The sequence below is a fragment of the Flaviramulus sp. genome, assembly GCF_982512915.1.
Window position 1 is genome coordinate 57672 of record NZ_CEWOCJ010000007.1, and the last position, 57671, is coordinate 115342.

61 protein-coding genes and 1 tRNA gene (1 of these 62 only partly in view) are annotated in these 57671 nt (G+C 30.8%); 35 read left to right on the forward strand and 27 right to left on the reverse strand.

Annotated features, from left to right (window positions below):
- Positions 1-16: 16 nt before the first annotated feature.
- Positions 17-91 (reverse strand) — tRNA-Pro (locus AC1XJX_RS06685).
- A gap of 126 nt (positions 92-217) precedes the next feature.
- Between AC1XJX_RS06685 and AC1XJX_RS06690 the strand changes: the two genes are divergently transcribed.
- The 15 genes from AC1XJX_RS06690 (at position 218) to AC1XJX_RS06760 (ending at position 15172) form a co-directional block, all read left to right on the forward strand.
- Positions 218-2518: a TonB-dependent receptor domain-containing protein gene (locus tag AC1XJX_RS06690; protein ID WP_482003194.1), complete on the forward strand. Its 2301-nt coding sequence runs from the start codon at positions 218-220 to the stop codon at positions 2516-2518.
- 22 nt (positions 2519-2540) lie between these two features.
- Complete coding sequence (locus AC1XJX_RS06695; RefSeq protein ID WP_482003195.1) at positions 2541-3665, forward strand: PQQ-dependent sugar dehydrogenase; 1125 nt, start codon at positions 2541-2543, stop codon at positions 3663-3665.
- The gene (locus AC1XJX_RS06700; RefSeq protein ID WP_482003196.1) at positions 3666-4067 is read left to right on the forward strand and encodes a c-type cytochrome; all 402 of its coding nucleotides are present in this window, start codon (positions 3666-3668) and stop codon (positions 4065-4067) included.
- A gap of 66 nt (positions 4068-4133) precedes the next feature.
- Complete coding sequence (udk, locus tag AC1XJX_RS06705) at positions 4134-4739, forward strand: uridine kinase (RefSeq protein WP_482003197.1); 606 nt, start codon at positions 4134-4136, stop codon at positions 4737-4739.
- Positions 4739-5053: an FtsB family cell division protein gene (locus tag AC1XJX_RS06710; protein WP_482003198.1), complete on the forward strand. Its 315-nt coding sequence runs from the start codon at positions 4739-4741 to the stop codon at positions 5051-5053. The genes udk and AC1XJX_RS06710 overlap by 1 nt, the downstream gene beginning before the upstream one ends.
- 2 nt (positions 5054-5055) lie before the next feature.
- A complete protein-coding gene (locus AC1XJX_RS06715) occupies positions 5056-6432 on the forward strand; it encodes a methylmalonyl-CoA mutase subunit beta (protein WP_482003199.1) in 1377 nt (458 codons plus the stop codon).
- Complete coding sequence (locus AC1XJX_RS06720) at positions 6422-7093, forward strand: hypothetical protein (RefSeq protein ID WP_482003200.1); 672 nt, start codon at positions 6422-6424, stop codon at positions 7091-7093. Before AC1XJX_RS06715 ends, AC1XJX_RS06720 begins: the two co-directional genes overlap by 11 nt.
- Positions 7093-9216, forward strand: a complete 2124-nt coding sequence (scpA, locus tag AC1XJX_RS06725) for a methylmalonyl-CoA mutase (RefSeq protein WP_482003290.1) — start codon at positions 7093-7095, stop codon at positions 9214-9216. The genes AC1XJX_RS06720 and scpA overlap by 1 nt, the downstream gene beginning before the upstream one ends.
- A 262-nt stretch (positions 9217-9478) precedes the next feature.
- On the forward strand, positions 9479-10243 hold the full coding sequence (locus AC1XJX_RS06730; protein ID WP_482003201.1) for a ParA family protein: 765 nt from the start codon (positions 9479-9481) through the stop codon (positions 10241-10243).
- A 3-nt stretch (positions 10244-10246) separates the two neighbouring features.
- On the forward strand, positions 10247-11161 hold the full coding sequence (locus tag AC1XJX_RS06735; RefSeq protein WP_482003202.1) for a ParB/RepB/Spo0J family partition protein: 915 nt from the start codon (positions 10247-10249) through the stop codon (positions 11159-11161).
- Entirely contained in the window at positions 11151-11765 is a 615-nt protein-coding gene (locus tag AC1XJX_RS06740) for a DUF5683 domain-containing protein (protein ID WP_482003203.1), read from the forward strand. Before AC1XJX_RS06735 ends, AC1XJX_RS06740 begins: the two co-directional genes overlap by 11 nt.
- 41 nt (positions 11766-11806) lie before the next feature.
- Complete coding sequence (gene dapB / locus AC1XJX_RS06745; RefSeq protein WP_482003204.1) at positions 11807-12511, forward strand: 4-hydroxy-tetrahydrodipicolinate reductase; 705 nt, start codon at positions 11807-11809, stop codon at positions 12509-12511.
- A gap of 64 nt (positions 12512-12575) precedes the next feature.
- Positions 12576-14150: a signal peptidase I gene (lepB, locus tag AC1XJX_RS06750; protein ID WP_482003205.1), complete on the forward strand. Its 1575-nt coding sequence runs from the start codon at positions 12576-12578 to the stop codon at positions 14148-14150.
- A 90-nt stretch (positions 14151-14240) separates the two neighbouring features.
- Complete coding sequence (locus tag AC1XJX_RS06755) at positions 14241-14864, forward strand: WbqC family protein (RefSeq protein WP_482003206.1); 624 nt, start codon at positions 14241-14243, stop codon at positions 14862-14864.
- Positions 14864-15172, forward strand: coding sequence for a DUF6122 family protein (locus tag AC1XJX_RS06760; RefSeq protein ID WP_482003207.1), 309 nt, complete (start codon positions 14864-14866; stop codon positions 15170-15172). Before AC1XJX_RS06755 ends, AC1XJX_RS06760 begins: the two co-directional genes overlap by 1 nt.
- A 2-nt stretch (positions 15173-15174) precedes the next feature.
- Here the strand turns inward: AC1XJX_RS06760 and AC1XJX_RS06765 are convergent, their stop codons facing one another.
- From AC1XJX_RS06765 to AC1XJX_RS06800, 8 genes are all read right to left on the reverse strand, one after another.
- On the reverse strand, positions 15175-16203 hold the full coding sequence (locus tag AC1XJX_RS06765; protein ID WP_482003208.1) for an endonuclease/exonuclease/phosphatase family protein: 1029 nt from the start codon (positions 16201-16203) through the stop codon (positions 15175-15177).
- Between the two features lie 32 nt (positions 16204-16235).
- Entirely contained in the window at positions 16236-17084 is an 849-nt protein-coding gene (locus AC1XJX_RS06770; protein WP_482003209.1) for a rhomboid family intramembrane serine protease, read from the reverse strand.
- A complete protein-coding gene (locus tag AC1XJX_RS06775; protein WP_482003210.1) occupies positions 17084-17905 on the reverse strand; it encodes a rhomboid family intramembrane serine protease in 822 nt (273 codons plus the stop codon). The genes AC1XJX_RS06770 and AC1XJX_RS06775 overlap by 1 nt, the downstream gene beginning before the upstream one ends.
- A 3-nt stretch (positions 17906-17908) precedes the next feature.
- Positions 17909-19759, reverse strand: coding sequence for a DNA mismatch repair endonuclease MutL (gene mutL, locus AC1XJX_RS06780; RefSeq protein ID WP_482003211.1), 1851 nt, complete (start codon positions 19757-19759; stop codon positions 17909-17911).
- A 6-nt stretch (positions 19760-19765) separates the two neighbouring features.
- Complete coding sequence (locus AC1XJX_RS06785) at positions 19766-20047, reverse strand: riboflavin synthase subunit beta (RefSeq protein WP_482003212.1); 282 nt, start codon at positions 20045-20047, stop codon at positions 19766-19768.
- 16 nt (positions 20048-20063) lie between these two features.
- Positions 20064-20297 (reverse strand): hypothetical protein, encoded by a 234-nt coding sequence (locus AC1XJX_RS06790; RefSeq protein WP_482003213.1) that lies wholly within the window; start codon positions 20295-20297, stop codon positions 20064-20066.
- 132 nt (positions 20298-20429) lie between these two features.
- On the reverse strand, positions 20430-20915 hold the full coding sequence (gene ribH, locus AC1XJX_RS06795) for a 6,7-dimethyl-8-ribityllumazine synthase (protein ID WP_482003214.1): 486 nt from the start codon (positions 20913-20915) through the stop codon (positions 20430-20432).
- A gap of 1 nt (position 20916) precedes the next feature.
- Positions 20917-21687, reverse strand: coding sequence for a tetratricopeptide repeat protein (locus tag AC1XJX_RS06800; RefSeq protein WP_482003215.1), 771 nt, complete (start codon positions 21685-21687; stop codon positions 20917-20919).
- 137 nt (positions 21688-21824) lie between these two features.
- Between AC1XJX_RS06800 and recF the strand changes: the two genes are divergently transcribed.
- From recF to AC1XJX_RS06820, 4 genes are all read left to right on the forward strand, one after another.
- Positions 21825-22904 (forward strand): DNA replication/repair protein RecF, encoded by a 1080-nt coding sequence (gene recF / locus AC1XJX_RS06805; protein ID WP_482003216.1) that lies wholly within the window; start codon positions 21825-21827, stop codon positions 22902-22904.
- Positions 22905-22911: 7 nt separating this feature from the next.
- Positions 22912-23208, forward strand: coding sequence for a DciA family protein (locus tag AC1XJX_RS06810; RefSeq protein WP_482003217.1), 297 nt, complete (start codon positions 22912-22914; stop codon positions 23206-23208).
- Between the two features lie 97 nt (positions 23209-23305).
- Positions 23306-23497, forward strand: coding sequence for a cold-shock protein (locus tag AC1XJX_RS06815; RefSeq protein ID WP_034044451.1), 192 nt, complete (start codon positions 23306-23308; stop codon positions 23495-23497).
- Between the two features lie 167 nt (positions 23498-23664).
- On the forward strand, positions 23665-23856 hold the full coding sequence (locus AC1XJX_RS06820) for a cold-shock protein (protein WP_482003218.1): 192 nt from the start codon (positions 23665-23667) through the stop codon (positions 23854-23856).
- A gap of 83 nt (positions 23857-23939) precedes the next feature.
- On the opposite strand, the gene AC1XJX_RS06825 is transcribed toward AC1XJX_RS06820, so the two are convergent.
- Entirely contained in the window at positions 23940-24359 is a 420-nt protein-coding gene (locus tag AC1XJX_RS06825; protein WP_482003219.1) for a nucleoside-diphosphate kinase, read from the reverse strand.
- A gap of 51 nt (positions 24360-24410) precedes the next feature.
- Positions 24411-25442: an alkaline phosphatase D family protein gene (locus tag AC1XJX_RS06830; RefSeq protein WP_482003220.1), complete on the reverse strand. Its 1032-nt coding sequence runs from the start codon at positions 25440-25442 to the stop codon at positions 24411-24413.
- A gap of 86 nt (positions 25443-25528) precedes the next feature.
- Between AC1XJX_RS06830 and AC1XJX_RS06835 the strand changes: the two genes are divergently transcribed.
- From AC1XJX_RS06835 to AC1XJX_RS06860, 6 genes are all read left to right on the forward strand, one after another.
- Positions 25529-26548 carry a DHH family phosphoesterase gene (locus tag AC1XJX_RS06835; RefSeq protein ID WP_482003221.1) on the forward strand — a complete coding sequence of 340 codons (1020 nt, stop codon included), beginning with the start codon at positions 25529-25531 and terminating at the stop codon, positions 26546-26548.
- Entirely contained in the window at positions 26541-27083 is a 543-nt protein-coding gene (gene gldI / locus AC1XJX_RS06840) for a gliding motility-associated peptidyl-prolyl isomerase GldI (protein ID WP_482003222.1), read from the forward strand. The genes AC1XJX_RS06835 and gldI overlap by 8 nt, the downstream gene beginning before the upstream one ends.
- Position 27084: 1 nt before the next feature.
- Entirely contained in the window at positions 27085-28212 is a 1128-nt protein-coding gene (locus tag AC1XJX_RS06845) for a peptidylprolyl isomerase (protein ID WP_482003223.1), read from the forward strand.
- A gap of 55 nt (positions 28213-28267) precedes the next feature.
- Complete coding sequence (gene lgt, locus AC1XJX_RS06850) at positions 28268-29191, forward strand: prolipoprotein diacylglyceryl transferase (RefSeq protein ID WP_482003224.1); 924 nt, start codon at positions 28268-28270, stop codon at positions 29189-29191.
- A 1-nt stretch (position 29192) separates the two neighbouring features.
- Positions 29193-29666 carry a DUF192 domain-containing protein gene (locus AC1XJX_RS06855; RefSeq protein ID WP_482003225.1) on the forward strand — a complete coding sequence of 158 codons (474 nt, stop codon included), beginning with the start codon at positions 29193-29195 and terminating at the stop codon, positions 29664-29666.
- A gap of 109 nt (positions 29667-29775) precedes the next feature.
- Positions 29776-31227, forward strand: coding sequence for a M20/M25/M40 family metallo-hydrolase (locus AC1XJX_RS06860; RefSeq protein ID WP_482003226.1), 1452 nt, complete (start codon positions 29776-29778; stop codon positions 31225-31227).
- Here AC1XJX_RS06860 and AC1XJX_RS06865 read toward each other — a convergent pair whose 3' ends face one another.
- Positions 31228-31824 carry a peptidylprolyl isomerase gene (locus tag AC1XJX_RS06865; protein WP_482003227.1) on the reverse strand — a complete coding sequence of 199 codons (597 nt, stop codon included), beginning with the start codon at positions 31822-31824 and terminating at the stop codon, positions 31228-31230.
- A 138-nt stretch (positions 31825-31962) separates the two neighbouring features.
- On the opposite strand from AC1XJX_RS06865, the gene AC1XJX_RS06870 reads away from it, so the two are divergent.
- Entirely contained in the window at positions 31963-34740 is a 2778-nt protein-coding gene (locus tag AC1XJX_RS06870; RefSeq protein ID WP_482003228.1) for a VPS10 domain-containing protein, read from the forward strand.
- A gap of 114 nt (positions 34741-34854) precedes the next feature.
- Positions 34855-35229: a hypothetical protein gene (locus tag AC1XJX_RS06875; protein WP_482003229.1), complete on the forward strand. Its 375-nt coding sequence runs from the start codon at positions 34855-34857 to the stop codon at positions 35227-35229.
- Here the strand turns inward: AC1XJX_RS06875 and lipB are convergent.
- Positions 35226-35924, reverse strand: coding sequence for a lipoyl(octanoyl) transferase LipB (lipB, locus tag AC1XJX_RS06880; protein WP_482003230.1), 699 nt, complete (start codon positions 35922-35924; stop codon positions 35226-35228). The two genes, AC1XJX_RS06875 and lipB, sit on opposite strands and share 4 nt — an antisense overlap.
- Before the next feature lie 29 nt (positions 35925-35953).
- Positions 35954-36112, reverse strand: coding sequence for a YqaE/Pmp3 family membrane protein (locus AC1XJX_RS06885; RefSeq protein WP_106659621.1), 159 nt, complete (start codon positions 36110-36112; stop codon positions 35954-35956).
- Between the two features lie 231 nt (positions 36113-36343).
- Between AC1XJX_RS06885 and lysS the strand changes: the two genes are divergently transcribed.
- Entirely contained in the window at positions 36344-38038 is a 1695-nt protein-coding gene (gene lysS, locus AC1XJX_RS06890; RefSeq protein WP_482003231.1) for a lysine--tRNA ligase, read from the forward strand.
- Positions 38039-38093: 55 nt separating this feature from the next.
- Complete coding sequence (locus AC1XJX_RS06895; RefSeq protein ID WP_482003232.1) at positions 38094-40631, forward strand: zinc-dependent metalloprotease; 2538 nt, start codon at positions 38094-38096, stop codon at positions 40629-40631.
- Between the two features lie 50 nt (positions 40632-40681).
- On the opposite strand, the gene AC1XJX_RS06900 is transcribed toward AC1XJX_RS06895, so the two are convergent.
- The 4 genes from AC1XJX_RS06900 to AC1XJX_RS06915 form a co-directional block, all read right to left on the reverse strand.
- On the reverse strand, positions 40682-41431 hold the full coding sequence (locus tag AC1XJX_RS06900; RefSeq protein WP_482003233.1) for an alpha/beta hydrolase: 750 nt from the start codon (positions 41429-41431) through the stop codon (positions 40682-40684).
- Positions 41432-41465: 34 nt separating this feature from the next.
- Complete coding sequence (locus AC1XJX_RS06905; RefSeq protein ID WP_482003234.1) at positions 41466-42338, reverse strand: alpha/beta hydrolase; 873 nt, start codon at positions 42336-42338, stop codon at positions 41466-41468.
- A gap of 125 nt (positions 42339-42463) precedes the next feature.
- On the reverse strand, positions 42464-42946 hold the full coding sequence (gene yiaA / locus AC1XJX_RS06910; protein WP_482003235.1) for an inner membrane protein YiaA: 483 nt from the start codon (positions 42944-42946) through the stop codon (positions 42464-42466).
- Positions 42947-43024: 78 nt separating this feature from the next.
- Complete coding sequence (locus AC1XJX_RS06915; RefSeq protein WP_482003236.1) at positions 43025-43270, reverse strand: hypothetical protein; 246 nt, start codon at positions 43268-43270, stop codon at positions 43025-43027.
- Positions 43271-43434: 164 nt separating this feature from the next.
- On the opposite strand from AC1XJX_RS06915, the gene AC1XJX_RS06920 reads away from it, so the two are divergent.
- From AC1XJX_RS06920 to AC1XJX_RS06930, 3 genes are all read left to right on the forward strand, one after another.
- A complete protein-coding gene (locus AC1XJX_RS06920) occupies positions 43435-44955 on the forward strand; it encodes a hypothetical protein (protein WP_482003237.1) in 1521 nt (506 codons plus the stop codon).
- A gap of 81 nt (positions 44956-45036) precedes the next feature.
- Positions 45037-46203 (forward strand): hypothetical protein, encoded by a 1167-nt coding sequence (locus AC1XJX_RS06925; protein ID WP_482003238.1) that lies wholly within the window; start codon positions 45037-45039, stop codon positions 46201-46203.
- Between the two features lie 115 nt (positions 46204-46318).
- Positions 46319-46795 carry a hypothetical protein gene (locus tag AC1XJX_RS06930; protein ID WP_482003239.1) on the forward strand — a complete coding sequence of 159 codons (477 nt, stop codon included), beginning with the start codon at positions 46319-46321 and terminating at the stop codon, positions 46793-46795.
- 64 nt (positions 46796-46859) lie between these two features.
- On the opposite strand, the gene hemL is transcribed toward AC1XJX_RS06930, so the two are convergent.
- From hemL to AC1XJX_RS06950, 4 genes are read right to left on the reverse strand one after another with little or no spacing between them, the layout of a single operon-like run.
- Positions 46860-48146 carry a glutamate-1-semialdehyde 2,1-aminomutase gene (gene hemL, locus AC1XJX_RS06935; RefSeq protein ID WP_482003240.1) on the reverse strand — a complete coding sequence of 429 codons (1287 nt, stop codon included), beginning with the start codon at positions 48144-48146 and terminating at the stop codon, positions 46860-46862.
- Positions 48146-48946, reverse strand: coding sequence for a glucosaminidase domain-containing protein (locus AC1XJX_RS06940; RefSeq protein ID WP_482003241.1), 801 nt, complete (start codon positions 48944-48946; stop codon positions 48146-48148). Before AC1XJX_RS06940 ends, hemL begins: the two co-directional genes overlap by 1 nt.
- Positions 48947-48950: 4 nt before the next feature.
- The gene (locus tag AC1XJX_RS06945; RefSeq protein WP_482003242.1) at positions 48951-49862 is read right to left on the reverse strand and encodes a 1-aminocyclopropane-1-carboxylate deaminase/D-cysteine desulfhydrase; all 912 of its coding nucleotides are present in this window, start codon (positions 49860-49862) and stop codon (positions 48951-48953) included.
- On the reverse strand, positions 49852-50190 hold the full coding sequence (locus tag AC1XJX_RS06950; protein WP_482003243.1) for a hypothetical protein: 339 nt from the start codon (positions 50188-50190) through the stop codon (positions 49852-49854). Before AC1XJX_RS06950 ends, AC1XJX_RS06945 begins: the two co-directional genes overlap by 11 nt.
- Before the next feature lie 49 nt (positions 50191-50239).
- Here AC1XJX_RS06950 and AC1XJX_RS06955 point away from each other — a divergent pair, with 49 nt between their 5' ends.
- Entirely contained in the window at positions 50240-50404 is a 165-nt protein-coding gene (locus tag AC1XJX_RS06955) for a C1orf53 family protein (protein WP_482003244.1), read from the forward strand.
- A gap of 124 nt (positions 50405-50528) precedes the next feature.
- The gene (locus AC1XJX_RS06960) at positions 50529-51107 is read left to right on the forward strand and encodes a DUF4136 domain-containing protein (RefSeq protein WP_482003245.1); all 579 of its coding nucleotides are present in this window, start codon (positions 50529-50531) and stop codon (positions 51105-51107) included.
- A gap of 34 nt (positions 51108-51141) precedes the next feature.
- Here the strand turns inward: AC1XJX_RS06960 and AC1XJX_RS06965 are convergent, their stop codons facing one another.
- Positions 51142-51414, reverse strand: a complete 273-nt coding sequence (locus AC1XJX_RS06965) for a thermonuclease family protein (RefSeq protein ID WP_482003246.1) — start codon at positions 51412-51414, stop codon at positions 51142-51144.
- A gap of 174 nt (positions 51415-51588) precedes the next feature.
- Here AC1XJX_RS06965 and AC1XJX_RS06970 point away from each other — a divergent pair, with 174 nt between their 5' ends.
- Positions 51589-53346: an aromatic amino acid hydroxylase gene (locus tag AC1XJX_RS06970; RefSeq protein WP_482003247.1), complete on the forward strand. Its 1758-nt coding sequence runs from the start codon at positions 51589-51591 to the stop codon at positions 53344-53346.
- Positions 53347-53352: 6 nt separating this feature from the next.
- On the opposite strand, the gene AC1XJX_RS06975 is transcribed toward AC1XJX_RS06970, so the two are convergent.
- The 4 genes from AC1XJX_RS06975 to AC1XJX_RS06990 form a co-directional block, all read right to left on the reverse strand.
- Positions 53353-54105 carry an enoyl-CoA hydratase/isomerase family protein gene (locus tag AC1XJX_RS06975; protein ID WP_482003248.1) on the reverse strand — a complete coding sequence of 251 codons (753 nt, stop codon included), beginning with the start codon at positions 54103-54105 and terminating at the stop codon, positions 53353-53355.
- A 110-nt stretch (positions 54106-54215) separates the two neighbouring features.
- Entirely contained in the window at positions 54216-54866 is a 651-nt protein-coding gene (locus tag AC1XJX_RS06980) for a response regulator (RefSeq protein ID WP_482003249.1), read from the reverse strand.
- Between the two features lie 9 nt (positions 54867-54875).
- The gene (locus AC1XJX_RS06985; protein WP_482003250.1) at positions 54876-56819 is read right to left on the reverse strand and encodes a tetratricopeptide repeat-containing sensor histidine kinase; all 1944 of its coding nucleotides are present in this window, start codon (positions 56817-56819) and stop codon (positions 54876-54878) included.
- Between the two features lie 522 nt (positions 56820-57341).
- A protein-coding gene (locus AC1XJX_RS06990; RefSeq protein WP_482003251.1) for a PQQ-binding-like beta-propeller repeat protein crosses the window boundary here: on the reverse strand, positions 57342-57671 show its end. 1554 nt of this gene lie beyond the right edge of the window; the window shows 330 of its 1884 coding nt (coding positions 1555-1884); its start codon lies off the right edge, out of view — the gene reads right to left on this strand; its stop codon occupies positions 57342-57344.

Consider the following 57671-nt stretch of genomic DNA (forward strand, 5'->3'; position numbering starts at 1 on the left):
GTTCAGCTTTCAACTGTCGGGGTGGCAGGATTCGAACCTGCGACCTCCGCGTCCCAAACGCGGCGCGATAACCGGGCTACGCTACACCCCGATTTTTGGTTATCTCTAACGGCTTGCAAATATACTTTTTTTATTCATTTCACAATTATATTTCTAAAAAAATATCTATTGATTAAAAATCATAATTTAGCAACTTTAAATTTTTTATTTATTTTAAATGGAATTTCTTAAGAGGAGCCTTTTATTTTTTTTAATATGTGGTTTTAACCATGTCACTTTAGGACAAGACATCTTTAAGGGCAAAATTGTTGATAGTGATAATGGAGTAGGTTTAGCATTTACTCAAATAATTAATATTGAAGACAAAAAAAATAGCATCTCTAACTTTGATGGTACTTTTGAAATCAATAAATCAGGTTCTTACCTGTTTAAAAAAGAAGGTTATATTGAAAAAACCATCGAATTAATCGAAAATCAATACTATATTATTCAACTTAATATCAAACCATCCGAATTAAACGAGGTAGTTATTAATGCGAATCACATTCCAACAAAACTAAAAAAAACCACTGCAACAATAAGCATTGTATCTTCTGAAGATATTCAACGATCTAACAACACAGATTTTGCTCCCATATTAAATAGAACGCCTGGGGTTTTTATGCAAAGTGGCGCTTTAAACACCAACCGAATAACCATAAGAGGTATAGGCTCTAGAAATCTTTTTGGAACCTCAAAAATAAGAGCCTATTTTAAAGACATTCCACTTACCAATGGTAGTGGAGAAACTACTATTGAAGATTTTGAGTTAGCTTCCATATCCCGTTTAGAAATAATTAAAGGGGCAGCCTCTAGTATTTATGGCGCAGGTTTAGGTGGCACTATTAACTTAATACCACAAAATGCTTATTTGAATGATTCTAATTTTAATGGTGAAATTTCAATGGGTTCTTTTGGTTTAATCAAAGGCATTTTAAACGTAAACCACGGGAATAGTGAAAATAGTTTTAGAGCTGTATATAGCAATACTGAAAGTGATGGATTTAGAGAAAATAACAACTATAAAAGACAAACATTTACTTTAACTTCTAATCATTTTTTAAGTAAAAAAGATGAATTGTCTTTTATAGTGAGTTATGTTGATTTAAAAGCGTTTATACCTAGCTCAATCAATGAAAATACATACTTAAATAGTCCAAAATCTGCTGCTTTTACTTGGAAACAAGCTCAAGGTTTTGAAGATTCTAAAAGAGGTGTTTTTGGGTTATCTTGGCAACATAATTTTAATAATAATTTAAAACAAAATACAAGTATTTTTACTTCATTCAGGGATGCTTACGAACCCAGACCCTTTGATATTTTAAAAGAAAACACCCTAGCCTTGGGCTTAAGAACACGTCTCATCGGAAATACTAATTTGTTTGGAAGGAATTTGAATTGGACCTTGGGTGGTGAACTTTTTAAGGATACTTATAAATATAGCACTTTTGAAAATCTATATGAGGATTTTCCAAATGGTACAGGAAGTGTTTCGGGTCAAAGATTATCAAATTTTATAGAAAATCGAAATTATTACAACTTATTTTTTGAAACCAATTTTGAATTTTCAGAAAAAACTACACTTACAACTGGTTTAAATTTAAATGAAACAGGATATAAATTAAATGATAAATTTCATATAACTTCAGAAAACCCAAATCAATCTGGAAGTTTCAAATTTAAAAACATATTATCTCCAAAAATTGGAATATCTCATTTATTTAATAAAAACATCAGCATTTATGGCAGTGTTAGCCACGGGTTCTCCCCTATCTCATTAAACGAAACACTTTTACCTGATGGTCAAATAAATGCCAACTTAAAACCAGAAACAGGATGGAATTTTGAAGCGGGTTCCAGGGGTGAGTTTTTTAGCAATAAATTACAATACAATTTTGCCTTTTACCGTTTAAATATAAAAAACTTATTAGTTTCAAGAAGAACTGCCGAAGATGCGTTTATTGGTATTAATGCAGGTAAAACACAACATGATGGTTTAGAATTAGCACTCAATTACTATTGGCTTCAAAATAAAAAAATAACCATTAGTTCATTTATTAATTATACACTTAACAAATTTATTTTTAAGGAATTTATTGATAATACCAATAATTTTTCTGGAAATGATTTAACTGGTGTACCATCTGATATTTTTAATGCTGGAATAGATTTTGAAACTAGTTTTAGCCTTTACGGGAACATAAATTACCAATATGTTGGGTCTTTTCCAATAACAGATAGTAATAGCCTATTTACTGAAGATTACCAATTAACAAATCTAAAAGTTGGTTACAAAACTAATCTTAGTAAATACCTAAAAATGAACATATTCTTAGGCATAAATAATATTTTCAATGAAAAATATGCATCTCAAATTTTAATTAATGCAACTAGTTTTGGTAGTAGCGCTCCACGATACTATTACCCAGGAAATCCATCAAACTATTTCACAGGTTTTAACTTAAATTACCTATTTTAGCTAATAAAAAACATTTATAATTATGAAACAAATTCACGCGTTAATCATCATAATGTTATTGGCTTTTAGCGCTTGCGCTCAACAAGCAGAATCTGAAATTAAGGCTGAAGCACCAACCAATATAAATTACACTTTTGAACTTATTGTTCCAGATTTAATTATTCCCTGGGGAATGACATTTTTAAATGATGGTAGTATGTTAATCACTGAAAAGAGTGGTGAGATTATTCATTTTAAAAATGGTGTAAAAACACTTGTAGAAGGTGTTCCAGAAATTTATGTTCGTGGTCAAGGTGGATTGTTAGATATAAAAACGCATCCTGACTATGAAAATAATGGATGGATTTATTTTACATATGCATCTGATAAAGGTGATGTAGAAGGTGGAAACACAGCCTTGATGAGAGCGAAATTAGATGGTAATATCCTTGTTGAAAAACAATTACTATACAAAGCTGGTCCAAATACTAAAAGAGGCCAACATTTTGGTTCTCGTATTGCATTTGATAATGCAGGTTACCTATACTTTTCAATTGGTGAAAGAGGTGAACGTGATGTGAATCCACAAGATATCACTAGAGATTGTGGTAAAATTTACAGACTTAAAGATGATGGGACAGTCCCTTCGGATAACCCATTTGTTGGAACTGAAAATGCTAAAACTGCTATTTTTAGTTATGGACATAGAAACCCACAAGGTATGGTAAAAAACCCTTTTACTGGGGACATTTGGACGAATGAACATGGCCCACAAGGTGGCGATGAAATAAACATCATTGCAAAAGGAAAAAACTATGGTTGGCCTGTTATATCTTATGGAATTAATTATAGCGGAACAGCATTCACAGATATTACTTCAAAAGAAGGTATGGAACAACCTCTTTTTTATTGGGTACCATCAATTGCTCCTAGTGGTATGGCTTTTGTTTCTTCTGATATTTATCCAGATTGGAAAGGAAATGTATTAGTTGGCTCCTTAAAATTTGAATATCTGGAAAGATTAGTTTTAGAAAATAATAAAGTTGTTAAACGCGAAAAATTATTAGAGGGTACTGGAAGGGTTAGAAACGTTATTGAGGGACCAGAAGGTTATATATATGTTGCTATTGAAGGAAAAGGTATATTTAAAATAATTCCAAATAAGTAAATGAAATCTTTTATAATCAGTTTAGTAATTTTAGTTTCTGCTTCTAAAAGAGTATTTACCCAAAATAATGCTTTAAAAGAAAGTATAGAAAGAGGTAGTTTAGTGTATGAAGATTTTTGCGTTACTTGCCACTTACCAAATGGCGAAGGTATTGAAAATGTATTCCCTCCTTTAGCTAAGTCTGATTACCTTTTTGAAAATCGTGAAGCTAGTATTAAAGGCATAAAATATGGGCAAAAAGGGGAGATTTTAGTTAACGGAAAAAAATACAACAGTTACATGGCTGCATTAGGTCTTGCTGACGATGAAATAGCCGATGTCATGAATTATATAACAAATAGTTGGGGTAATAAAAATGACAAAATTATTACTAAAGAAGAAGTCTCACAAATTAAAAAATAAGATTATTGAATCTTATTTAGCCATGCATTAAAATAACTTTGTAAATAGCTAATTAAACCAAAAAAGATGTTAATTATAGGAATTGCTGGAGGCACAGGTTGCGGCAAAACAACAGTAGTAAATCAGATATTAAATGAATTACCTGAAGGTGAGGTTGGTATTATTTCTCAAGATTCATACTACAAAGACACCACGCATTTAAGCTATGATGAACGTGTTCAAATTAATTTTGATCATCCAAGATCTATAGATTTTGAATTACTTGAAACTCATTTAAAAGAATTAAAAAAAGGCAATCCTATACACCAACCTGTTTATTCTTTCGTTAAACATAATAGAACTGGCGATACCGTTTTAACACATCCTAGAAAAGTTATGATAGTTGAAGGTATTTTAATTCTAACAAATCCAGAATTAAGAGCCATGTTTGATATAAAAATATTTGTTCATGCTGATAGTGACGAGCGTTTAATAAGACGATTAAAACGAGATATATCTGAACGTGGTAGAGATTTAGATGAGGTGCTCTCAAGGTATAAAACAACCTTAAAACCGATGCATAATCAGTTTATCGAGCCCATGAAAGAGTATGCAGATATTATAATCCCAAACAACCATTACAATACAGTGGCTATTGATATTGTAAAAACCATTATAAACGATAAACTGTAATGCCAAAATTGAAAAACAAATATTTGAAACCGTTTAAAAATTGGTTCGTACTAATTTTGGTGATTTTTGCTGTTTGGATGTTGTTTTTTGATGCCAACTCATGGTTAATTCACCATGAATTAAACATGGATATAAAAGCTTTAGAAAACGAAAAAGAATACTACAGAAAAGAAATTGAAAAAGACAACAAAGCTATAAAAGAGTTAAGTACGGAAGAAGGTTTAGAAAAATTTGCCAGAGAAGAATATTATATGAAGCGCGATAATGAAGAAATTTTTATTATAGAATATGAAGACAGTTTAAAAACTAAATAATCATGGACAAAAAGTTGTTTAGTAAATTTAATCCTGTATCAGCAAAACAATGGAAGCAAAAAATTCAGTTTGATTTAAAAGGCGCTGATTATAATGATACTTTAGTTTGGAAAACGAATGAAGATATCTCAGTAAAACCATTTTATCATTCGGATGATTTTACAGAATTGTCAACTATTTCGAATACCAAAGCCACAAACTGGAAAATCTGTCAGTCTATTTTTGTTGCCCATGTTGAAAAATCAAATTTAAAAGCAGTTAATGCTATTGAAAGAGGTGCTGAAAGTATTCAATTTATTATTCCAAATGAAGATGTTTCAATTAAAAATTTACTGCAAAATATTGATTTAGATAAAATTCCAATTCATTTTGAATTACATTTTATTTCAGAAAATTTCGCAAAACAACTTGCTGATATTTCAACTAAAGCAGGTTTCAAAATCCAAACAGACATCATTAATAATTTAGCAAAAGATGGTAATTGGTATCAATCTTTAAATGAAGATTTTCAAAAATTTGAAAACATAGTTAACTATACAAAATCGCTCACGGTTGAGGTATCATTATACCAAAACGCTGGAGCCAATATGGTTCAACAACTAGCATACGCTTTAGCACATGCCAACGAATATTTAAATTATTTGAACAATAGCTCTCTTTTAAAGGAAGTGTTCAAATCGTTTGAAATGAATTTCAAAATCTCAGTGGGCACTAATTATTTCTTCGAAATTGCAAAACTAAGAGCTTTAAGAATGCTTTGGAAAACACTTGCTGCCGAATACCAAATCAATAATAATTGCCATATTACAGCAACTCCAACCAAGCGTAACAAAACCCTTTACGATTATAACACCAATATGTTGCGAACCACAACAGAATGTATGAGTGCTATTCTTGGCGGCGCCAATATAATCTGTAATTTACCTTATGATGCGATATACCACAAAGACAACGAATTTGGTGAACGTATTGCAAGAAATCAACTTTTGATTTTAAAACACGAAAGTTATTTTGATAAGGTTGATAATCCTTCAGATGGTTCATATTATATTGAAACATTAACAAATCAACTAGTAGAAAAAGCATTGGATGTATTTAAAAACATTGAAAACAAAGGTGGTTTTTTAAAACAATTAAAAGAAGGCACCATTCAAAGAAAAATAAAAGAAAGTACTAATAAAGAACAACTTCAATTTGATAACGGAGAAGAAATTTTATTGGGAACAAACAAACATCCTAACTTAAATGACCGCATGAAAAATGAGTTGGAAATTTATCCTTTTGTTAAAACAAATCAAAGAAAAACTTTAATTGAACCTATCATAGAAAAGCGATTAGCAGAAAATTTAGAACAAAAACGATTAAAAAATGAAAACTAAAATGAACTTAAAAACGACTCTTTTTTCTTTTTTATTAGCATTTATTTTATTTAGTTGTAAAAAAGAAAACACTTTTTCAGATTTCAAGTATAAAGATAAACCTGCAATCTTAACTTGTGATAATTTAAACTCTAAATTATATCAAGAAGCCTTGTACACATTTGAAGATGATCTTTTAAATTTTTACAAAAGAAATAATGCAAATAGCACACTAGCACAATCCTATTCTCAATTTATTAGAAATTCAATTTATGGTAGAATAAAATATGAAGACATTATTTCTGAGCATACTTACAAAGTATTTGAAGCTTTAAAAGATGAAAACGATTTATGGGATGCTAATAATCAAAAAAGCCATTTAAATTATAAAAGTGCAATTATTACATGTATGGCAAACAACATTAAAGATGTAGCTTTAAAAACCACTTTTAATTCGCTTATAAGCACCAACTTTATGGACCAAAAACTTTTTGGTTCACCATTAATGGCAAAATACACCAATACATTAAGCGATAAATATTTAGCAACTTATGTAGCTTTAGATTTGTTTTATGCCAAATTATTTGATATTGATTTTAGCAATGTTAATTTTGAGAAACCTCAACCTATAGATTTTAATGTAATACCTCCTAAAACACCTTCTGGAGCACCAATAAATTAATTTTGAGAAAAAACCTTCAACAAATAACTATAAATAAGAAAACTGAAGACGAAAAATCTTTAGACAAAAACAAGTTTATAACTGCTGAAGGTATTGAACTTCAGTCTTTATACTCAAGTAAAGATATTCAAAACTTAGAACATCTTGATTTTGTTGCTGGTTTAGCACCAAATTTAAGAGGACCTTACAGTACTATGTATGTAATCCGTCCATGGACTATTAGGCAATACGCAGGATTCTCTACCGCAGAAGATAGTAACGCTTTTTACAGGAGAAATTTAGCCGCTGGACAAAAAGGGCTTTCTATTGCTTTTGATTTAGCAACACATCGTGGTTACGATTCAGACCACGAGCGAGTTGTTGGCGATGTTGGAAAAGCCGGTGTAGCCATAGATTCGGTTGAAGATATGAAAATCCTTTTTGATCAAATCCCACTAAACGACATGTCAGTTTCTATGACTATGAATGGTGCTGTACTTCCAATTATGGCATTTTATATAGTAGCAGCTGAGGAGCAAGGCGTAAAGCCAGAACACCTATCAGGCACCATACAAAATGATATTTTAAAGGAGTTTATGGTGCGTAATACTTACATTTACCCACCTACACCTTCGATGAAAATCATTTCAGATATTTTTCAATTCACCAGTAAAAACATGCCTAAATTCAATAGTATTAGTATTTCTGGGTATCACATGCAAGAAGCTGGTGCAACCTGCGATATAGAATTAGCTTATACGCTAGCTGATGGCTTGGAATATCTTAGAAAAGGAATAGAAGCTGGTTTAGACATTGATACCTTTGCACCTCGCCTATCGTTTTTTTGGGCCATTGGTATGAATCATTTTATGGAAATAGCAAAAATGCGAGCTGCCAGAATGCTTTGGGCTAAAATAGTTAAGCAATTTAACCCTAAAAATGAAAAATCATTAGCTTTAAGAACCCACTGCCAAACATCTGGCTGGAGTTTAACAGAACAAGACCCCTTTAATAATGTGGCACGAACTACTATCGAAGCAGCTGCAGCCGCTTTTGGTGGCACACAAAGTTTACATACCAATGCCTTAGATGAAGCGATTGCATTACCTACTGATTTTTCGGCTCGAATTGCACGAAATACACAAATATTTTTACAACAAGAAACTAAAATAACTAAAACGGTTGACCCATGGGCTGGTAGTTTTTATGTTGAAAAACTAACACATGATATTGCACAAAAAGCCTGGGAACTTATTGAAGAAGTTGAAAGTTTAGGAGGCATGACTAAAGCCATAGAAGCTGGCATCCCTAAAATTAGAATTGAAGAAGCGGCAGCAAAAAAACAAGCTAGGATAGATTCTGGGCAAGATATAATTGTGGGCGTTAATAAATATAGATTAAAGGAAGAAGACCCAATTTCAACGCTAGAAGTAGATAATCAAACTGTAAGAAATTCCCAAATAGAGCGATTAAAGCATATAAAAGCAACTAGAAACTCTGAAAAAGTTGAAAAAACTTTATCAAAATTAACCGAAGCAGCTAAAACAGGACGAGAAAATTTATTAGCTTTAGCTGTTGAAGCTGCCAAAGAACGTGCTACACTTGGTGAAATTAGCGATGCTTTAGAAATTGCTTTTGGCCGTTACAAGGCTCAGATAAAATCATTTTCAGGTGTGTATAGTAAAGAAATAAAAGACGACGAATCCTTTAAAAAGGCACAAGAATTAGCAGATAAGTTTGCAGAACAAGATGGGAGACGTCCTCGCATTATGATAGCAAAAATGGGACAAGATGGGCATGATCGTGGTGCAAAAGTTGTAGCTACAGGTTATGCTGATGTGGGTTTTGATGTAGATATTGGTCCGCTTTTTCAAACGCCAAAAGAAGCAGCTAAACAGGCGGTTGAAAATGACGTACATATTTTAGGTGTTTCTTCACTAGCTGCAGGACATAAAACTTTAGTGCCACAAGTAATTAAAGCTCTAAAAGAATATGGAAGAGATGATATTATGGTGATTGTTGGTGGTGTTATCCCAAAACAAGATTATCAATTTTTATTTGATGCTGGGGCTATTGCAGTATTTGGACCTGGAACAAAAATTAGTGATGCTGCTATTAAAATATTAGAGATTTTAATTGGTTAGATTGTTTTTTATTAATTTTTAATACCATAATAATCTAAATTTAAATTCAGAAATAATTAAAAAGAAATATTCCATCTACTTTCTCCTCTTCATTTTTAATTCTATATTCAAAAAACCCGTGTGTTTAGAATTGTGAAGTTTCAAAAAGTTTTGAAATATTAATTCTTTATCAACTATTTTCACTTTACCGATTTGTTAACAAGTAACGTTTTTATTCCTCATAAATAATCGTATTTTTACCGCTTATAAAACCAAATCATTAATGGGTAAAATCATTGCAATTGCTAACCAAAAAGGTGGAGTTGGAAAAACAACTACTTCCATTAATTTAGCTGCTTCATTAGGCGTTCTAGAAAAAAAAGTGTTGCTTATAGATGCTGATCCTCAGGCAAATGCAACTTCTGGAATTGGTATTGATGTAGAATCTGTAGAGATAGGTACCTACCAGCTTTTAGAACATTCAAACTCAGCCAAAGAAGCTATTATAAAAACCGAAGCTCCAAACTTAGATATTATTCCTGCTCATATAGATCTTGTTGCTATTGAAATTGAACTTGTTGATAAAGAAGCGCGAGAATATATGCTTAAAAAAGCACTACAAGATATTAAAAACGATTACGATTTTATTTTAATAGACTGCGCACCATCACTTGGTTTATTAACATTAAATGCTTTAACAGCAGCAGATGCTGTAATTATTCCTATTCAATGTGAGTATTTTGCATTAGAGGGATTGGGAAAACTTTTAAATACCATTAAAAGTGTACAAAAAATTCATAATCCAGAATTAGATATTGAAGGTTTATTACTAACTATGTATGATTCTAGATTACGTTTATCAAATCAAGTGGTTGAGGAGGTTCAAAAACACTTCAACGATATGGTTTTTCAAACCATAATCCAACGTAATGTACGATTAAGTGAAGCACCAAGTTATGGTGAAAGTATAATTAATTACGACGCTGGTAGCAAAGGTGCTAGCAATTACTTAAGTTTGGCTAAAGAAATTATCAATAAAAACTCATAAATTATGGCTAAGGCAACTAAAAAACAGGCTTTAGGTAGAGGTTTATCTGCATTATTAAACGATCCAAGTAACGATATTAACTCAGTAAAAGATAAAAACGCAGATAAAGTTATTGGCAATATTGTTGAGTTAGATATTGATTTTATTGAAGTAAACCCTTTTCAGCCTCGGACAAATTTCAGTGAAGAATCCCTTAGAGAATTAGCCTCATCTATAAAAGAACTTGGTATTATCCAGCCTATTACTGTTAGAAAATTAGGGCTTAATAAATTTCAATTAGTTTCAGGTGAGCGCCGTTTTAGAGCTTCCAAATTATTAAATTTAGAAACTATACCAGCTTATGTTAGAATTGCTAACGACCAAGAATCTCTTGAAATGGCCTTGGTTGAAAATATTCAACGCCAAGATTTAGACCCTATTGAAATTGCACTATCATACCAACGTTTAATTGACGAAATCAATCTAACTCAAGAGCAAATGAGTGAGCGTGTTGGCAAAAAACGATCTACTATTGCTAACTATTTACGCTTACTAAAATTAGACCCCATTATACAAACGGGTATGCGAGATGGTTTTATCTCAATGGGTCATGGTCGTGCTTTAATCACTATCGAAGATCAAACAATTCAATTAGACATTTACGAGAAGATATTATCAAAAAAACTATCTGTTAGGGAAACTGAAACTTTAGTTAGAAACTTTAACCTTCCAAGTGATAAAGTTGATTCAACTTCAAAAAATGAAGATGACGGAGTAGTTCCAAAATACATAAAAAAAGGTATTCAAGCATTTTCTGAATACTTTGGGCATAAAATTGACGTTAAAGTTTCTAAAAATGGAAAAGGAAAAATAAGCATTCCTTTTCATTCTGAAGAAGACTTTAATCGTATTAAAAAATTAGTTGACGGTGCTAAATAAATTCAAAATAGCAAGTATACTCTCTTTTTTCTGTTGTTTTAATTTGATGGCGCAAGACGAAAATTCAAAAAAAAAACTACTCCCAGAAGAAGTAATTATTGATTCTATTATTGAAATAAGAAAACCAATAGATCCACTTTCCCCATCAAAAGCAGCATTCTATTCTGCCATTTTACCTGGTTTAGGTCAAGTTTATAATAAAAAATATTGGAAAGTACCTATCGTTTTTGGGGCCATAGGAACCGGTGTTTATTTTTATATTTCGAATAATAAAGAATACAATAGATACAGAGATGCTTATAAAAGCCGATTAGCTGGTTTTACTAATGATGAATTTTATTTTGATTCTCAAGGAAACCAATTAACAACTCCAAGAGTTACTATTGATGGTTTAGAACGTGCACAAAAATTTTATAGAAAAAACAAAGAAATATCACTTTTAGTTACCATTGGGCTTTATGCTTTAAACATTATTGACGCCAATGTAGATGCGCATTTATTGCAATATAATGTAGATGAAAATTTATCATTAGCACCTCATTACAAAATAAATGAATTGGATGCTACTGGAAGTGTAGGATTAACTTTAAATTTTAAATTTTAACCCATAAATGGGTATTTATATAAATAACAAATTTCAAATAAATGAATATAGCTTTACTAGGATATGGAAAAATGGGTAAAACCATCGAAAAAATTGCTATAAATCGTGGACATACCATCGTTTTAAAAATTGATAAAGATGACACAAATTATGATATAAAAAAAGCTGATGTTGCCATTGATTTTAGCATTCCAAACGTAGCTTTTAATAACATAAGTAATTGCATTAAAAATGGCATTCCCGTAATTTCAGGAACAACAGGATGGCTAGAAAACTATGATAATGCAGTAGCTTTATGTAAAGAGAAAAAAGGCGCATTTATTTACGCTTCTAATTATAGTTTAGGAGTTAATATTTTTTTCGAGTTGAACAAAACACTTGCAAGAATGATGAGTACATTAAAACAATACCATGTTTCAATGGAAGAAATTCATCATACTCAAAAACTTGATGCACCAAGTGGCACTGCTATTTCATTAGCTAACGACATTATAGCGAATAACGGGAACTTCAATAATTGGAAATTAGATGAATCAGAAAATTTTACCATTCCGATTATTGCAAAACGCATCGAAGATGTTCCAGGAACACACACAATAAACTACGAAAGTGAGGTAGATACCATAACTATTGAACATGTAGCTCATAACAGACAAGGTTTTGCATTAGGCGCTGTAATTGCTGCTGAATGGATAATTGGGAAAACTGGAGTTTTCAATATGAATGATGTGTTAAATATTGGTTAATAAATACTAAAAATGTAACAATATAAACTGATATTGGTACCAATAAAAAATTAAATTTAAGATTATGACGTTGACAGAATGGTTTATTTTCATCCTAATTATTCAAGTAATTCATGGCTTAGGCACTTGGAAACTATACACTAAAGCCGGAAAGCAAGCTTGGGAAGCCTTTGTTCCAGTATACAACGGCGTGGTATTAATGAAGATAATAAATCGCCCTCAGTGGTGGATTATCTTATTATTTTTACCTGTAGTAAACGTGATTATGTTTATAGTTGTTTGGGTAGAAACCGCTCGAAGCTTTGGTAAAAACTCGTATTTAGATACTTTTTTAGCCATAGTAACTCTTGGATTTTACAATTTCTACTTAAATTATATTGCCGATATAAATTATGTTGAAAATAGAAATTTAAACCCAAAATCTAGTTCTGGTGAATGGACAAGCTCTATTCTTTTTGCTATAGTTGCAGCAACCATTGTTCATACTTATTTTATTCAACCTTTTACGATTCCATCATCATCATTAGAAAAATCACTATTAGTAGGCGATTTTTTATTTGTAAGTAAATTTCATTATGGGGCCAGAGTGCCTATGACTACGGTTGCTGCACCCATGGTACATGATACCATTCCTGTTTTAAAAAACAAATCCTATTTATTTGATGATGTAAAAGATAGTAACTCATGGAAAAATAAGTTACAACTGCCTTATTTGCGCATTCCAGGTTTTGAGAAAATAGAAAGAAACGACATTGTTGTTTTTAACCAACCTGCAGATACCCTTCTGGATATGAATGATTTTAATCCAGATAGAAACTACTATAAACCCATAGATAAAAAAACCAATTTAGTAAAACGCTGTGTTGCCATTGCTGGTGATTCTTTAGAAGTACGTGATGGTTTTGTTTATATTAATGGTAAGAAAAATGAATTACCAGATAGAGCACATTTACAATTCAGCTATTTGGTTCAACCTAAAACCAATCAATTTAATCCTAAATTTTTAAAAGAACGTTACGATATTACAGATGGTTTTGGCATTATAAACAACCAAAATACGTATTATTTCTCCGCTATTTCTGATGAAGCACTAGTGAAATTTAAAGACAACCCAAATGTTGCAAGCATTACACCAAATATTAAAGAAAAAGGTGTTAGAGATTCCAATATCTTTCCACATGATCCAAATTACAACTGGAATGTCGATTTTTTTGGTCCGTTATACATTCCAGAAGAAGGTAAAACTATTGATTTAAATTTAGAGGTATTACCACTCTATAAACGTGTTATTACTGAATATGAAGGCAATACACTTCAAGTAAAGGGCAATCAAATTTTTATTAATGGGGAACTTTCAAACACTTATACTTTTAAGCAAAACTACTATTGGATGATGGGTGATAACCGTCATAATTCTATTGATGCTAGAGCATGGGGATTTGTGCCTTTTACGCATGTAGTAGGAAAACCTGTATTTATTTGGATGAGTTGGGATGGAAAAAATCCACGATGGGAACGTTTCTTCACTACCGTTAGTGGTAATGGAAAAGCCACCTCTTATTTAATACCTTTTTTAGTATTACTTGCAGGGTGGATTGGTTTTAATCAATGGAAAAAACGTAAAAAAGCAACTAGTTAAATATTCTCATTAGTTCACAAGCAAGAATCTTTAAATTGAATTTTTATTAAAAAACAATAGATTCTTGCTTCCGCAGGAATCAAAAATGGCATGGACATATTAATACATCCAACATATTTTCCTAACATAGCGCACTTTGTTGCCATTATGAATGCTAAGGAAATAGTTTTTGAAATGGATGATAATTTTTTAAAACAGACATACAGAAATCGTGCTTCCATATATGGCGCTAATGGAAAATTAGTATTAAATATACCTGTAATTCACTCTCAAAAAAATCGTCAAAAATATAGGGATGTAAAAATTTTTAATGAAGAAAAATGGCAAGACAATCATTGGAAATCATTACTTTCTGCATATAAAACATCTCCTTTTTTTGAATATTATGAAGATGAATTTAAACCTTTGTTTTCTCAAAAAACAACATACATTTTAGATTACAATTTAAAATGTTTCGAAGTTGTTTGTGATTGTTTACAGTTAGAACTAAACACTTCTAAAACAGAGTCATTTATAAAAGTAGCAGAAGATAAAAATGACTACAGATATCTTGTAAACGCTAAAAAGGAAAAACTACAAAATTTTGATAATTATACACAAGTTTTTGGAGTCAAACATGGTTTCTTACCTAACCTAAGTATTCTAGATTTGCTTTTTAACGAAGGCCCAAATGCCGTTAATTATTTGGAATCTCAAATTGAAAATCTTAAATAATGCTTCAAAATATTACTCATTACGGTTGTCATTTTATAATCCCTTTAATTGTTGCTTTAGTCTGGTATAAACCTATTTGGAAGAAGGCTTTAATAATCATGCTTGCAGGGATATTGATAGATTTAGATCATATTTTAGCCAATCCTATTTTTGATCCTAATAGATGCAGTATAGATTTTCATCCACTTCACTCATCTTTCGCTATTACGTTTTATTTATTTCTTTTAATTCCGAAAAAAACCAGATTAGTTGCTTTAGGTATAGGAATTCATATAATCGCTGATATAGTAGATTGCTATTTTATGTAAAATCAATCTTCGGATAAACTCAATGTTGCCATAATAGGAAAATGATCTGAGTAATGCTCGTTGTAAGCTTTAAAACCATTTACTAAAAAAGCTTCATCAGCAAAAATAAAATCTATTCTAACTGGAAAGAATTTAAAATCATGCGTACGACCAAACCCATTCCCGGCTTCTTTAAAAGCATCGTTTAGGTCGCCTTTTATTTTTCTGTAAACATAAGAGAACGCCGTATTATTAAAATCACCACAAATCACCATTTTATATTTACATGCTGCTTTATGCTGAAGAAATAACTCTGTTTGAAATTGTTGCATTTTAAATGTGGTACCAATTCGCTTAAAAAGACGCTCAGAATCTTCAGTTTTTAAACTCTCAACTTTAGTATTTATACGAAGGGATTCTAAATGTATATTGTAAATTCTTAAGGTATCAACTCCCTTAATAATATCAACAAAAATGGCATTATTAGGTGTGTTTGGAAATTCTACCGAACCAGAATTTATAATAGGATATTGCGAAAAAATAGCTTGCCCATATTTTACTTTTTTTCCGGATAGATGTTCGTATTTGTATTTGAAAAAAGATAAGTTTATGTTTTGATGGGGATGGTATTCTTGAACACTTAAAACATCTGGGGCTTCTTTTTTAATAAAATCAATGATTTTGGTTTCTAGATTAGCTTCTGGAAGCCAATCGTATAAATTGAAAAGCCTCACATTATAATTCATAACCTTTATATTTTCTATATTTTGAATCTTTTTTGAAGAAGAAAATTTATACAGAGAACCAAAAGAAAAATAGCCAATGGATAAGACTATTAATGATAGAATCATGTGCTTTTTTAACTTCACTAACCAATATAAAAAGCATAATCCGTTAATTAAAATCAAGAAAGAAACTCCTAAATTTAAAACAGACAAAATAGAAAAGGTTTTAGGAGGCAATAGTGGTAAAATGTAAGATAATAGTAACAATATTGCTACTACCATATTAATGAAATAGATAATTTTACTTATTAAGCTTAAATTTTTCATTTATCTAATTACATATTTTATTTTTCTAATAATTATTTTCCTGCTTTAAATAAAAATTCTTTTTCTTCACTATTTAAACTATCATAACCGCTTTTACTAATTTTATCCAGAATGACATCTATTTTCTTTTGATTATTATACTCGTTAAAATCTGCTTTATTATAACCACCAACTTTACTTTTATTTTTATGAACGGTTTTTAAAGGTGTTTTTTTTGAAGCTTTAAAAAAATTAGTAAATGCATCCATAATCTTTTCAAAACCCTTACCAATATCCTGTCCTTTTATTAATTGTTTAGCGTAAAAATAGCCCAATAAAGCACCTCCTAAATGCGCTAAATTCCCGCCTGCATTTATCCCAAATAAACCTATAATATCTAAAACTATAATGGCAGCACCAACATACCATAACTTCAAATTAAACATAAAGAAACGTATATCTTGATTTGGCATATAAGCACATAAAAAAATCAATAACGCTCTTATTGCTGCAGAAGCTCCTAATAAACTAGAACGCTCTCCAAACACATTAGGCAACAAATTATAGCATAACATAAAAAATAATCCACCTGAAATAGCTCCAAGAAAATAAATATTCAATGCCATTTTTGGTCCAAATAAATTTAGAAACATGCGACCTAAAAAATACAACCATAGCATATTAAAAAGGATATGGAAGAAATCGTAATGCAAAAAAGCGTAAGTAATTATTGCCCAAGGTTTCGATAGAAAATTAGAAAACCCGCTAGGTAATTCTAACCAGCCTAAACTGGATTTTAAAATGAGTCCAATAAAAAATACAACTACATTAACAGCTATTATTTTTTCTAATATATTAAGATTAGAAAGCTTTAGTTTTATATCTTGAGAAAGTGTTGTCATTAATCCCACCGGTTTTTGTTAAATTGTGTTTTTTTCCAATACCACATGATAATAAGTCCTGTTAACGCGCCTCCTACGTGCGCCATGTAGGCTGTATTACTTGGGCTAAAAAATGACTGGCCTGTAATTCCTGAAATTAAATCTAGAATAATAATACCTGGTATAAAATATTTTGCCTTAATAGGAATTGGCAAGAATATCATCATAAGTTCGGCATTTGGGTTCATCATTCCAAAAGCAACTAAAATACCCATAATACATCCAGACGCACCAACCATGGTATTTCTGGCAATAACATTCATTTCAAACAAAGACTTAAAGGCAGTACTATCAATCGAATTAGCATTAAAGTAATATTCGTTGAGAAATGGAATCATTTGCTTGCTTAATATATCTCCTTTAATAAACTGACCATCACTAGCATCAATTGAGATTATTTTTTTTAACAACTCTCCTTCCATATTCAAACTTGAAATACCTTTATAAGCACTATAAAAATCAAAATAATAATATCCTACTTGTAAGGCGACTGCCCCTAAACCCGCAGAAAAATAAATAAATAAAAACCGTTTAGAGCCTAAAACTTGCTCTACAGGTGTACCAAACATCCAAAGCGCAAACATGTTAAATAAAAGATGCATAGCTCCACCATGCATAAACATATGTGTAACTATTTGCCAGGGCTGGAAGGCTAGGTTTTGCGGAAAATGCATCGCGAACCAATCATAAAACAAAACGCCTTGACCAACAGTTAACGTGCCAATAAACATAATCACATTAATGATTATTAAATGTTTGACGGTTTCTGAAATTCGCATCATATTCTATATAAATTTTTTATCTAATTCGTCAACAGTCATGGTAACAAATGTTATACGGTTAGTTGGTGACACATTTGGTTCTTTGCAAGCAAATAATTTATTCAACAAATGCTCTTGCTCATCCTTTTTTAAAGATTGACCTGTTTTAATAGCCAAACTTTTCGCCATTGATTTTGCTAACAAGTCGGTAGCGCTAAAATGACTATCTGGAACTTCGTTTTCAACATCACTTATAAGTTGTTCTAAGATAATAGAAACCTCACTTTCTGGAACTCCAACGGGCACTCCAATAATCTCAATAGATTCATGTTTAACGTTTGAAAACACAAAACCAGTATGTTCTAAATCAACTTTAAGCTGTTTGATAATTTCGAAATCTTTTTTTGAAAAATGAAGCTCTAACGGAAATAATAATTGCTGACTTATGGCTTCTTTAATAGTTATATTTTTAAGAAAATCTTCATACAAAATACGCTGATGCGCTCTGTTTTGATCTATTACCAACATGCCAGATTTTATAGTACTAACTATATATTTGTTATGAATTTGGTAGGTTGTATGTAATTTTTCAATATCATTTTCATTTTCAAAAATAGAGGTATTTTGTTCTTCACTTTCAAAATGAGCCTCACTAAAATTGTTAGTCGAATCGTTGCCTTTAGATTCTAATCCTATGTATAAACTGTCCCAATTATTTATTGTTGGTTTGAAAACCGTAGTTTGTTTACCCAAAAACTTACTATCTGTTTGAAATGGATTAAAGTTTCTATCAACTTCAATTTTAGGCACATCCGCATTATTATTCTTGTAACTATAAGGTGTATCTAAATTAGGATCTCTATCAAAATCTAAAACAGGAGCAATATTAAACTGTCCTAAACTATGTTTAACTGCAGAACGAAGTAAGGCGTACAGAGTATGTTCATCATCAAACTTTATCTCCGTTTTTGTTGGATGAATATTAATATCAATGGTTTGAGGATCTACATCAAGTTTTAAAAAGTAACTTGGATGTGTCCCGTTTTTAAGTAAACCATCAAATGCAGAAGATATAGCATGGTTTAAATAAGCACTTTTAATAAAACGATTGTTAACAAAAAAGTACTGTTCGCCTCTTGTTTTTTTTGCGAATTCAGGTTTCCCAACAAAACCAGAAATTTTTAGCACTTCGGTATCTTCTTCAACTGGCACTAATTTTTCATTGGTTTTAATACCAAAAATATTCACAATACGTTGCCTGAAATTACTGATAGGTAAATTAAATGTTTCGCTCCCATTATTGTATAAAGCGAAACTAATATTTGGATGTGCTAAAGCAACACGATGAAACTCATCAACAACATGACGAAATTCTACAACATCAGATTTTAAAAAATTACGTCGTGCAGGAATATTAAAAAATAAGTTTTTTACTGAAACTGATGTGCCGTTTGGTGTTACAATAACTTCTTGCAAAACTACTTTGCTTCCTTCTATTTCAATTGTATTACCAACATCATCAACCTCTTGTTTTGTTTTTAATTCTACATGTGCAATAGCTGCAATACTTGCTAAAGCCTCTCCACGAAAACCTTTAGTATGTAATTGAAATAAATCTTCAGCTGTTCTTATTTTCGATGTTGCATGACGCTCAAAACTTAATCGCGCGTCGGTTGTGCTCATGCCTTTTCCGTTATCAATAACTTGAACGAGTGTTTTACCAGCATCTTTTATGAGGAGTTTTATGGAGCTTGCATCTGCATCAATAGCATTTTCAAGTAGTTCTTTTACAACAGAGGCAGGACGTTGTACAACTTCTCCAGCGGCAATTTGATTCGCTACATGATCTGGTAAAAGCTGAATGATGTCTGCCATATAGTATTATGAAAAAAATATTGTTAAATCAAAATCGATGATAAATAAAAACGCTAAAATAAGCAGGGCAACAATAATTAAAATTCTTCTATTTGCATCTTTGTCTGGATTTTTATAATCTTCAAAAGCTTCATTAAATTTAGCCTTTAAACCTTTATTACTTCCAACCGTTTTTCTAAAATCATCAAACTTATGCTTAATTTCGAAAGGATTACCCTCTCCTTTATCATCAAAATAACGAGGCGTATAATTAAATTTTTTGTTGTTACGTAATTTTAAAAGTCCCATGATTCCTAAGTTTTGGTTACATGTATTTTTTTTCTAATAAATACATAAAAATCAATAATAATACCAAAACTAACATTAAGGTTCTTATGGGTAAAAATCCTTTAGATTTTGGTCTATTACCTCTAATTTCTTTCCATTTTGAAATAAACTCCTTTGAATTATTATTATCTTCTAAGACAGAAACATCTTGATTTTCTTTCGAAAATCGAGGTTGATAATTAAATGTTTTATGTTTTCGAGTTTTAAACAAAATTTAGTAGTGCTATACTCCAAAAATACTCAAAAATAGACAGAAAGAGAGGATTGAAATGCCAAAAATTGTTAACATTTACAAAGTAATTCCTACTGACAACAACAAAAAAAATAGCATTACAATTAATGTCTAACTATTCTTCCGTAACTCTGCCATTTTAATTGCAGCAATAGCAGATTCAGTACCCTTGTTGCCATGCTTACCTCCAGAGCGGTCAATAGCTTGTTGTAAATTATTATCTGTAAGTAAACAGAAAACAACTGGTGTTTCGTGTAAAATATTTAAATCTTTAATGCCTTGGGAAACAGCTTCACAAACAAAATCAAAATGTTTGGTTTCTCCTTGAATAACACTCCCTATAGCAATAACCGCATTTACCATTTGCTCTTGCATTTTTTTGCTACCGTAAATAAGTTCAAAACTACCCGGAACATTCCAACGTATAATATTAGTAGGTAAAACACCATGTGCTATTAATGTATCAAACGCACCTTGATACAAACCTTCTGTTATAGTATCATTCCACTCTGAAACAACAATCCCAAACCGAAATTTATTCGCGTTTGGGATTGTTGTTTTATCATAATCAGATAAATTTCTATTTGCCGTAGCCATACTATTTACTTACCAATACTTGAGCCTTTCCTATAAAAACATCCACATTTGTTGCTTCAGTAGAATTGGCATAATCGTTTTTTATTCTTTCAAAATAAGTTAACGCCTTTTTAGCTTCACCTAAATCTAAAGCAATAACACCAGCTTTAAACAAGTACATAGGTGTTGTATATTCGTTATCGCGCATCTCAGCAGCTTCCTCGTAATAACCTAAAGCATCTTCTTGTTGATTTAATTGTACAAATGCATCACCAATATTCCCTTTAGCTAAAGGAGCTAAAATTTCATCATCACTTTTAAAATTACCTAAATATTCAACTGCATTTTTGTAATCTTTCAATCTTAAATAAGCTGTACCCGCATAATAATTAGCTAAATTAGCTGATGGCGTTCCGCTATATTCTTCTATGATATCTAACATCCCGAATTTACCTTCACCACCTGTTAAAGCCAAATTATATAACGAGTCTTTGGCTGATCCGTTAACTGCATCATTAAAATATTTTTGCGCTTGATACATATCATTCATAGCAGAAACTTGCTTGGGCTTAGCAATAAACTCTTTATAAGCTAAAGATCCTAAAACAAACACAGCTACAATACCTATGATTACAAAAATGTATTTTTGGTTTTTTTCAACAAAAGCCTCTGTTTTTGAAGCTGTTTCGTCTAATGTATTGAAAACTTCTGCCGTTGTAGAACCTTCTTCAATGTTATGTTGTATTTCTTCTTTGGTTTTCGGTTTGTAACCTCTTTTATTATAAGTTGCCATTTATTTGTTCTAAATTATTGTGGCGCAAAAATATAATTTTTCTTCATAACTAAAAGGGTATTTATTTGATATTTTTCAATAATTTGCACTTCTTTTTAAGAGTTTAGTCTCTAAACGTGCTTTAAGTTACCTTTTGTATGATTTTAAAATCTCTTTCTTTACTCAATTATAAAAATTTCGATAGTAAATCGTTCATTTTCAATGATAAGATAAATTGTATTGTTGGAAATAATGGTATTGGAAAAACAAATGTGCTTGATGCTATTTATCATTTATCCTTTGGAAAAAGTTATTTTAATCCGGTAGCCACACAGAATATTAAACATGATGAGGAGTTTTTTGTAATAAATGGAGATTATAATAAGGAAGATAAAACAGAAAAAGTTACAGTAAGTCTAAAACGCGGACAAAAAAAAGTAATTAAGCGTAACGGTAAAGCTTATGAAAAGTTTAGTGAACATATAGGATTTTTACCATTAGTAATTATTTCGCCTGCTGATAGAGATTTGATTATTGAAGGGAGTGATACCCGAAGAAAGTTTATAGATAGTGTGATTTCGCAAAGCGATAAAAACTATTTAACGCATTTAATTAATTATAATAAAATTTTAGCACAACGAAATGCACTTCTCAAATATTTTGCTTTAAACCACACATTTAATAAAGATACCTTAGAAGTTTACAATACCCAATTAACAGATTTTGGAACAGCTATTTTTAAAAAACGTGATGACTTTTTAAAAGAATTTATCCCCATTTTTAAATCGCGTTATGAAGCAATCAGTAATGGTAATGAAGAAGTTGATCTAGCATATCAAAGTGATTTGTTTGAAGATGATTTACAAAATCTTTTAAAAACTGTTATAAATAAAGATAAAGCCCTACAATACACAAGTGTTGGAATTCATAAAGATGATTTAAATTTTAATATTGAGAGTCATCCCATAAAAAAATTTGGAAGCCAAGGGCAGCAAAAATCGTTTTTAATTGCTTTAAAATTAGCACAATTTGACTTTATAAAAGCTCAGAGTGGTGTAAATCCCATTTTACTTTTAGATGATATTTTTGATAAGTTAGATGAAAATCGTGTAGCACAAATTATTAAATTAGTAGATGATGAAAATTTTGGGCAATTGTTTATTAGTGACACCCATGCTGAACGTACTGAAAAAGCCGTAAAACAGGTACATCAATCGTATGAAGTTTTTAAACTTTAAATAAATAATGGCAAAGCGAAACAACGAAAATATCAGCATATCTGATGCGTTAAAAGAATTTGTAGAAACTAATAAGTTAGAAAAAGGCCTAAACAAAGTGAATGTTGCTGATGCTTGGGCTAAACTTATGGGTAATGGTGTAAATAATTATACAACTTCTGTAAATCTGGAACGAGAAACCCTTTATATTCAATTAAGCTCCAGTGTTTTGAGGGAAGAATTAAGCTACGGAAAACAAAAAATAATTAATATGCTTAATGAAGAATTAGGTAAAGAAATAATTAAAAAATTGATTTTAAGATAGTTAAATTGTAAAATATATTTAAAATAAATCTACAAAAAATAACAAACTATACATTTTTATATTACCTTTGGCGCTTAATTATTATAATACAAATACAATGAGTAAAGGTACCGTAAAATTCTTCAATGATTCTAAAGGTTTTGGATTCATCACTGAAGATGACAACAACAAAGAACATTTCGTACACATTTCAGGACTTATCGATGAAATTCGTGAAGGTGATGCAGTTGAATTCGATCTACAAGAAGGTAGAAAAGGATTAAACGCCGTAAACGTAAAAGTAATCTAAGATATATACTTTAACAATTACAATGTTAAAAGTCTATCAAAAATATTTTTGATAGACTTTTTTTTATTTACTATCTTTTGGGTGTAAAAATTTAATGTTAAATGTATTAATAATTATTTGGCACTAAGTTTGCACACAAGTAAATAATTAATTTAATATTTTAACACATGAGTAAAGGAACAGTAAAATTCTTCAATGATTCTAAAGGATTCGGATTTATAGTTGAAGAAGGTTCGAAAAAAGAACATTTTGTTCACATTTCTGGATTAATTGACGAAATTCGCGAAGGCGATTTAGTTGAATTTGATTTACAGGAAGGTAGAAAAGGTTTAAACGCAGTAAATGTAAAAGTAGTTTAATATATACTAATTAACTTTATTGGCACAGAAAAAACCCAGCAATGAATTGCTGGGTTTTTTATTATATTATATTGAGTAATATATTAAAACATCTCTCTTCCTGAGAAATGAAAAGCACCTTCAATAGCTGCATTATCATCACTATCACTGCCATGTACGGCATTTTCACCAATAGAAGCTGCATATAATTTACGTATGGTTCCTTCTGCTGCATCAGCAGGATTTGTTGCACCAATTAAAGTTCTAAAATCCTCAACAGCGTTTTCTTTTTCTAAAATAGCAGCTACAATTGGGCCACGCGTCATATATCCAACTAAATCTGGAAAAAACGGACGCTCTTTATGTATGGCATAAAAAGCTTCTGCATCTGCAGTTGTCATTTGAGTTAATTTCATCGCTACAATTCTAAATCCTGAAGCTGAAATTTTTTCTAATATTGCACCAATGTGTCTTTTCTCAACAGCATCTGGCTTAAGCATTGTAAATGTTCTATTTGTTGCCATTTTGTATTTTTAAATTTTGTGCAAAATTACAGTTTTATATTTATTTTATAACTAATACTTTTGTAAAAGTTTTTGCTGAATTTGATTGTTTTTACCACGCATTTCCATTTGAATTTCAGATTTATCAAAATTAAACTTTAATAAGCCAAAGCTTAAATCTGAAACCACAAAACCTTGTCTAAATTTATTAGCTTCTTCTGTAAAACCAGTATATGTGTGGGTTAAACCACTTGAGGTGAAATCAATTAATGGGTAACTTAAATCTGCACTTTTTATTTTTGAAAACTCAGAAATATGCCTGTCACCTGAAACTAATAACACTCCTTTAGCTTTAGAAAGCTCTATCAATTTCACTAACTTATCCACTTCATGAGGAAAATTTGCCCAAGTTTCAAACCCATGTTCTCCCGATAAAATCTGAACACTACTAACAATTATATTAAAATTAGCTTGAGAGTTTATCAGCTCCTCTTCAAGCCATTGCCATTGCGCTACACCTAAAACAGTACCTTCACCATACTTATTTGGTTGATATCGTTTACTTTTATCAGTAGCGTTTGTTAATGCTGATCTAAAAAAGCGAGTATCTAAAACTATTACTTTAATAATTCCTTTTTCTGATATAATATCCTGCGAAGTATAAATCCCTTTTTGTGTTCTTCTTTTATCGGTTTTTGGAATTCCTAAAAAATCTAAAAACAATTGCTGACTTTCATCTTTAAAATGAAACTCTGCGCCGCCATCATTTAACCCATAATCATGATCATCCCAAGTAGCCATAATTTTAGTGCTATTTTGTAGTTTTTGATAATCCGCTTGAGCTAATTGCACTTGGTAATCTTTCCAAAGTTTATGTTTATTATCCGAGTCTGAATAAATATTATCTCCTCCCCAAATCCACATTTCTGGATGGTTTTTTAAAACCTCTTTCCATAAAATATTTTGAACATTTTGCTTATTGCAAGAACCAAAAGCAATGGTAACATCAAAAAGCTCAGTTTCGTTGAATGGCAAATTATTTTGAGTTGGTTTGCAAGAAAAAAAACAAAAACTTAAAATAATCACATAGCTTAATATTTTCATCAAATTAAAATTTAAAGTTTTATAAAGCCATAAAAATACATTATTCTATTTTAAGTATATTTTATTAAATTGTATATTCGTACCTTATGAATAAACAAGATATTTCAAGCATAAAAAAGTTGTTTTCAACTCCAAAAAAGATAGTTATTGTAACTCATAAAAATCCTGACGGAGATGCTATAGGATCTAGTTTAGGGTTGTTCCATTATTTAATGAAAGGAAGACATCAAGTACATGTTTTAACACCTAATGATTCTCCTTCATTTTTAAAATGGATTCCAGGAAATGAAACTATTTTAAAATACGATTCTCAAAAAACCACATGTGATTCGTTGATTAATGAAGCTGAAATCATATTCACGTTAGATTTTAATGCATTTCATAGAACGGGAGATATGGAAACTGTTTTATCTGATAGTAAAGCTTTGAAAATAATGATAGATCATCATCAAGCCCCAGATAATTATGCAACTTACACCTACAGTGATGTTACTATGAGTTCTACTTGCGAAATGATTTATCATTACATTGATATACTTGGAGATTCTAATTTAATCGAGAACAATATAGCTACAAGTCTATATGTTGGAATTATGACAGATACGGGTTCCTTTAGATTTCCTTGTACAACAAGTAAAACCCATCAAATTATAGCTAGTCTTATTGAAAAAGGAGCTAATAATTCAGATATCCATAATCAAGTTTATGATTCAAATAGTTATGAAAGTCTACAACTTTTAGGTTGTGCTTTAAGTAATCTAAAAGTAATTTCAGAATCTAAAACTGCTTACATCACCCTAACTCAAAATGAATTAAATAAATTTAATTATAAGAAAGGCGACACTGAAGGTGTTGTTAATTATTGCTTATCATTAGAAGGCATCAAACTTGCAGCTATTTTTATAGAAGATAAGCAAGAAGGTATTATAAAAATATCGTTACGCTCGAAAGGAGACTTTTCTGTAAACGAAATGTCGAGAGCTCATTTTGAAGGTGGTGGCCATACAAATGCCGCTGGAGGAAAAAGTCACTTATCGTTAGACAAAACAGTTGAAAAATTTATTAGTATATTGCCTAGTTATAACAAAGCCCTAAACAATGATTAAATTATTAATATTAATATGTATACTGCTAGCTTTTGGATGCAAAACACCTGAAGCTAGACGTCCGGTTTCTGTAAAAACAGGCTCTTTTATTGATGCCTCTGTTGAACGAAACAAAAACCTAAATGCAAAAGAGCAAGCTTCCATAGAAAAGCTAATGGAAATTCAAAAAGAAGACTACATAGCTTCAGAGAGTGGTTTTTGGTATTATTACAACAACAAAATTGAGATAGATTCTTTAAAAACACCCGTTTTTGGAGACATCATAATTTATGATTATAACGTTAAAGCCTTAAATGGTAACGTGATTTATTCCAAAGACGATATAAAAACACAAACCTATGCCATGGATAAGCAAGAATTATTCACAGGGCTTCGAGAAGGTTTAAAACTCATGAAATCTGGTGAAACTGTAACTTTTTTATTTCCTTCGCTAAAAGCTTATGGCTATTATGGAGACGAGAATAGAATACCAGGTAATACACCTATAATTTGTGAAGTTACTGTAAATTCAATCACCCTAAATCAAACTAATTAAAATGAAAGTATTCAATAAAACTCTCATGCTTTTAATACTAGTTTTAGTACTTAATTTAACATCATGCAAAGCACAATATCCTGAGTTAGAAGATGGTATTTATGCTGAGTTTATAACAAATAAAGGTGTTATGGTAGCAAAACTAGAAAGTGAAAAAGTACCAATAACGGTAGCTAACTTCGTTTCTTTAGCTGAAGGCACTAATACCATGGTTAATGATAAATTCAAAGAAAAAAAATTTTACAACGGACTTATCTTTCATCGTGTTATGAATGAATTTATGATTCAAGGTGGCGACCCAAATGGCACAGGAGTAGGAAGTGCTGGATATAGATTTAAAGATGAATTCCACCCAGACTTAAAACACGATAAACCAGGTGTTTTATCCATGGCAAATTCTGGCCCAAATTCTAATGGTACTCAATTTTTTATCACTGAAGTCCCAAAACCTCATTTAGATAAAGTACACAGTGTTTTTGGTCAATTAGTTATAGGCTTAAACATTCAAGATTCTATTTCAAATGTAAAAGTTGATAACAAAAATAAACCAATTAAGAACGTTGTAATTGAGGAATTAAATATTATTAGAAAAGGTAAAGCAGCCAAGCAATTTGATGCACCTAAAATTTTTATAAATCATTTTGCTGAAGAAGAACGTTTAGAAAAAGAAAAAATAGCAAACGCAGAAGCTATCATAAAAGCATCCAAAGATAAATTCGTTTCGCAAGAATCCAAGGCTACAATACTTGAATCTGGTTTAAAATATTTTATTTCAGAAAAAGGTACTGGAGAAAAATTAAAAGAAGGAGACAGAACGATAACTCATTATGCGGTATATTTTGAAAACGGTAAGCTTTTAGAAACAAGTAAATTAGAAATAGCCGAAGAACTTGATGCTGTTAACGAGAAAAGAAAAGAAGCAAATAAATACGAACCAATTGAGGTTGAAATTACGCCAAACGCATCAATAATTGCAGGTTTAAAAGAAGGCATAAAACAATTAAGTGTTGGAGATAAAGCAACGATATTTATACCCTACCATTTAGCCTACGGCGAATTTGGAAATAGAGGTATCCCTGGAAAATCAAACTTAATTTTTGAAGTTGAAATTGTTAAACTTATTAATTAAATTTTAACATAAATCAGCCTCTTAACGATTATATTTACGTTGAAAAACTAAACACATGCAACTATTAAAACTCGATTGGAATCCTATTACAGGCATTGATATTGTTGGAAATTTCAAACTTCATTTTTACAGCCTTATGTGGGTTATTGCTTTTATTTTAGGTTGGTTCATCATGAAGCGCATTTTTACAAAAGAAAAGGTATCACTAGAATATCTAGACCCTCTTTTTATTTATACCGTTTTAGCTACCATGCTTGGTGCTCGTTTAGGGCACGTTTTATTTTATCAATCTGAGTTAATAAAAGAAGATTTTTTTAGTATTTTTCTTCCTTTCAGTTTTGAAAATGGTGTTGAATTTACTGGTTTTCAAGGTTTAGCTAGCCATGGTGCTGCCATTGGAATTATATTAGGCATGTATTTATATCGAAGAAAGTATAAATATAAATCTCTTTTGTGGATTTTAGATAGAGTGGTTATTTCAGTAGCCTCAGGTGCTGTTTTTATTAGAATAGGAAATTTTATTAATTCAGAAATTATCGGAAAAGAATCGGGCGATTTTCCTTTAGGAGTTCGCTTTATCCAAGATTATTATAACAAATATGAAGCCCTAAGAATTACGGGAATCAAAAACGTTGAAAAAGCTTACGATGCCATTGCTAATAATACAAAATTATTAGATGTAGTACCCTACAGACATCCCGCACAATTATACGAATCGTTTTGCTATATTTTTGTGTTTTTAGCTTTATGGTATTTCTATTTAAAAACTCCCAAAAAAGACCAATCAGGCTTTTTATTTGGATTATTTTTAATTTTATTATGGACTATTCGCTTTTTTGTTGAGTTTGTAAAGGAACCACAAGGTGAAGAATACATCAATTGGTTAGGATTAAATACTGGCCAGTGGTTAAGCCTTCCTTTTATACTAATTGGTCTTTATTTTATGTTTGTTTATAAAGTTAAAACCAAAGTGAAATAAGATGTTTTCTAAAAGGCTCTTCCTAACTTTAATTGCAACTTTAACTATAGTATTTTCATCTTGTAAAGAAGATAAAAATGTTATAAAACAAACCGAAGTATCTTTTATAAAGGAAGCTGAACTAACTATTTTCAAAAAAGATTCCACACAAATAAATTTAGATATAGAAATTGCAAATACCGATTACGAAACTCAAACAGGTTTAATGTATCGTAGCAGCATGAAAACAAACCAAGGTATGTTATTTGTTTTTGACGATGTTGAACCTCGTTCTTTTTATATGAAAAATACACAAATCCCCTTAGATTTAATTTTCATCAACAAAGACAAAACTATTGTTAGTTTCCAGAAAAACGCGAAACCATTTGATGAGTCTTCACTAACATCCAATGCGCCAGCAAAATATGTTTTAGAAATTAATGCCGGTTTGGTTGATAGATGGCATATTTCAGTTGGAGATCAAGTAAATTTCTAAAGTACTCATTTGCAAAACTTTATTCAATTAGATATTTTCTAAAAAAAATCGATAACTTCGTTAGATTAGATATCGTCAAAATATAACCTTACATTAATTCTGGAAACTTATGAAAAAAGCCATCACCTTTATCGCTTTAATAACATTAATTGTATCATGTTCAAAGCAAAAAAAAGCACTATCAAATGCTGAACTTTTTGCTAAAATAGACAAAGAAATTAAAGAAAATACGAAAGCGTATAGTACCCTAAAAGAGGCATCTGAAACTATTGGCCATCGTTTAACAGGTTCAGAAAATGGAGCTAAAGCTGAGACTTATATCTATGAAAAATTAAAAGCATATGGTTTTGATGATGTTAAATATCAACCTTTTGAAGTAGAATCGTGGTCTCGTGGAGAAGTAAATTTAAGTATTAATGGCAACGAAACTAAAGTAGTTACGTTAGGTCATTCACCTGTTGAGACTCATGTTACAGGTGAAATCATTGATATGGGAAATGGATTAGAGGCTGATTATCTTACAAATCCTGATGCTGTAAAAGACCATATTGCACTCGTTTATATAAGTATTTTGGAGGGTAGCTCTGAGGGTTTAAATAATTTACACCGAAGTGAAAAAACCGCTTTAGCAATAAAATATGGTGCCATTGGAATCATCATTATCAATCAAGTTGATAATGGCGTATTACTCACAGGAACAGCATCTGTAAATGGAGAATTAATTAAAATTCCAGCTGTTTGTATTGGTAAAGAAGATGGCATGGCTTTAAAAGAGAAAATAAAAACAGATGGCGCTGTAGCCACTATAAATATGACTAATAAAAGCGATATCATCAATGCAAGAAATGTAGTTGCTACGCTTAAAGGTTCTGAAATACCCGAAGAAGAAATTATTATTGGAGGTCATTTAGATTCTTGGGATTTAGCAACAGGCGCTATTGATAATGGGATTGGTTCGTTTGCAGTTTTAGATATTGCAAGAGCTTTTAAAGCTAATAATTTACAACCAAAACGCACTATTAAATTTGTACTTTTTATGGGAGAAGAACAAGGTTTACTTGGTTCTAAACATATGGTTAGTAAAGCTGTTGAGGCTGGAAAAATTGATAATATTAAATACATGATGAACCTTGATATGGCCGGAAATCCTGTTGGAATGAATGCTGGAGGAAAATTAGAAAATGAAAACTTCTTCAAAGAACTTGGAGAAACCATAAAACAAAATGATTCTATATTTAAAAACAGTTTTTCAAATAATTCTGGATTACACAGTGATCACCAACCATTCATGCTCGAGGGCATTCCAATTTTATCAGTACATAGTAACTTAGACCGATCCATTTATGGCTGTTATCATTCTGATTGTGATGATTTTAACCTAGTTAATAAAGATCATTTAACTAATACTTCTCGCTTTGGCACTATGATACTTTATGGATTGGCTAATGCAGATGTGCTACCTGCTGCAAAAATGGATAGCCAAACCACTAAAGAATTTATGATTAAAAACAATCTTAAAGAAAAACTCATTATTGGAGGCGATTGGAAATGGGAAGAATAATTAGTGCTTATTAAAATTTGGATATAGTTTTTTTAATTGATTTTCACTTAAAGATATGATATTCACATTCAAAATTATAGGAATTAAAGGTGTGTTTGTAGAGTCGCGTTCCACATTAACAATGGCATCTATAACATCCATACCTTTAATAACCTTACCAAAAACAGTATACTGGTTATCTAATCGGTGTAAGCCATCTTTGTTTTGTACCACATAAAATTGGCAACGAGCAGAATTCATATCAGGGTTATCATCTCTTCCAGCACCAACAGCTCCGTAATCATGTGTTAATGATACATCAAATTCTGGAGATAACAAATAGTCTTTATCTGTAAATCCCTCAACAGTATCAGGACACCCACCCTGAGCAACAAAATTAGGTATAACTCTATTAAAAGTTAGAGAATCCCAATATCTATTATTGGCTAATTGTATAAAACTTTTTTTATGTTTTGGAGTTTCATCATAAAGCCAAATTAATATATCTCCTTTAGGTGTTTTAATTTCTCCTATATCATAGGTAACTGTTTTTGTGCAAGAAAAAATAAAAACAAGAGAAATGAATAGATAAAAAAAATTTGCAATCTTAAAATTCATGTTTTTAAAATAAATGAAAAAGAATCCTAAAAGGGATATTTTCTAATAATCAACCAAATTAAAACAATTTTTTAAAAAAAATATTGATGCTTTAAATTAGTTTAAGTATTTTAATGAACTTTTAAAACCATCCATAAAATGACTCACTATAAGCAATTACTTTATCTTCTTCTTTTTATTTCGGTTACAACACCAGCTCAAGAATCACTCGTTAAAAATGTTCCTTTTACTAATATAGGGCCAACTATTATGAGTGGTCGCGTGGTGGATTTTGATGTAAACCCTGATAACCCAAACGAATTTTACGTTGCTTATGCTTCAGGTGGTTTATGGTATACCAATAATAATGGCACCTCTTTTACCTCTTTAACTGAAGAAGCACCAACTCAAAATATGGGTGATATTGCTATTGATTGGAATAATGGCACCATCTGGATTGGGACAGGCGAAAGTAATTCTTCACGATCATCTTATGCCGGAATAGGAGTTTTGAAAAGTAACGATAAAGGTAAAACTTGGATTAATGTAGGTTTACAAGATTCGCAACATATTGGAAGGCTCATCATCAATAAAAATAATCCCGATGAAGTTATAGTAGGTGCTATTGGACACTTATACACTCCAAATAAAGAAAGAGGTATTTACAAAACCAATGATGGTGGTAAAACCTGGAAAAACGTATTATTTATTAATGATAATACTGGAATTATAGATATTAGTGTATCGCCAACTAACCCAAATATTATGTATGCAGCGAGTTGGGAACGTATAAGAAAAGCTTGGGATTTTGATGGCGATGGAGAAAATTCAGCTATTTATAAAAGTATTGATGCTGGAAATACATGGATAAAATTAACTACAGAAAATTCTGGATTTCCTACTGGAAGTGGCGTAGGCAGAATTGGTTTATCAGCTTTTAATAATGATGTGATTTATGCCTTATTAGATAATCAATCTAGAAGACCAACAGAGCCTAAAAAAGATGAAGAAGGACTCAAAAAAAAGGACTTTAAAACCATGAACAATATTACATTTTTAGGCTTAAATGATAAACAACTTGAAAGCTATTTAAAAGACAACCGATTTGATAAAAAATACACAGCAGCAAATGTTAAAAAATCTGTAAGAGAAGGAACTGTGAATCCAAGTGACTTAGCGTTGTATCTTGAGGATGCTAATTCTGACATGTTTAAATCTGAAGTCATTGGTGCAGAAGTTTATAAATCTACTGATGGTGGTGTTTCTTGGAGTAAAACCCATAAAGGCTATATTGATGGTTTATACAGTTCTTATGGTTACTACTTTGGAGTTATTGCAGTTAATACATCCAATGAAAGTAAAATTTATTTATTAGGTGTGCCTATATTAAAGTCAGATGATGGTGGTGTGACGTTCAGTTCTATTGGGAAAGAAAATGTACATAGTGATCATCAAGCAATTTGGATAAACCCTAAACTAGAAGGCCATGTAATAAATGGTAATGACGGAGGTGTAAATATCACCTATGATGATGGTAAAAATTGGACTAAAAACAATTCTCCTGCTGTTGGACAGTTTTATTATATAACTGTAGATAATCAAAAACCATATAACGTTTATGGTGGTTTACAAGATAATGGCGTTTGGTTTGGCCCTAGCGATTATTCGGCATCAAAAAATTGGGAATCTCGAGGTGAATACCCATATAAAGGCATTGGCGGAGGAGATGGTATGCAAATTCAAGTAGATAGCAGAAATCATCATATAGTTTACTCAGGCTCTCAATTTGGAAATTACACACGTCAAAACCTAGAAACTGGAGACCGTTTAAGAATTAGTCCTAAACATGAATTGGGAGATTCGCCTTATCGTTTTAATTGGCAAACACCAATTTTACTGTCTTCTCATAACCAAGATATTTTATATATGGGCGCCAATAAACTTTTGCGTTCTATGGATCAAGGTGAAACTTTTGATGTGATATCAGGCGATTTAACTTCAGGAGGAAAAAAAGGAAATGTACCTTATGGTACATTAACTACTATTTCTGAAAGTCCATTTCAATTTGGTTTAATTTACACAGGTAGTGATGACGGTTATATTAATATGACTAATAATTCTGGTGCTACATGGACTAGAATTTCTAATAATTTACCTCAAAATCTTTGGGTTTCTAGAGTGATAGCTTCACAACATAACAAAAGTCGTGTTTATGCAACTTTAAACGGTTATAGAAATGACGATTTTAAAGCCTATGTTTATATGAGCAATGATTATGGAAAAACGTGGAAATCTATCAGTTCTAACCTGCCAAATAACGCATCTGTAAACGTTATTAAAGAAGATTCTGAAAATGAAAATCTAGTTTACTTAGGAACTGATAATGGCGTTTATGCCTCTTTCAACAATGGAACCCATTGGGAAGCTTTTGCAAAAGGGTTAACAACAGTTGCCGTACATGATTTAGTGATTCAACCAGAAGCTAAAGATTTGGTTGTTGGAACTCATGGAAGAAGTATATATAAAGCTGATATCTCAGTATTACAAAAACATCATACCATTGGAAATAAAGATATTGTTATTTTTGATATGGAATCTATAAGATTATCCAGCAGATGGGGAAGCTCTTGGGGTCAATTTTACCCTGCTTTTGAGCCTGAAACAATCATTAAATTTTATTCAAACTCAAAAACAAAATTAGACATTCATATTTTATCTGAAGCAAATTCAATTTTAAATACTATTTCTGTGGATGCTGATGCTGGTTATAATTATACAACCTACGATTTATCAATAACTAATTCTGGGAAAGAGGCTTTACAAGGTGAAAAACCGGAACTTAAAATAAGTGAAGCTCAAAACAAAAAAACGTATTTACCAAAAGGAAAATACACCATAGAAATTGAAAACAAAAAAACAACTTTAGAAATAAAATAAAGACAAAAAAAATATTGATAATTTGCATTTTCAACTTTTTAATGATTATATACTTTATTCAATAAAGTTTACGCAACCTTTTTAAAAATCAATCATCTTTAAATTAAAAATGGAATGAAAAAGCTGCTCTCTTTATTGTTTATAATATTATTATGTAATGCCTCTTGCAACAGTAATAATGATAACGAATTAAATAATACTTGTAATGTTTCAAATCCAACTAAAAATATTAGTTGGCTAAGAGAAGCTATAGAAGAACTTGAACGATCAAATTCTGATTTGAAACTATATTTTTATGTTTCTCAAAACACTTTAGAAGATGAAACTATTTTTATTTTTCCAAATTGTTGCCCTCAATGTAGTACTTTAATTCCTGTTTTTAATTGCGAAGGAACCCTACTAGGATATGTTGGGGACGAAAATTTTGAGAACTCTTTATTAGAAAATGACACTATTATTTGGAAACCAAAACAATTTTCTTGTTTTTAAAAAAATTCAGCTTCAAATAGACTTTTGAAATGATTTAATAATTTATGTTTAACTTCAGATTCATCAACAGCTCTAACCCCAAGCTCAACGTTTAAAGAGGTAACAGCTTTTCCTCTGATTCCGCACGGAATGATATTATCAAAATACCCTAGATCAGCATTAACATTAAGCGCAAAACCATGCATAGTTACCCAACGGCTAGCGCGCACACCCATTGCACAAATTTTTCGTGCAAATGGTGAACCAACATCAAGCCAAACGCCTGTTTCCCCGGGACTTCTTTCAGCCTTTAAACCATATTCAGCAAGTGTAAGAATAATCATTTCTTCCAAAAAGCGAAGGTATTTATGAATATCGGTGAAAAAGTTTTCTAAATCTAGAATAGGATATCCAACTATTTGCCCAGGACCATGATAAGTAATATCACCACCGCGATTAATTTTATAAAAAGTCGCGCCTTTTTCAGTGAGTTGCTGTTCGTTTAAAAGTAAGTTTGACAAATCGCCACTTTTACCTAAAGTATATACATGCGGATGCTCTACAAACAAAAAGTAATTTTTGGTTTTTAAACCAGCCTCTTCTCGCCTATTTTTTATTTTAGTGTCTACAATACCTTTAAACAATTGCTCTTGGTAATCCCAAGTTTGTTTATAGTCTTTAAAACCCAAATCTTGCAGTGCTACTTGTTTATTCATAGGCTGCAAAATTACGATATTTTTATGTTTTAATTTTTAGGATTATTTAGAATAACTAACGCTGCAATAACGCCCGGAACCCAGCCACAAAGCCATAATAAAAAAACAATAATTATGGAGCCGCAACCCTTATCTATAACAGCTAAAGGCGGACAAATGATAGACAATAAAACTCTCCAGATACTCATGGTTTGATTTGATTTGATTGATGAATTACATATAGGACGTAAAAGTAAGTTATATGTTACAATTTTGCGTTAGGGATTGAATTGGCATCCTTTTTTTTGGGACGAAAAAAAGATATAGCGTAAAGCCCGACCCTTGTGGTAACGCCCAAAAAATTTCATAAATCAATAATCGTAAATCGTAAATCAAATGATTATCTTTGTGCCTTTAAAATTTTATACAGTATTTAGACTATGTCGCAATTATCAGAGCAAGAACTTGTAAGAAGAGAAAAATTAGCAAAATTAAGAGCTTTAGGAATTAACCCATATCCCGCGGATTTATACCCAGTAAACAATACTTCTAAATCGATTAAAAAAGATTTTAAAGAGGGTGAAAAAGTTATTATTGCTGGCCGATTAATGTCTAGAAGGATACAAGGGAATGCCAGTTTTGCTGAGCTACAAGATTCTGAAGGACGTATACAAGTTTATTTTAACCGAGATGAAATTTGTGCCGGAGATGATAAAAGTAAATACAATGAAGTTTATAAAAAACTTTTAGACATAGGAGATTTTATTGGAATTGAAGGGGATTTGTTTAACACCAAAGTTGGTGAAAAAACAGTAATGGTAAAAAACTTTACTTTGTTAAGTAAAGCTTTAAAGCCACTTCCTTTGCCAAAGTTAGATGCCGAAGGAAATATTCATGATAAATTTGATGATCCTGAAATGCGTTACCGACAACGATATGCTGATTTGGTAGTAAATCCAAACGTAAAAGATGTGTTTGTGAAACGTACCAAATTGTTTAATGCGATGCGTTCATTTTTTAATAATGCTGGTTATTTTGAGGTTGAAACACCTGTTTTACAACCCATCCCAGGTGGTGCAGCAGCGCGTCCTTTCATGACTCATCACAATGCTTTAGATATCCCGCTATACATGCGTATTGCTAACGAATTATACCTAAAAAGATTAATTGTAGGAGGTTTTGATGGCGTTTATGAGTTTTCTAAAAACTTTAGAAATGAAGGGATGGATCGAACTCATAATCCTGAGTTTACTGCTATGGAAATTTATGTAGCATACAAAGATTACAACTGGATGATGGATTTCTGCGAGCAACTTTTAGAACATTGTGCTATAGCAGTAAATGGAACTACCAAAGCTACTTTTGGAAAACAAGACATAGATTTTAAAGCTCCTTATGCCAGAGTAACTATGACAGACTCCATAAAACATTTTACTGGTTTTGATATTACTGGTAAAAGTGAAGACGAAATACGGCAAGCTGCCAAAAACATGGGAATTGAAGTAGATAACACCATGGGTAAAGGCAAACTTATAGATGAAATTTTTGGCGAAAAATGTGAAGGCAATTACATACAGCCTACGTTTATTACTGATTACCCTAAAGAAATGAGCCCTTTATGCAAAGAACACCGTGAAAATCCTGAATTAACAGAACGTTTTGAGCTTATGGTTTGTGGTAAAGAGATTGCTAATGCTTACAGTGAATTAAACGACCCTATTGACCAAAGAGAACGTTTTGAGCACCAAATTGAACTTGCTAAAAAAGGTGACGACGAAGCTACAGGTGTTATTGATTATGACTTTTTACGTGCTCTTGAATATGGAATGCCTCCTACCTCAGGTATGGGAATTGGCATGGATAGATTAATTATGTTTTTAACAAATAACCAATCTATTCAAGAAGTTTTATTCTTTCCACAAATGCGCCCCGAAAAGAAACATGTAGAGATTAGCGAGGATGCCAAAGCTGTTTTTGAAATTCTTAAAAAAACTCAAAAATTAGAATTGAATGACTTAAAAATTCAGTCTGGTTTGTCTAATAAAAAATGGGATAAAACCATTAAAGAACTTACTAAAAACAACATTGCTAAAGTTGAAAAAACAGACAATGGGCTATTTATAGAAATACTTTAGCATTCATTACAAGATATTTTTAGTTAAAGAAATATTAAAATAAGCTTTTAATTTAATGATTATTGGGGTATTCCTTATTTTCACAAAAACTTTAAAGCTAACTGATTTGAAAAAACTAACCTTTAAACTACTCTTTGTAGTTTGTGCTTTTGTAGCATTTTCGTGTTCTACTACTAAAAAAGCAAGTAAATCTAAAAAAAATGCTCCTGTAGCGGCAACACCACCAGTAAAAAAACCTGGCAAAGATGACATCAAACCTTACAGTCAAGTAATAACTAAAGACGCTAAAACTGATAAAGGTCTTTTTGATGTGCATCAAATTGATGAATCCTATTTCTACGAAATTCCAGATTCTCTTTTCGAAAGAGAAATGATTATGGTTACACGTATAGCTAAAACTGCATCAGGATTAGGTTTTGGTGGCGGAAAACTGAGTGAACAAGTATTACGCTGGCAGAAGAAAGACAAAAAAGTACTTTTACGTATGGTATCTCATCAAGTGGTAGCAGCAGATTCTCTTCCGGTACATGAAGCTGTTGTTAACTCAAATTTTGAGCCAGTAATAGCTACTTTCCCTATTAAAGCAATTAGCAAAGATTCAACAAAAACAGTTATCGATGTAACTGATTTATTTTCTAAAGATGTAAAGCCTCTTGGTTACCCACAAAGAAGAAGACAAGAATACAAAATATCACGTTTAGATGACGCACTTTCCTATATAGAAAGTCTAAAATCGTATCCAACAAATATTGAGTCTCGAACTGTAAAAACTTATGCAGCTAGTGAACCACCATCAAATTCTAATACAGGGGCTATCACTTTAGAGATTAATAACTCTATGATTTTACTTCCTAAAGTACCTATGCAACGCCGTATGTTCGATCAACGTGTAGGTTGGTTTACAAGTGGGCAAACAGATTATGGTTTAAATGCACAAGAAAGTAAAAGCGTTACTTATTTAGATCGTTGGAGATTAGAGGTAAAGGATGAAGATATTGAAAAGTTTAAAAGAGGAGAACTTGTTGTACCTAAAAAACAAATTGTTTACTACATAGATAGAGCTACTCCGGAACAATGGAGAAAATATATTAAACAAGGTATTGAAGATTGGCAGGTTGCCTTCGAAGCTGCCGGTTTTAAGGAAGCAATTATTGCTAAAGACCCTCCATCTATAGAAGAAGACCCAGAATGGTCTCCTGAAGATGCTCGTTATTCGGTAGTAAGATATTTAGCATCTCCTATCCCTAATGCCAATGGGCCTCACGTAAGTGACCCAAGATCTGGTGAAATTTTAGAAAGCGATATTAACTGGTACCACAACGTAATGACCTTATTACGTAATTGGTTTTTTGTACAAACAGCAGCCATTAACCCAGATGCAAGAGGTGTTGCTTTTAAAGACGAAGTTATGGGACGTTTAATTCGTTTTGTGTCATCTCACGAAGTTGGACACACACTTGGTTTACCTCATAACATGGGAAGCAGCGTTGCTTATCCAGTAGAAAAATTACGTGATCCTGAGTTTACTAAAAAATTTGGAACGGCTCCATCAATTATGGATTATGCTCGTTTTAATTACGTAGCACAACCAGGTGATGAAGGTGTTGCTCTTATGCCAAATATTGGTATTTATGATAAATATTCCATTGAATGGGGCTACAGACCAATACTAGAAGCTAAAACAGCTGAAGATGAAAAGAAAACTTTAGATAGTTGGATTTTAAAACACGCTGAAGATCCAATGTATCGTTTTGGTAGACAGCAATTTGGAGTTATTGACCCAAGTTCTCAAACAGAAGATTTAGGAGATGATGCTGTTTTAGCGAGTCAATACGGCATAAAAAATCTTAAACGTATTGTGCCTAACTTAATTGAATGGACTGCCGAAGACGGTAAAAATTATGATGACTTAGAAACTATGTATAACGAAGTTTTAGGTCAGTACAACCGTTACATGGGACATGTTTCTGCAAACATTGGTGGTGTTTATGAATACTACAAAACCTACGATCAAGATGGTGCTGTTTACACACATGTACCTAAAGCACATCAGAAAAAAGCAATGAAATTTATACAAGATGAATTGTTTACAACTCCAAATTGGATGTTAGACAACAATATTTTTAACAAAATAGAAAGTGCTGGTAGTGTTGAACGTTTAAGAAGTACTCAAACAAGAACCTTAAATAATATTATGGATTTTGGACGTATGGCGCGTATGTTAGAAAATGAAACCATTAATATTAAAGATTCTTATGCTTTATTCGACATGATGAAAGATTTACGTAATGGCTTATTTAGTGAGTTAAGCACTGGTAAGAAAATAGATATTTACAGACGAAACCTGCAACGTGCTTACATTGAGCGTATGGAATTTATTATGGAAAATGAACAAAATATTCCAGCTGCAGTAAGGCGCTTCTTTGGAGGAACCCCAATAAATGTAAGTCAGTCTGATATTAGAGCTATTGTAAGAGCAGAGTTAAAATCACTTCGCAGTTCTTTGAGAAATGCTGGTGGCGCTGATTCTATGAGTAGAATTCATATAGCAGATGCATTGGAACGCGTTAACAATATTTTAGATCCTAAGTAGAAAAATAGAATATTCTGAAAGGCTTCAAACTACTATGTTTGAGGCCTTTTTTATTTTAAAATAACATCTATTGTGTTTAAATAATCTTGAAACTCAATTAAATTATTGTGGCTACCTCCACCAATAGTTATAAATTTTGTGTATTGTTTTGGCGATATTTGAAATAATTTTTCAGCTGAAGTATATGGCACTACGTTATCTTCAGTACCATGAAACATGGTTATGTCACAATTAACGTTTTTAATAAACTCAAAAGTTGGAAATTTATATTTTAAAAGTTGGTTTATTGGCAAAATAGGAAATCTATCTTTTGCTACATCTAAAATACTGTAATAAGGCGTTTCTAAAATAAGTTGCTTTGGATTTTTTTTTGATGCTAAATAAGAAGCTATTCCAGTTCCAAGAGAACGCCCATAAAGTACAATATCATTTTCATTGTAAGTTTTCAATAAGTGATTATAAAACAAATCGGCATCACTGTAAAAAGACTGTTCACTTAATTTACCAATACTTTTACCATAAGTTCTGTAATCCATAATCAAAACATCGTACTGTTTTTCAACAAAATACTCAGCTATTTTACCCCAACGAGATAAATCACCAGCGTTTCCATGAAAATAAAGTATGACACCTCTAGAATTTTCAACCTTAAAATGAACGGCATTAAGTTTGGAACCATCATCTGTATTTAAAGTTATTTCTTCAAAATAATACCTAAAATTAAACACATAATCTTGCTCTAAAACCGTAGGTAGAAACAATAATTTTTCTTGAATAAAATATAAAGTTGTAGTTATCATGATATATAAACTCAATAAAACTAAAAATAGTTTTTTAAGCTTTTGTTGGTTTAGAGCTATGTTTAACATGAATACTTGTGGTTGATAAATCGATATCTTGTTGGGTTGTATTGAGTATTTCATGTATCATTTTATGATACGATTCAAAATTATTCAAATTTTTATGCCCACCACCAATAACCGTATGTAACTTAGTTAATTTTGGGTTTATTTTAGACAGCTTTACACTTGTTTTGTAAGGAATTAATGTATCATTTGTTCCATGAATAATATGAATAGGACATTTTACATACTTTAACCATTTATAAGTTGGTAAAGGATATTTTATCAATAACGATAGAGGCATAAATGGCGCATAACGAGCTGTAACTTTGGTTAAACTGTAGTATGGCGCATCTAAAACTAGCATTTTAGGGCTATTCATAGATGCCAATTTTGCCGCAAAACCAGACCCTAAACTTCTTCCGTAAAGTATAATTCTATCTTCTTTAGTGAGCTCTTTTATTTTATTATAAACTTCCTGTAAATCACGCTTAATCGCTTTTTGCGATCGCCTTCCTGTACTTTTACCAAAACCCCTATAATCTAACATCAAAACATTATACCCATGCCTTGTAAAATCTACTGCAAACTTACCCCAACCTTTGATGCTTTTAGAATTTCCTTTTAAATATAAAACAACACCTTTACTTTCACATTTAGGAAAAAATCTTAACCCATTAATAGTGGCGCCATCTCTTGTCTCTAAATTATATTCTTTAATTTCTTGATTTTCATAATAAAACTGAAAATCTTTAGATAATTTTTCAGGTTTAAAGAGCATATAATCTTGCAGATAATAAAGCGCCACACTTATAACGATATAAGCTATACATACAATTATTGTAATATGAAACACATATGACATTTCTTAACAGATTGATGGAATACTAATATACAATAATTTTAAAACCCCGTAACTAAAAGCTACGAGGCTTTGGATTAACTAACAACCATCAAAACAACCCTTTATTTCTTGTTTTGAATATTAAACTAAACATCTTCTTTTAAATTTCTATCGATATATTGAATGTCTCTGGTATTTTTCTGTACAGCAATACCAGAAAATAAACTTAACAAAAACGACATAGCATAAAACCCTTTTTCACTCAGTAACAAATCAGCATTCCACAAACCAATAACTAATAAAACAATAGAAGCTATGGTTGCAAACCAACTAATACTATAATAAATATCAGTAACTGGAATATCTTCCATTTTGTCTCTCACCGCTTTTTGAACTGAAATTACAGAAAACAACCCGAAAAGAAGTATTGTAAAATAATACCCTTTCTCGTTTAGCATCATATCTGCATTCCACAAACCTATTAAATAAGACGTCATACCAACTAATAAAGAAGACCATGATGCACCTATAAATGCTAACGTTGGTTTTTGATCGAAAACTTTAATTTCTTTTTTTGATTTCGTTTCTTTTGATTTTTCATCAACTGAAACCGTTGTTTGATAATTCATAATTTTCTGTTTTAATGATTAATAATTACTGTAACAAACTTGCTTCTGTTTCTTATAGTTTGTTTTTAATTGATTGCTTTAATTATTATTAGCATTTTTATTAATAAAAAATGTAAAAACAACTCCGATGAAAATTAAAATAAGAGAAGGATAAAAACTAAAAAACGCCAAAATTCCGGGTATTATGGCATTACCAGCCTCAACTAAACCTAAGGCATCTAAACAAAGTAATAGAAATAAAGGACCAGAACCCATAATTAATAGAATAAGTCCAACCTTTAATGTAATATGCCATCTAGCATTTCTAATTTTCTTAATTTTCAAATTTGATTTCAAAATTTTTTATTTTAATGATCACTCGACAAAACTGCAAAACTTCTTAAACACACAAAATACCATATTCTATAAAAACTGACGATATAAATTATATTTATATGTACTAAAGTATAATTTTTATTGATATTAGTAATATAATTAATAACGATTAAATGACTGATTTAAATGATATTATTTTAACATTTTCTGTTGAAGAACAACAAAAGTTTACAGTTTATTTAGAGAAAAAAAATAAACGTACCGATATTAAAAACATCAAACTTTTTAATATGTTATTAATCGATGAACTAGATTCTAAAACAATTTGCAAAAAGCTTTACGGCACAGAAAAACATAATGCTTATTACGCATTAAGAAAACGCTTGCACGAATCTGTTATTGATTTTACAGCAAACCAAAGATTGCAAGAAGAAGGCTCTGTAGAGATGCAGATTATAAAATATATTTTAGCTTCAAAATCATTTTTACAACAAAAACAGTTTAAAGTTGCCTATAAAATTTTAGAAAAAGCTGAGAATCTAGCTATAGAACATTCTCTATTTCCATTACTAAATGAAATTTATCATACTAAAATTCAATATGCATATGCAAATCCTTTCATAGAACTTGAACCTTTAATTATAAAATTTAAAAACAATCAAAAAAGTATTCTTTTAGAAGATGAACTTAACATTATTTATACAAAAATTAGGAAAACCATTAATAATATGTCTTTTAAAGGCGAGGTGTTGGATTTTCAAACCATTTTAGAAACCACTTTTAAAGCACATCAAATCACTATTAACGATGGGATGTCTTTTAAATCGCTTTATCAATTAGTAACCATTTCAAGTATTTCAGCTTTTGTAACAAAAGATTATTTAAAAATTGAACCTTTTTTAATTAATACCTACAAATCCATCTTAAAACATAAAAACAAAGAGAAGCAATCCTTTTATCATATTCAGATTCTATACGCTATAGCGAATACACTTTTCAGAAATAAAAAATTTGATGAATCATTATCCTACTTAGAAATTATGCATGAGCACATGCAATTAAAAAACCAAAAGCATTATAAGACCTTTAAATTAAAATATCATTTACTATGGGCTTTAAACTTAAATTACAGTAATAAACAAGAATTAGCTATTAGTGCTTTAACTCCTTTTACCCACAAAAAACATGATGATATGGAATCATTACTAGATATCCATTTAAGTTTAATTGTGTTTTATTTTCAAAGAAATGAATTTAAAAAAGCGCATCATATTTTTAGTAAATTTTATCATACAGATAAATGGTATATTGAAAAAGCTGGACAAGAATGGGTTATAAAAAAGAATTTAATAGAAATCTTATTACATATCGAACTCTACAATATCGATTTAGTTGAGTCGAGACTACAAAGCTTTAAAAGGCTTTATTTCCCCTATTTAAAAAATATCAATCAAGAACGTGTAATCACATTTTTAAGTTTTGTTGAAGCCTATTATAAAAACCCTAAAACTACAACCTCAAAAGCTTTTATAGAGAAGGTTGAAAAATCATTTGAGTGGGTTGGAACGTATCGAGAAGATATTTTTGTTATGAGTTTTTACAGTTGGCTAAAAAGTAAAATGAATAACACCAACTTATTCACCACCACCTTAAACCTTATTGCACAATCTGAAAAAGAAATAAACAACATATAAAAATATTTGAACTTTATTTATTTTTGACACATGCTAATAAGAATCTTTATAACGATTGTTTGTTTTTACTCCCAAACACTATTGGCACAAGTAAAAGATAACCTCTCTTTTAAAAACGGCATAGACAACCCTAGCTTATTAAGCACCCATCACTTTGGCATTTTTAGTTCTCGTATTAATACTAATTTTAAATACACAGCACCTAAAAAAACAACCATAAGTATAAATTCAGCAAGTGGTAATAATTTTCATCCTTTTGTAGAAGGTTATTTTCCAAAAGATCTTGAAATAAGAAGTCAATTTAGTGAAACCATTTGGCACGATAGAGGTTTTAATTTTATTGATCAAGAAACAACACCAGCAGATTACATGAATATAGTAATAGATGCTGTAATAAAAGAGTTTAGATTAAGTTTAAATATCCCTGTTGCGAAAAAACACGAAATAAATATTAACTTAAGATCTTATCTAATAACAAAGGGGAAACATCCTTTTTCATTTATTACAAGTGACGAAAGTATTGAATGGTTTCATAGCAACATAGCTGGAGGTGAAGATCCATACGGAAGAAGATACTATGGACTAAACCAAGTAAATTTTGAATATTTTGATAAAAACGGGAATACTTTAAAACTAAATAATAACGACTTTTTTATTGGAGGCATAGAAATAAACCACTTTTACTACCCAACACTTTCTATAAATAAAACCAAAAATATATTTTTAAACTTTGGGAATCACATAGGTATTAATACTTCAAAATTTAATCCCTCAATAGATGTTGGTGTTTCCGTAAATGCCATAGAAAGAATCCTTTTAAAAAATAATTATGAATTCAATATCGGAATTGGAGCAAATATTTTACGCAAAAATTTAATCAATTTTAATGAAGTAATAGATCTAGGAAACAATAAATATCTAGCAACTATTGAAAGTAATCTGGAAATAACGAAATACACAAAAAGAGGTAATTTTAATGCCTTTGGAATAAATTATCAAATACAATCTCGATACAATAAAAAAGAAGAAGCCAGTTATTTTTCACTGAAAGGTAAATGGCAAGAAATAAATGGCGGTTGGCAACATGGTGTAACTACCTTATATAAAGCACAATCAAATTGGAGTTTTACTTACAGTTACGGAAAGCCAAATTTTCAATTATCCTTATATCTAAAGGAAGATTTTTTAGTTAACAATGCTCCTGATTTTCAAACAGGCGCCCTTTTAAAAATACCTTTTTTAAATTAAGTTTTATCTCTAGATTACTACGCTTTTCTGTTAAAATCCCGTTAAATTTAAATTTCATATTAAACTATTCCACTTAAGGAAAGTCCTAGTAGTAAATAATTTAAACTTTATTAAGATGAAAAAATTAGTATTTATTGCTTTAGCGTTTATAGCATTACAAGCAACAGCACAAGAAAACAAAAAAGAAAAACCAAACAAAGCTGAAAGAGCCGAAAAAATGATGGATATTCCTGCGGTAGAAATGGCAACCCTCCAAACAAAAAAAATGACCTTGCATTTAGATTTAAATGAATCTCAACAAAAAGAAATTCAAAAAATAAATTTAGAGAATGCTACAAAAAGAAAAGCGATGATGGAAAGCCGGAAAGCGCAAAAAGAAAGTGGCGAACTAAAAAAAACTACTGATGAGGAACGTTTAAAGATGGCAAATGATAGATTGGATGACAAAATTGCTATGAAAGCAAAAATGAAAGAAATTTTAAATGAAGAGCAATATGCTAAGTGGGAAAAAGCAGAATCTAGAATGGCTATGAATGAAAAAGGGAAGAAAGAAGGCATGAAAAAACGCATGCAAAAGAAAGAACAAAAATAAATTAGTTTATTAGTTTTAGTTAGTTGACAAAAAGCACATTTCTAAATTTAGAAATGTGCTTTTTTTATAATGTTTTAGACACAGTATTTACAGCAGCAATGGTGAAATCTAAATCCTGATAAGTTAAAGCATCTGTTATAAACCAAGTTTCAAAAGCACTAGGTGCAATGTAAATACCATGATTTAACATCCCATGGAAGAATTTTTTAAAAGTATCATTATTACCTTTAGCTGCTGTATCAAAATCTACTACGTTAGCTTCATCAAAATGCACAGAAATCATAGATCCAATACGGTTTATTGTGTGTGTAATATTGTTTTCATTTAAAACTTTTGCAATACCTAAATGCAGGTATTCAGTTTTTTTAGCCAAACGATTAAAAATTTCTTTATCATTATTAAGTTCTGTCAACATAGCTAAACCTGCCGCCATAGCCAATGGATTCCCGCTTAATGTACCTGCTTGATAAACAGGTCCTAAAGGCGCTAAAAAATTCATAATTTCATGCCTTGCTGCAAAAGCACCAACTGGTAATCCACCACCTATCACTTTTCCAAAACAAATAATATCTGCATTTATATCAAACAATTCTTGAGCACCACCTTTAGCTAAACGAAAACCCGTCATTACCTCATCAAAAACTAATAAAATACGATTAGCATCACACAAATCTCTCAAACTTTGTAAAAAACCTTGGTTTGGAGGAATACACCCCATGTTACCTGCAACAGGCTCTATAATAATGCAGGCAATTTGATTTTTATTAGCTTGAATCAATTCATTGACATTTCCAACATCATTATAACGTGCCAACAAAGTATCTTTAGCCGTTCCTTTTGTAACTCCAGGACTATTAGGTGTCCCAAAAGTACTTGCGCCACTTCCTGCTTGTATTAAAAAAGAGTCTGAATGTCCATGATAACAACCAGCAAACTTGATGATTTTATCTTTTCCTGTAAAACCACGCGCTAAACGAACCGCACTCATACAAGCCTCAGTACCCGAATTTACAAACCGAATTTTATCAATATTTGGCACCATAGAAACAGCTAACTCAGCTATTTGAGTTTCAATTTCAGTAGGCATACCAAACGAAGTTCCTTTTTTAGCTTTTTCCACAACCGCGTTAACAACAGGCTCAAAAGCATGACCTAAAATCATCGGCCCCCAAGAATTTATATAATCAATTAAACGATTGTTATCTTCATCAAATAAATAAGCCCCTTTTGCTTCTTTAACAAAAATCGGGGTTCCTCCTACACCCTTAAAAGCTCTTACAGGTGAGTTTACCCCACCAGGAATAACTTTTTCAGCTTGCGCAAACAATGCGCTACTTCTTTTGTAAATCATTAATTTTCTGTTATTGGTTTTATTAATAGAATTTGACCAATACTTAGTGTAGTATCTTTTAAACTATTAATAGTTTGAAGTTCTTTTACTGTAATATTATACCGTTTTGAAATAGAATATAAAGTATCCCCTTTTGAAACTGTATAGGAAATAAATTCATCATTTGGAGACTCGTTTTTAATATAAGCTTCCCCCAAAACTTCCTTATCTAATGCATCTAAATTATAACGCTCAATTAAACTAATTAATTTTTCAGGGTATTTTCTATCTGTAGCATAACCAGCAGTTCTTAACCCTCTTGCCCAACCTTTATAGTCTTCCATTTTTAAATCAAATAAATTAGAATATCGCTTACGTTCTGTCAGAAACAATGAATGATCCCTAAATGAATACTTTGGATCGTTATACTTCCTGAAACATTCTTGTTTTTCATCATCATCATGATAAATTTTGCCACCCGTCCATTCGTGACATTTTATACCAAAATGGTTATTAGCTTCGACTGATAATCTGCCATTTCCCGATCCAGATTCAAGAATTCCTTGAGCAATGGTAATACTCGCAGGAATATTATAAAGTCGCATCTCATTTTGGGCTATTTCTTTATAAATATCTATGTACTTCTCAGTAGCACTAGCATAAGTTTTTACAGTTTCTGTTATTGTTTTTTCTGTTTCTATAATACTTTCTTTAGCTTCTCTAACTTCAGTTTTTGGCTTTTTAGCTACAACGCTTTTTTTAGCTTTACAACTAAAAAATAAAGCACCTAAGCACAATATTATAACTATTCTTCTTGTCATTAAACTAAGCAATTAGTGGTAAATTTTTCTTTTTTAAAACTGCATTCATTCCTGCTATTCCTTGTAAACCTCCGGTATGAATGATTAATATTTTTGAGCCTTTCGGAAAATAATTTTTAGCTATTAAATCAAAAACTCCAAACATCATTTTACCTGTATAAACAGGATCTAAAGGCATGTTATAATTCTTTTTAAACTTATTGATAAAACTGACTAAAGTGGTGTTTATTTTAGCATACCCTCCAAAATGATAATCAGTAATTAATTCCCAATTCGTTTTAGTTGCAAATTTAGCAATATCTTCTTGTAAAAAATCACCTTTTAAAGCTGGAAAACCTAAAATTTTTTGATTTTGATTTGAACTATTTATAAGTCCAGAAATAGTACCTCCAGTTCCTACACAAGTACATACAAAATCAAAACTTTTATCTGCTTCTGTCAAAATTTCTTCGCATCCTTTAATCGCTAGTGCATTGGTTCCTCCTTCCGGAATCAAATAAAAACTTCCAAACTCTTCTTCCAATTTAGTAATAAAATTTAAGTCGATTTTTTCATAATAAAGATTTCTGGAAACAAACTTAAATTGCATACCACATTGTTTTGCAAAAGACAAAGTTGGATTACTATCGATGTTATCAAACATCTCCTCTCCTCTTATAACGCCTATCGTATTAAAACCAAAAATCTTACCCGCTGAAGCCACTGCTACTATATGGTTTGAAAAAGCACCACCAAAGGTCAACAAGGTTTTTAAACCCTGTTTTTCAGCTTCAAAAAGATTGTATTTTAGCTTTCGATATTTATTACCTGATACAAACGGATGTATTTTATCTTCCCGTTTTAGAAATAGCTCAACCATGCTTACATTTGGTAAATGAATAGTTTGATTGATACTATCTTCGAGTTTAAATTTCATGTTTGTAAAGATACTTCAAAAATGCCCAAAATGGTCGATTGTTTAAATACTCAAAATCATTTTTATTAGTATAAGCCTCTTGTTCAAAAGAAATATTTATGTAAGCCCGATGCCAATTTCTATATTGAAAGAACCTAAATAAAAACTCCAAAACGTAGATTATATAAAAGGGTAAAACTAATAATTGTAATTGTTGTTTTAAATGAATCTTTTCATGATTTAGCAAAACTTTATTCATTTTCAAATGTTTAGATTTCAAAAAAACAAATGGGAAAATAGTTAAGCCAGCATACCCATTAGGAACCAAATATTTTGAAATAAAAATCATGTTTTATAGCTTTCAAAAATCAATCCAATTTACGTTATCTTTGTAAAAGATGAAAAAAATAGTACCTATAGAAGCAGGTGATTACTACTTAACACCAGAAGGTTATCGATGTTTTACTGAACAATATCATTTAAAAAGAGGATATTGTTGTGAAAGTGGATGCCGACATTGCCCTTATGGTTTTAATAAAAAAACGAATAAGCAAAAGAACTAGAGGGTCTTAACAAGCATTTTAACTTTTATTATTGGTATGATTATTGATGTTAATTAAAAATAAAAAGTTAAAAAAGTATTCTTAAACCTTACTTTAATTAACGATAAACTTAAAAAATATAGCTATGAAAAGACTCTTAAAAACATTATCCATTTTAGCTTTACTAATTATTGTGACTTCTTGTAGCTCTGTAAGGGTGGCTACAGACTACGATCAAAACGTTGCTTTTAATGAATATAAAACTTTTGCTTTTTTTAAAACAGGCATAGACAAAGCCGAAATTAACGATTTGGATAAACGTAGAATCCTACGTGCTATTGAAGCAGAACTTTTAGCCAAAGGCTTTACCAAATCAGAAAATCCAGATTTACTAGTTAGTCTTTTTACAAAATCTCAACAACGTGTTGATGTTTACAACAATGCTTGGGGCATGGGCGCTTGGGGTTGGGGTGGCTGGGGCTGGGGAGGCTTTGGACCCGGATTTGGACCTGGTTGGGGTTGGGGTTGGAACAATCAACCAAGCACATCAGTGAGTGTTGAAGGCGTTTTATATATAGATTTAATTGATGCTAATAAAAAAGAATTAGTTTGGCAAGGCATGGGAACCGGATTTTTAAGCAGAAATATGGATAAGAAAGAACAACGAATTAAAGAATTTGTTACTAAGATTATGGAAAAATACCCTCCCGAATCTCAAAGATAATATAAAAAAAAGCAACTTTTTCAAGTTGCTTTTTTTATGGAAAATATGGCTTAGCGTAGCCATTATCTACTAACCATTGGTTTACTTCTAAACCATCTTCCAAAACAATGTTTGCCAAATAACGCCCATACTTACCTTGTTTATCTTTATAAGATCTTATGGTAACATCTTTATTCAAAACCATCTCTCGAAGTATATCTCTAACTTTCAAACCTTCTTGCTTATCTTCACCTCGCAACGCTGGTGTATCTAAACCATACAATCGCAATTTCATTTCTTGAAAATGTAAAAAACCTAAATCTACCATGGCTGTTACGGTATCGCCATCATAAACATCAATAATCTTAGCTCTCTAATTATACATATTTATATTTATTTTTAAATATCCAAAGGTATAAGAAAGGTTATTTAATTATGAGTTAACAAAATGCTTATTTTATGAATAATTCTTATTTTTACTTTGCTTTAAGTATATGAACAAATGTCTGGAAAAATTGAATCTAACGAAATTTTAAACCGCTTACCAAAGCATTTAAAACAGTTTATTAAACCTCAAAAATACGAGGATTATTCTGCTATAGATCAAGCTGTTTGGCGATATGTTATGCGTAAAAATGTAAATTTTTTAAAAACTGTAGCTCATAAATCCTACATTGAAGGCTTACAACAAACTGGAATTTCAATTGATAGTATTCCAAATATGTACGGCATGAACCGCATATTAAAAGATATTGGTTGGGCAGCAGTAGCGGTTGATGGTTTTATTCCTCCCAATTCGTTTATGGAATTTCAAGCATATAACGTTTTAGTTATAGCAAGTGATATTAGACAATTAGAACATATTGAATACACCCCTGCTCCAGATATAATTCATGAAGGCGCAGGACATGCACCTATTATTGCAAACCCTGAATATGCTGAGTATTTAAGACGCTTTGGTGACATAGGTTGTAAAGCCATTTCATCAGCTAAAGATTACGAATTGTATGAAGCTGTAAGGCATTTATCTATTATTAAAGAAGCTCCAAATTCTGATGAAAATAATATTGCTTCTGCCGAAAAAAAAGTTGAAGAACTTCAAAAAAATATGGGAGAGCCTAGTGAAATGGCTCTGATTAGAAACTTACATTGGTGGACCGTTGAATATGGACTTATTGGAACTCTTGAAAATCCAAAGATTTATGGTGCTGGTTTACTATCCTCTATAGGGGAAAGCGCATGGTGCATCACAGATGCCGTTGAAAAACTACCTTATAACATATCAGCCACATTCAAAGATTTTGATATTACAAAACCTCAGCCTCAACTTTATGTAACACCAGATTTTGCATATCTAAGTTTAGTTTTAGAAGAATTTGCTAACACTATGGCTTTACGGAAAGGTGGGCTTAATGGTATTAATAAACTTATTAATTCAAAAGCTTTAGGAACTATTGAATTAAGCACTGGACTTCAAATATCAGGTGTTTTTAGTCATGTAATTGAAAACAATGGAAACCCTATTTATATCCAAACTACTGGGGAAACAGCGTTATCATACAGAGAAAAAGAATTAGTAGGCCATGGTGTAAAAAATCATAAAGATGGTTTTGGCTCTCCTTTAGGAAAACTAAAAGGCATTAATTTGGCTATTGAAGACATGAGTCCACGGGATTTAAGTGCCTACAATATTTATGAGGAAAAAACAATCACTTTAGATTTTGAAGGTGGTATTAAAGTTTCAGGTGAAATTATCACAGGGAAACGAAATCTTCAAGGTAAAATAATTCTTATCAGTTTCAAAAATTGCATAGCAACTCACGGCGACACTGTATTATTTCAACCAGAATGGGGAATTTATGATATGGCTGTTGGTAAAGATATTGTTTCGGCATTTTCTGGTCCTGCAGATTTAAATAGTTTCGATTTAATAACTCACAAAATAGTATCACAAACTATTCACGTTAAAAAATCAAAAAATCGATTAGAACTAGAAGGCTTATACAAACAAATAAGAGATTACAGAGCAGGAAAAAACAAAACCATTTCTAGAACTAAAGTTTTGGAACAACTTATTGAAAGACATCCAAACGATTGGTTATTAAGTATTGAACTTTACGAATTAGCCTTTAAAGAGCATGAAAAAAACTTATGTGAAAGTATTTTAAAGCATCTTGAAACTTTAAAACAAAACAGACCAGAAGTTGGGAAATTAATTGATGACGGATTGGATATTATTAACGCAAAAGTTAAAGTTTAGATTAAATTATTTAAACCTTTTTAATGTTTGTTTTGTAAACTCACTTAACACTAATTTACCACTAATTTTTGCACGATCTTTAAGCAAGATATCCCAATGAGATGTGTTTTCCCAAAACACGGATTTCATTTGCTTTAAAGTCTCAGTATTATAGCCACTTAATGTTTCAGCTAGTGTTTTAACGGCTTTATCTAAAGCTTCCAAACTATCAAAAACTTCAGAATACAAACCTTTTTCTTTAGCATATTCTGCCGAGTAAAATTCTTGTGCATTAATTGTTAATTGTGACATCGCTGTTTTCCCTATTTTTCTTGAAACAGCAGGCTCTATAACAAAAGGCCCAATACCTATAGTTAATTCGCTTAATTTTATCGATGCATGTTTGGTCGCCATACAATAATCAGTTGCAGCAGCTAAACCTACACCTCCACCTACAGCTTTACCCTGAACACAACCGATAATAAGTTTAGGAGATTTTCGCATAGCATTAATAACATTGGCAAACCCACCGAAAAATTGTTCTCCGGTTTCCTCATTTTCAATGTTTATTAATTCATTTAAACTTGCACCAGCACAAAAAGTTCTATCTCCACCGCTTTTTAAAACAATAACATGAATATTATTATTTAAACCTGCTTGAATGATGATTTGTTCTAATTCAATTAACAGATCTGAAGGCATAGAATTTTTATCAGGATGAAAAAACTCAATATAGCCAACTCTATTTTCTTGTTTTAAAGTAACGTAAGCGTGTTCCATAGTTTAAAAAACAATTTACTTGAAGGCTTCAAGATACATATTATACAATTAATGTAATTATCCTATTAATTATTATTTTATAATCCAAAAATCCTTAAGAAATACTAGCTTCAAATTAAGTTATTCTTTTTTGCTTTTTGAACCGCCTCAAGTTTATTATGAACCTGTAATTTTTTATAAATATTTTCAATATGTTTTCTTACTGTACCAATTGAAAGAAAAAAATTATCAGCAATCAAATTATAGCTTAAACCTTTACTAAGTTGTTCTAAAACATCCACCTCTCTATTCGTTAACTTAATATCATTAATATCTTGAGATTTATCAATATTCAAAGGGTTTCTAAGTAATTTTAAGGTCTTCATAGCAATTGAAGGATTCATTGCAGCACCTCCATTTAAAGTTTCTTTTATCCCGTCATAAAGATCTTTAGCATTAACTTCTTTTAGTAAATAACCATCTGCTCCAGCTTTTATAGCTTTAAAAATATTTTCATCATTATCAAAAACAGTTAGCATAATGATTTTAATTTGGGGATGCCTTTTTTTAACAACTTCTGTTGCCTCAATTCCATTTAAAACTGGCATTTCAATATCCATCAAAATAATATCAATATTATGGTTTTCATCTAATTTAGTTAATAATTCAGATCCGTTAAAAGCTGTGAATTTCAATTCTAATTCATTAAAAAAAGAGAGCTTTTCTTTTACCGCACTTATTAAAAATGAATTATCATCTGCTATTGCTATTTTTATATTCATAAACAAAGATTAAACCATTAAGTTAATATGTGTACCATCAGTATCACTATTAAAAGCAATTGTAGCTCCAATATCTTTTGCTCTTTTTCTTATATTATTTAATCCATTTCCAAATTCAACTTTAGCAATATCAAAACCTTTACCATCATCTAAAATTGATATTTCAAATTGATTATTTAGATGTTTAAAATTAACTTTTATACTAGTAGCCTCCGCATATTTTATTGCATTATTAATAGCTTCTTGAATGATTCTATAAATATTCATACCTTGAACAGAAGAGAAAATAGTCTCATTTGAGGAGTCTGAATCTACGTTAAATTGAAAAATAGTATTGGCTGAAGCCATATTAGCCTTTTCGATATAATTTGTAACGCGTATTTGTAAATCTTCTAAAGAAATTTCGCTTTTATTCATGGCCCAAATAGTATCTCGTAACTCGTAAATAGTCTCTTTGGTAAAGTTGCTAATACTACTTAGTTTACTTGTGAGTTCTTCGTTGGTTATTTTAAAACCATACTGCAAATTATCAATTGATGAAATTATAAAGGTTAGTTGTGCACCAATATTATCATGTAAATCTCTAGATATAGTTAAGCGCTGTTCTTGTAATTTGTTTTGAGTTTCAATTTTAACCAAAGCCTCTTTTAACTCACCTTCTTTTTGTAATTGTTGATTTTTAAGTTTTTGTTGTTTGTACAATAAATAACCCAATAAAGTTAGAGCTAAGACCAAAATACCTAAACCCATAATTTGGATGTTTTTTTGATTGATATTTAACTCTTTTTCAGCTATATCAGCACGCTGTTCTAAAATTTCTTTTTCCTTTTTTTCGGTTTGGTATTTAGTTTCTAATTCACTAGTAATATTCTGCATATTCTCCTGAGCTATTTCCTCCTGAATTTTGACATACTTATTGGTGTAAAAAGCAACACTATCTGGTTTTGATTGATAAGCATAAACAGGAATAAGCTGTAAATAAACCAAAGGCAACTTTTCTTTTACGCCTTCATTAATAAATACTTTTATATTATCTAATAAAATTGGTTTTGCTTTTTCGAATTCCCCAAGTGCATTATATATTCCTGCTAGTGTTAGTTTAGAGCTTTCTAATTCAGTATTTAAGCTAGCGTTCTCTCTTATTTCAATAGATTTTAATATGAATTCTTTTGCTTTTTTAAAGTCTTTTTTATCGTTATAAATAGAGCCCAAATTATTAAAAGCAGAACCTAAAGCTGTAAATGCTTTTACTTTTTTAGCTAATTTAATACTTTTATTTAAGTAAGAAATAGCTAGGATAGTATCTGTTTTATACAACAAAACACTCGCCTTATTAATTAGCACGTTGGCTAACATTTCTTGTTGATTATTTTTTTCGAAAAAAGCAATATTTTTATCAAAATACACCAAGGCTTTATCGTAATTTTTTAGTGTCATTAAAACTGCAGCTATGTTACTTTGTGTAGAATTTACAACCATATCTGCTCCAGTACTTTCATAGAAATCTAAGGCTTTTAGAAAGTATACCATTGAACTATCAGGAAGAGCTTTCTTGTAAAGTATATTTCCTAACTTGTAATTTAGTGATGCTATACCTGCGGAATCTTTAAGACCTTTTCTTATTTCAAGTGATTTCCTATAAAGTTGCTCTGACACATCATAATCACCTCTTAAATAATAAACAACACCGTTGTCACTTATAGTTTGTGCAAGTAGCGCCGAGTCTTTTATTTTTTTTGCATAAACCATCGCTCTTTCTCCATAAACTAAAGCCGAGTCTGTAGAAACTGAACTATAATACCAGGTTAAATCTCCATATATTTTAGCTCTAACATTGTCACTCTGAGGTTTATTTAACTCAATTTTCAAACTATCAATAATTTGTTCTGAGTTTTGAGAAAAAGAGATGATACTAGAAAATAAAATTACTTGGATTAAAAATTTACATTTCATATCTATAAGTTTACAATTCAAAAATAATTTTTTGAATGGAAAGGATTTCTGTATTTATTATTATGAATCTTTTTAAAAGAACTTTTTCAATATCCTCTAATAATATTATGTTTTGTGTTATTTGTTTACTTTTTAAAAGCTGAGAACTCATCAAACAGTTCAATTTATTTAAACTTAATAACCCATTATTTTTAATTTTATTTATGTCTAAAACAAGTAATAAACATAAAGCTGAAACTATTAAAACTATTAAAAATGGCAAGTAGGTAATAAAAAAATTAAGCATTATAAATAACAGATTAGTTATAAAACACTTTAATTTAGTTCAAAAAAAACACCAATTACAAACCAACTTATCGGCTTTAGTAATTGATGTTTTTTAGATTTGAACTGATTAATAGCATTTTAAAATTAAATTAAACTTTCAATCCTTAATCAATTTTTCGATTAAGTGTTATTAAAAAAGATTAAGCGCAATAATCTGATTATCACGCCTAATCAAACAAATCTCAACAACAAGATTTAGTTTTGTAAATTATAAGCATAGATCGTAACATCATTAGCTTTATAGTATAAAACCCCTGCAATTTCATCTACTTGGTACTCCGGTTTTTTATCTTTTAAAACAATTTCTTTATCTACTTTACCAGTATCTTTGTTTACTTTAACTAAGCCTACACCATCATCAAGTTTTGTTAGTATAAATTGAGCGTTTTCAGTTGCTGCAGTTGCTTTAAAACGCTTAGACATCATTTGGAAAGAAGCATCACCTATAGCTGCAAACATATCTGCTGCTCTTTTATTTTCCTTTCCATAATCATTATAATTACTTAGATCATTTGAGCTACCATA

Bases quoted from the DNA above. Each gene is read 5' to 3' on its own strand.
- AC1XJX_RS06815 (WP_034044451.1), top strand. From the start codon at position 23,306: ATGAGTAAAGGTACCGTAAAATTCTTCAATGATTCTAAAGGTTTTGGA.
- dapB (WP_482003204.1), top strand. From the start codon at position 11,807: ATGAATATAGCTTTACTAGGATATGGAAAAATGGGTAAAACCATCGAA.
- AC1XJX_RS06755 (WP_482003206.1), top strand. From the start codon at position 14,241: ATGGACATATTAATACATCCAACATATTTTCCTAACATAGCGCACTTT.
- AC1XJX_RS06785 (WP_482003212.1), bottom strand. From the start codon at position 20,047: ATGGGACTTTTAAAATTACGTAACAACAAAAAATTTAATTATACGCCT.
- lgt (WP_482003224.1), top strand. From the start codon at position 28,268: ATGCAACTATTAAAACTCGATTGGAATCCTATTACAGGCATTGATATT.
- AC1XJX_RS06895 (WP_482003232.1), top strand. From the start codon at position 38,094: ATGATTATTGGGGTATTCCTTATTTTCACAAAAACTTTAAAGCTAACT.
- AC1XJX_RS06860 (WP_482003226.1), top strand. From the start codon at position 29,776: ATGAAAAAAGCCATCACCTTTATCGCTTTAATAACATTAATTGTATCA.
- AC1XJX_RS06965 (WP_482003246.1), bottom strand. From the start codon at position 51,414: ATGGTAGATTTAGGTTTTTTACATTTTCAAGAAATGAAATTGCGATTG.
- AC1XJX_RS06855 (WP_482003225.1), top strand. From the start codon at position 29,193: ATGTTTTCTAAAAGGCTCTTCCTAACTTTAATTGCAACTTTAACTATA.
- AC1XJX_RS06730 (WP_482003201.1), top strand. From the start codon at position 9,479: ATGGGTAAAATCATTGCAATTGCTAACCAAAAAGGTGGAGTTGGAAAA.
- udk (WP_482003197.1), top strand. From the start codon at position 4,134: ATGTTAATTATAGGAATTGCTGGAGGCACAGGTTGCGGCAAAACAACA.
- AC1XJX_RS06710 (WP_482003198.1), top strand. From the start codon at position 4,739: ATGCCAAAATTGAAAAACAAATATTTGAAACCGTTTAAAAATTGGTTC.
- AC1XJX_RS06835 (WP_482003221.1), top strand. From the start codon at position 25,529: ATGAATAAACAAGATATTTCAAGCATAAAAAAGTTGTTTTCAACTCCA.
- lysS (WP_482003231.1), top strand. From the start codon at position 36,344: ATGTCGCAATTATCAGAGCAAGAACTTGTAAGAAGAGAAAAATTAGCA.
- AC1XJX_RS06775 (WP_482003210.1), bottom strand. From the start codon at position 17,905: ATGATGCGAATTTCAGAAACCGTCAAACATTTAATAATCATTAATGTG.
- hemL (WP_482003240.1), bottom strand. From the start codon at position 48,146: ATGATTTACAAAAGAAGTAGCGCATTGTTTGCGCAAGCTGAAAAAGTT.
- mutL (WP_482003211.1), bottom strand. From the start codon at position 19,759: ATGGCAGACATCATTCAGCTTTTACCAGATCATGTAGCGAATCAAATT.
- AC1XJX_RS06975 (WP_482003248.1), bottom strand. From the start codon at position 54,105: ATGGAACACGCTTACGTTACTTTAAAACAAGAAAATAGAGTTGGCTAT.
- lipB (WP_482003230.1), bottom strand. From the start codon at position 35,924: ATGAATAAACAAGTAGCACTGCAAGATTTGGGTTTTAAAGACTATAAA.
- AC1XJX_RS06985 (WP_482003250.1), bottom strand. From the start codon at position 56,819: ATGAAATGTAAATTTTTAATCCAAGTAATTTTATTTTCTAGTATCATC.
- AC1XJX_RS06820 (WP_482003218.1), top strand. From the start codon at position 23,665: ATGAGTAAAGGAACAGTAAAATTCTTCAATGATTCTAAAGGATTCGGA.
- AC1XJX_RS06690 (WP_482003194.1), top strand. From the start codon at position 218: ATGGAATTTCTTAAGAGGAGCCTTTTATTTTTTTTAATATGTGGTTTT.
- AC1XJX_RS06960 (WP_482003245.1), top strand. From the start codon at position 50,529: ATGAAAAGACTCTTAAAAACATTATCCATTTTAGCTTTACTAATTATT.
- AC1XJX_RS06980 (WP_482003249.1), bottom strand. From the start codon at position 54,866: ATGAATATAAAAATAGCAATAGCAGATGATAATTCATTTTTAATAAGT.
- AC1XJX_RS06735 (WP_482003202.1), top strand. From the start codon at position 10,247: ATGGCTAAGGCAACTAAAAAACAGGCTTTAGGTAGAGGTTTATCTGCA.
- AC1XJX_RS06830 (WP_482003220.1), bottom strand. From the start codon at position 25,442: ATGAAAATATTAAGCTATGTGATTATTTTAAGTTTTTGTTTTTTTTCT.
- AC1XJX_RS06760 (WP_482003207.1), top strand. From the start codon at position 14,864: ATGCTTCAAAATATTACTCATTACGGTTGTCATTTTATAATCCCTTTA.
- AC1XJX_RS06720 (WP_482003200.1), top strand. From the start codon at position 6,422: ATGAAAACTAAAATGAACTTAAAAACGACTCTTTTTTCTTTTTTATTA.
- AC1XJX_RS06930 (WP_482003239.1), top strand. From the start codon at position 46,319: ATGAAAAAATTAGTATTTATTGCTTTAGCGTTTATAGCATTACAAGCA.
- AC1XJX_RS06765 (WP_482003208.1), bottom strand. From the start codon at position 16,203: ATGAAAAATTTAAGCTTAATAAGTAAAATTATCTATTTCATTAATATG.
- AC1XJX_RS06905 (WP_482003234.1), bottom strand. From the start codon at position 42,338: ATGTCATATGTGTTTCATATTACAATAATTGTATGTATAGCTTATATC.
- AC1XJX_RS06920 (WP_482003237.1), top strand. From the start codon at position 43,435: ATGACTGATTTAAATGATATTATTTTAACATTTTCTGTTGAAGAACAA.
- AC1XJX_RS06955 (WP_482003244.1), top strand. From the start codon at position 50,240: ATGAAAAAAATAGTACCTATAGAAGCAGGTGATTACTACTTAACACCA.
- AC1XJX_RS06800 (WP_482003215.1), bottom strand. From the start codon at position 21,687: ATGGCAACTTATAATAAAAGAGGTTACAAACCGAAAACCAAAGAAGAA.
- AC1XJX_RS06945 (WP_482003242.1), bottom strand. From the start codon at position 49,862: ATGAAATTTAAACTCGAAGATAGTATCAATCAAACTATTCATTTACCA.
- yiaA (WP_482003235.1), bottom strand. From the start codon at position 42,946: ATGAATTATCAAACAACGGTTTCAGTTGATGAAAAATCAAAAGAAACG.
- AC1XJX_RS06695 (WP_482003195.1), top strand. From the start codon at position 2,541: ATGAAACAAATTCACGCGTTAATCATCATAATGTTATTGGCTTTTAGC.
- AC1XJX_RS06875 (WP_482003229.1), top strand. From the start codon at position 34,855: ATGAAAAAGCTGCTCTCTTTATTGTTTATAATATTATTATGTAATGCC.
- AC1XJX_RS06970 (WP_482003247.1), top strand. From the start codon at position 51,589: ATGTCTGGAAAAATTGAATCTAACGAAATTTTAAACCGCTTACCAAAG.
- ribH (WP_482003214.1), bottom strand. From the start codon at position 20,915: ATGGCTACGGCAAATAGAAATTTATCTGATTATGATAAAACAACAATC.
- AC1XJX_RS06865 (WP_482003227.1), bottom strand. From the start codon at position 31,824: ATGAATTTTAAGATTGCAAATTTTTTTTATCTATTCATTTCTCTTGTT.
- AC1XJX_RS06940 (WP_482003241.1), bottom strand. From the start codon at position 48,946: ATGACAAGAAGAATAGTTATAATATTGTGCTTAGGTGCTTTATTTTTT.
- AC1XJX_RS06770 (WP_482003209.1), bottom strand. From the start codon at position 17,084: ATGACAACACTTTCTCAAGATATAAAACTAAAGCTTTCTAATCTTAAT.
- AC1XJX_RS06845 (WP_482003223.1), top strand. From the start codon at position 27,085: ATGAAAGTATTCAATAAAACTCTCATGCTTTTAATACTAGTTTTAGTA.
- recF (WP_482003216.1), top strand. From the start codon at position 21,825: ATGATTTTAAAATCTCTTTCTTTACTCAATTATAAAAATTTCGATAGT.
- lepB (WP_482003205.1), top strand. From the start codon at position 12,576: ATGACGTTGACAGAATGGTTTATTTTCATCCTAATTATTCAAGTAATT.
- AC1XJX_RS06900 (WP_482003233.1), bottom strand. From the start codon at position 41,431: ATGATAACTACAACTTTATATTTTATTCAAGAAAAATTATTGTTTCTA.
- AC1XJX_RS06825 (WP_482003219.1), bottom strand. From the start codon at position 24,359: ATGGCAACAAATAGAACATTTACAATGCTTAAGCCAGATGCTGTTGAG.
- AC1XJX_RS06715 (WP_482003199.1), top strand. From the start codon at position 5,056: ATGGACAAAAAGTTGTTTAGTAAATTTAATCCTGTATCAGCAAAACAA.
- gldI (WP_482003222.1), top strand. From the start codon at position 26,541: ATGATTAAATTATTAATATTAATATGTATACTGCTAGCTTTTGGATGC.
- AC1XJX_RS06870 (WP_482003228.1), top strand. From the start codon at position 31,963: ATGACTCACTATAAGCAATTACTTTATCTTCTTCTTTTTATTTCGGTT.
- AC1XJX_RS06950 (WP_482003243.1), bottom strand. From the start codon at position 50,190: ATGATTTTTATTTCAAAATATTTGGTTCCTAATGGGTATGCTGGCTTA.
- AC1XJX_RS06700 (WP_482003196.1), top strand. From the start codon at position 3,666: ATGAAATCTTTTATAATCAGTTTAGTAATTTTAGTTTCTGCTTCTAAA.
- AC1XJX_RS06885 (WP_106659621.1), bottom strand. From the start codon at position 36,112: ATGAGTATCTGGAGAGTTTTATTGTCTATCATTTGTCCGCCTTTAGCT.
- AC1XJX_RS06810 (WP_482003217.1), top strand. From the start codon at position 22,912: ATGGCAAAGCGAAACAACGAAAATATCAGCATATCTGATGCGTTAAAA.